Genomic DNA, 57671 nt, shown 5'->3' with positions numbered 1-57671 from the left:
GCTGAGTCACGCAAGGACAAGACCGCCTTCCGGGGCCCCCATTCGCCCCCTATGGTCAACCAAAACGTTCGACAGCAAAAGGGGTAGTATCGGCAAACGGGGTCTCGCCGGTCATCATTTCCGCCAGCAGCCGGCCGGTTGCGGGTCCGAGCGTCAGGCCGTGGTGCTGGTGGCCGAAATCGAACCACAAACCGGGATGGCGGGGCGCCTTCCCGATCACCGGCAGCATATCCGGCAAACAGGGCCGCGCCCCCTTCCACGGCTGGGCGTCGACCGGCTCCCCCAGGGGAAACAGTCTATGCGCCTTTGGCATGGCCCGTTCGACCTGGACCGGGGTCGGCGGTGCATCGCGGCGGGCCATCTCGGCGCCGGTGGTCAGGCGAATGCCGCGGTTCATCGGCGCCAGCAGAAAGCCCTGATCGCTGTCCAGCACAGGATGATTGAGCACGGCGTTGCCGCGCGGCGCCAGATGGATGTGATAGCCGCGCTTGACGTTGAGCGGGATCGAATAGCCGAGCGGGGCGAAGATCTGGTCGGACCACGGCCCCATCGCGACGACGACTTCGCGCGCGGTGATTGACCCTTCGAGGGTCGCGACGCGCCACCTTGCGCCGGATTGTTCGAGCGTTCGCGCATCGCCGACCACGAACCGGCCGCCCTTGCGGCCGAACAGCGCCGCATAGGCCTTGGCGAGGCCGCCGGGATCGGGGACAAAACCGGGATCGCGAAAATGCACCGCGCCGGCGAAATCGCCGGTCAAATTCGGCTCGCGCGCCGCGATAGCAGATGCATTGAGGATGTCGCCCGCGACGCCATATTGCTTGGCGCGTTCGAGTTCCTTCACCGCTTTCGCCAGCGTCGCATCGGAGCGATAGAGCTTGATCCAGCCGGTCCGGCGCAACAGCTCCGGCACATCGGCTTCCGCGATCAGCGCCTCATGCTCGACCAGGCTGCGCTGGATCAGCGGCAACTCGGCCATCGCACTGTGCAACGCACGCTCCGGCGAAGACGCCAGGAAGTAACGCACCAGCCAGGGCAGGAAGGACGGCAGATCGGCGAAATGATAACGCAGCTGCGGCGTACGGTTGGTCGCATATTGCAGGATCTGGCGCAGATCGCGGGGAAACATGTAGGGAAAGACCGACGCACATTCGATCAGTCCGCCATTGCCGTAGCTGGTCTCCTCGCCGGCAAGTTCGTGCCGGTCGATCAGGACCGTATCGCGGCCCTTCTTCTGCAGGTGCAGGGCGGCGCCGACGCCGACCATGCCTGCCCCCAACACAAGAACGTCAGCCTTCAGTTCCGCCACCCGGCACTCCGAAAGTTTAATGTAACGCGGTCTCGCGCTCAGCTTAAGGTGAAGCTAGTCGTTGCCGCATCGCGGCGCAAACCGGTCCACTGAGTGAGATCGCGCTTGCGCGGCGGCTGGACTTTGGCAACATGGATCGGCAATATCCGCCGTTATTGCGGAATTGGGCTGATCAAAGCGGGGAAATCGAACAAATGTCGTTACGTCAGAGTTTGCTTGCAGCGGCTACGGTTACAATGCTCGGCTTTGCGGTTGCGCCGGCATCGGCCCAAACCCTGCGCTACGCCAACCAGGGCGACCTCAAATCGCTGGATCCGTATACGCTCAACGAATCCACCACGCATGCGCATCTTGGGCAGGTCTATGAAGGCCTGATTGCGCGCGACAAGGACCTGAAGATCATTCCGGGGCTGGCCGAACGCTGGGAAACCCCGGAGCCGACCCGCTGGCGCTTCCATTTGCGCAAGGGTGTCAAGTTCCAGAACGGCGACCCCTTCACCGCCGACGACGTGGTGTTCTCGGCCGACCGCGCTCGCGCCAAGGGTTCGAACGTACAGGCCCGCATCGCCGCCGACGTAAAGGTCGTCAAGGTTGACGACAACACCGTCGATTTCATCCTGACCTCACCCAATCCCATTCTGCACTACCAATGGGATACGTGGTACATCATGGACAAGAAGTGGGCCGAGGCGAACAACGCCACGGCGCCGACGCCGGCCGCAGCGACGACGCCGAGCTTCGCTTCGCTCAACGCCAACGGCACCGGCGCCTTCACCGTCGAGAGCCATCAGCCTGGCGTCAAGACCGTGTTCAAGGCGAACCCGAACTGGTGGCGCAAGCCCGAGCACAATCTCAAGGAAATCGTGTTCACGCCGATCGGGTCCGACGCCACGCGTGTCGCTGCCCTGCTGTCGGGCGAAGTCGACATCATGGAGCCGGTTCCGACCCAGGACATCGGCCGCGTCGATTCCACCCCGACTACCCAGGTGATGAAGGGGCCTGAGCTGCGCACCATCTTCCTCGGCATGGACCAGGCCCGTGACGAATTGCTGTATTCGAACATCAAGGGCAAGAATCCGTTCAAGGACGTCCGCGTCCGCGAGGCCTTCTTCAAGGCGATCGATATCGAACTGATCAAGACCCGCGTGATGCGTGGGCTCTCGACGCCCTCGGCTCTGATGATTGCGCCGCAACTGTTTCCGCTTTCCAAGGACTTTACCCGCCCGAAATTCGATCCCGACGGCGCCAAGAAGCTCTTGACGGAAGCGGGCTATCCCGACGGTTTCCAGGTCACGATGGATTGCCCCAACGACCGCTATGTCAACGACGCCGCGATCTGCCAGGCGGTGGTCGGCATGCTGGCGCGCATCGGCGTCAAGGTCGATCTGCTGGCGCAGCCCAAGGCGCAGTACTTCGCCAAGATCCTGAAACCCGGCGGCTACCAGTCATCGTTCTATCTGCTCGGCTGGACGCCCGGCACGTCGGACTCGCACAATGTGCTCTATGACATCATGGGCTGCCGCGACGATCCGAAATCCTCTCGCGGCGAAGCCAACGTTTCCGGCTACTGCAACAAGAAGATGGACGAGATCACCGACAAGGTGCTGGTCGAACCCGACCCGGCCAAGCGCGATCAGCTGATCAAGGAAGCGTTCGAGATCGCGGCGAAGGATTACGCCTACATCCCGCTGCATCAGCAGGCGCTGGCCTGGGGCGTGTCGAAAAAACTGAAAGTGGTGCAGCGCGCCGACAACCAGGTCCTGCCCTACTGGATGGTCAAAGAACCGTAGGCAGGCCCAACGACCCAGGTCCCGGTGGCTTCGCGCCCCCGGGACTTTTCGTTTCCGGCGGACAGTGACGTCCGCCACAGCGTAAAGAGAGAAGTGAAAGGATCACATGCTCGCTTTCACTCTTCGCCGGGCGATCCAGGCGATCGGCGTCATGCTTGCGGTCGGGATCATCTCGTTTTCGATGTTCCGGTTCGCCGGCGACCCCGTCAACCAGATCGTCTCACTGGATACGTCTGCGGCCGAACGCGAGGCGGTGCGCAAGTCGCTCGGTCTCGACGATCCCGTGGTGATGCAGTTCGCGCGTTATTTCGGCAATGCCGCCCAGTTCAAATTCGGCGTGTCCTATCAATTCCGCCAGCCGGTCTCGAGCCTGCTCGCAGAGCGGATGCCCGCGACATTGGAGCTCGCCATCTGCGCCACCATCTTCGCGATGGTGTTCGGCATCCTGATGGGGGTTTATTCGGCGCTCAAACGCGACACCGTGCTTGCCAAGATATTCCAGGCCGTATCGCTGATCGGAATCTCGCTGCCGACCTTCCTGATTGGTATTCTCCTGATCTATCTGTTCTCGGTGACATTGGGCTGGCTGCCCTCGTTCGGCCGCGGCGATGTCGTGCGGGTGGGCTGGTGGACCACTGGCCTTCTGACCCTTTCCGGCCTCAAGGCGCTGATCCTGCCGTCCATCACGCTCGGCCTGTTCCAGCTGACATTGATCATGCGGCTGGTGCGCGCTGAAATGCTGGAAGTCCTCCGCACCGATTACATCCGCTTCGCGCGGGCGCGCGGCCTGACCACGCGGGCGATCCATTTCGGCCACGCGCTCAAGAACACCCTGGTTCCCGTGATCACCGTGGCCGGACTGCAATTTGGCTCGGTTATTGCCTTTGCCATCATCACCGAAACCGTATTCCAGTGGCCGGGCATGGGGTTGCTGTTCGTGCAGGCAGTGCAAAACGTCGATATCCCGATCATGGCGGCCTACCTGCTGATGGTGTCGCTGATTTTCGTCACCATCAATCTGGTGGTCGATATCCTCTATACCGTCGTCGATCCGCGGCTGCGCTCGACCCTCCGCCGTCCGGCTTGAAAGAAAGGTTATCGATGTCCGACGCCGTCGTTCCCCACCGAGCCGAGCCGAGCGCAGCAGTTGCGCGCGCCGGCACGGGCTGGTTCAGACGCGCGCTCGACAGCGACATCTTCTATTCGTTCCGCCGTTCCAAGCTGACGATGGTGGCGGCAGCCGTCACCCTCCTGTTTTTCCTGCTGGCGATCTTCGCTTCGGTCCTTTCGGTGCAGAACCCGTTCGATCCGGCGCAGCTTCAGCTGATGAACTCGCGCATTTCGCCGCTGTGGACCGCCGACGGCCAGAGCCCGTTCCTGCTCGGCACCGATGAGCAGGGCCGCGACGTGTTCTCCGCCATTCTCTACGGGCTTCGGATCTCGCTCGTCGTCGGCGTGCTCGGCGTCGTCTTGGCCGGCACGCTCGGAATTACGCTCGGGCTGATTGCGGGCTATGTCGGCGGCGCGGTCGATGGACTGATCATGCGCATCGCCGACGTGCAGCTCACCTTCCCGGCCATCCTGATCGCGCTCCTGGTCAACGGTGTCGCCAAGTCGGTGTTCGGCAACCGGCTTGACGCCATGAGTACGCTGGTAGTGCTGGTGATCGCGATCGGACTGAGTTTCTGGGTGCAGTATGCCCGCACCGTGCGCGGCTCCGTCATGGTCGAGAAGAACAAGGATTATGTCGCGGCCGCCCAATTGATCGGGCTGCCCGCCCCCATCATCATGCTGCGTCACGTGCTGCCGAACACGATGGGTCCGATCCTGGTGATCGCCACCATCAACCTCGCGCTCGCCGTCATTACGGAAGCCACGCTGTCCTTCCTCGGGGCCGGGATGCCCGATACCATGCCGTCGCTGGGCACGCTGATCCGGATCGGCAACAATTATCTGTTTGCGGGCGAATGGTGGATCGTGGCCTTCCCCGGCTTTGCGCTGGCCGGACTGATCCTGTCCATCAATCTGCTCGGCGACTGGCTGCGCGACGCGCTCAACCCGAAGCTCCGATGACCACTCCTGTCCTTTCCGTGCGTAACCTCGAGGTGGAGTTCCACACCCGCCGCAGCGTCCTGCACGCCATCAACGGCATCTCCTTCGACATCGCCAAGGGCGAGGTGCTCGGCGTGGTCGGCGAATCCGGCGCGGGAAAATCCGTGACCGGGCTTGCCGTGATCGGCCTGATCGATCCGCCGGGGCGGATCGCGGGCGGCGAGATCTATCTGTCGGGCATGCGGATCGATCATCTGCCGCCGGAGGAAATCCGCCGCGTCCGCGGCAAACGGATCGGGATGATCTTTCAGGATCCGCTGACCAGCCTCAACCCGCTCTACAAGATTGGGGACCAGCTCGTCGAAACCATCCGGACCCATCTCAATCTCTCGGAGACCGCGGCACGCAAGCGCGCCATCGATCTGTTGGCCGAAGTCGGCATTCCCGCGCCGGAAAAGCGCATCGACGCCTATCCGCATGAATTCTCCGGCGGCATGCGCCAGCGCGTCGTGATTGCGCTGGCGATCTGCGCCGAACCGGAACTGATCATCGCCGACGAGCCGACCACGGCCCTCGACGTCTCCGTGCAGGCGCAGATCATCTCGCTGATCAAGCGCCTCGGCCGCGACCATGGCACCGCCGTGATGCTGGTGACGCACGACATGGGCGTGATCGCCGAAACCTCCGACCGCGTCGCGGTGATGTATTCGGGACGGATCGCCGAGATCGGCCCGGTTCAGGATGTCGTGCAGAACCCGCTGCATCCCTACGCCAAGGGCTTGATGGGCGCGATCCCGACGCTGGCGGGCGAAGACAAGCGGCTGGTGCAGATACCCGGTTCGATGCCGCGGCTGTCGGCGATCCCGAAGGGCTGCTCGTTCAATCCGCGCTGCGGCTTCGTCTTCGACCGTTGCCGCGTCGAGCGTCCGGAGCCGATTGCGCACGGGACGCAGGCCGTGGCCTGTCATCTCTATGATGCCGCGCCCAAGGCAGCGATCAAGGAGACCGCGGCATGAGCGCGGCGCCCTTCATCGACGTCAGGAATTTGCGCCGCGAGTTCGACGTTTCAAAGCCGTGGCTCAACCGCGTGCTCGAAGGTGGCCACCTGGAATTCCTGAAAGCGGTCGACGGCGTCACCTTCGGCATCAAGAAGGGCGAGACGTTTGCCCTCGTCGGTGAATCCGGTTCGGGCAAGACCACGGTAGCGCGGATGGTGGTGGGATTGCTGCCGCCGAGCTCCGGCGAAGTCGTCATCGACGGCGTCTCGATGACCGACGCAAGGCAGGCGCAGGTACGGCAGAAGCTGCGCCGCCGCATCCAGATGATCTTCCAGGATCCCTATGCGAGCCTCAATCCGCGCTTCCGGGTCGATGCCATCGTCTCCGAGCCGATCCGTGCCTTCGACCTGATCGCGGGCGAGCGCGACATCGCCGCGCGCGTCGGTGAATTGCTGAGCCTAGTCGGCCTGCATGCCGACGACGGCCTGAAGTTTCCGCATGAGTTTTCCGGCGGGCAGCGCCAGCGCATCGCGATCGCCCGCGCGCTGGCCTCGGAAGCCGAATTCATCGTCTGCGACGAGCCGACTTCGGCGCTTGATGTCTCCGTGCAGGCGCAGATCCTCAATCTGATGCGCGACCTGCAGGACAAGTTCGGCCTGACTTATCTCTTCATCAGCCATAACCTTGCCGTGGTGCGCCATATGGCGAGCCGCATCGGCGTGATGTATCTCGGCCGCATCGTCGAAATCGCGGAAGGGCGCGAACTCTTCAGCAATCCACGGATGCCCTACACCAAGATGCTGCTGGGTGCGGTTCCCGATCTCGCGATGTCCGGCCGCCAGCGGATTCCGGTCAAGGGCGAGATCCCCAATCCGATCAACCCACCGCCCGGCTGCGCCTTCAACCCGCGCTGCCCGTTGGCCTACGATCTCTGCCGCCAGCAGGCGCCCGCACTGATCAACGGCGTCGCGTGCCACGCCGTCAATTCGCCGGCCGAGGCCGTGCCTGCCTGATCACAGGGATGGGAGCCCGCTATGTCAACCAAACGGTTGGCAGCAGGCCTCGCCTGTGGTCAAGTGGCGCACCAAATACCAGAGCAGCATCGGATTCACATGAGCAACATCAATCCCGATCCGTTCACGACCAGGCCGGAAATCGAAGGCACGTTCGGGGTCGTGACCTCGACCCACTGGATCGCCACTGCGGTCGGGATGGGCATCCTGGAAAAGGGCGGCAATGCGTTCGATGCGGGCGTTGCCACCGCCTTCACGCTGCAGGTGGTCGAGCCGCATCTCAACGGCCCGGGCGGCGATGTGCCCATCATCGTGCATGATACCAAACGCGGCCGCACCGAAGCGATCTGCGGCCAGGGCCCGGCACCGGCGGGCGCCACCATCGCGCATTATCGCAGCGAGGGGCTGGAGATGGTGCCCGGCACCGGGTTGCTCGCGGCCTGCGTGCCCGGCACGTTCGAATCCTGGATGTTGCTGTTGCGCGATTACGGCACGATGCGGCTGCGCGACGTGCTGGAACCCGCGATCGCCTATGCCCGCGACGGCTATCCCCTGGTGGAGCGCGCGGCGGCGACGATCCAGATCGTCGAAAAACTGTTCCGCAATCACTGGAAGACGTCGGCTGCGGTCTATCTGCCGAACAATGAGGTGCCAAAGCCCGGCACGCTCTTCACCAACAAGCAGCTCTCGGAAACCTACGCCCGCATCCTGAAAGAAGCCGAGAGCGCCAGCGGTGACCGCACAGCCCAGATCGAGGCCGCGCGCAAGGCCTGGTCGCACGGTTTCGTTGCGGAGGCGATCGACAAGTTTTGCCGCACACAAGACGTCATGGACGTCAGCGGCTCGCCGCATCGCGGCGTGCTGCGCGCCGACGACATGGCGCGCTGGCAGCCGACCGTCGAGGCGCCGCTGACCTATGATTACGGCCGCTACACCGTGTGCAAGCCCGGTGTCTGGAGCCAGGGCCCTGTCATGCTGCAGCAGCTGGCGCTGCTCAAGGGGTTTGAACTCGACGGGCTCGATCCAACTGGGCCCGAATTCATCCATCTGCAGATCGAATGCGCCAAGCTCGCCTTCGCGGACCGCGAGAAATTTTACGGTGATCCCAAATTCACCGACATCCCGATCGCGACCTTGCTGTCCGACGCCTACAACGACGAACGCCGCAAGCTGATCTCAAGGGACAAGGCCTCGCTCGATTTCCTCCCCGGCTCCGTCGAGGGTTTTGGTTCGGTCGTCAAGATGCGCCGCGCCGAAGGCCATCGCGAGGCGGTTGGCGCCATGGGTGCCGGCGAGCCGACCGTCGGCCGCTTCGGCGAAGTGCGCGGCGACACCGTGCATTTCGACATCATCGACCAGGCTGGCAACATGATCTCGGCGACACCATCCGGCGGCTGGCTGCAATCCTCACCGGTGATTCCCGAACTCGGCTTCTGTCTCGGCAGCCGCGCCCAGATGTTCTGGCTCGAGGAAGACCATCCCGCGGCATTGGCGCCGGGCAAGCGCCCGCGCACCACGCTGTCGCCCACCCTATGCTACCGCGACGGCGAACCGTACATGGCCTGGGGTTCGCCCGGCGGCGACCAGCAGGATCAATGGACCACGCAATTCTTCCTGCGCCATGTCCACGCCAATCTGAACCTGCAGGAAGCGATCGACGCGCCGGCATGGCACTCCGAACATTTCCCGATCTCGTTCTGGCCGCGCACCGCCCGGCCCGGCGTGCTCGTGGTTGAAAACCGCGTACCAAAGGCCACGGTCGATACGTTGAAGAGCCGCGGCCATGTCGTCGAGATCGGCCCCGACTGGTCGGAAGGCCGCCTCACTGCCGCCTCCAAGGTCGGGCGCCGCCGCCGTGCCGCCGCCAATCCCCGGGGCATGCAAGGCTACGCGGCCGGACGATAAGGGCACCCTGAGATGACTTGTAAGGTTTGAGATGACCTGGTCGATCATCGCGCGCGATCCCGCAACCGGCCAGTTCGGCATCGCGGTCGCGACCAAATTCTTCGCGGTCGGCGCGCGCGTGCCCCATATCGTGGCCGGCGTCGGCGGCATCGCGACCCAGGCATTGGTCAATCCCTATTACGGCATCGACGGCGTCAAGCTGTTGAGCCAGGGACGTGAACCCGCCGACATCCTCAGAACCTTGATCGCCACCGACGACGGCCGCGAGAGCCGGCAGCTTCACATCATGGACGCGAAGGGCCGTATCGCCGCGCACACCGGCCGCGATTGCGTCGACTGGTGCGGACACATTCAGGGCGACGGCTTCTCCATCGCGGGCAACATGCTGGCGGGCGCCGCCGTGCTCGACGACACCGCAAAAGCCTATGTGGCCAATATTGGCCTGCCCTTTCCCCGCCGGCTGATCGCCGCGATGCATGCGGGCGAAGCCGCTGGCGGCGACAAGCGCGGCAAGCAATCCGCGGCGCTGCTGATCCATGGCGAGGAGGAATGGTCCGAGCTCAATTTGCGTGTTGACGACCATACCGACCCGTTGCGCGAGCTCGAGCGGCTCGAAGAAGTGAGCCGCGAGCGCTGGGTGCATTTCCGCGCCTTCATGCCGACGCGCAAGAACCCCGCCGGAATCACCGATCGCGCGACCATCGACGCCGGCATCGAGGCCAGCATCAAAGCGGCGGCTGCAGGCAAGGCATGACCTCAAAAGCGTTTTCCAGCGAAGTGGAAACCGGTTCGCGTCAAGAAAACGCGTCAAATCCAGAGTCTGGAGCCCCGTCGCGATTCCATCGAAACGGAGAAGGCTCAAGCCCGCTGATCGAAATCGAGGGCCTGCGCGTCGTGTTTCATGGCGACGATGGCCGCTCGACCCATGCGGTCGACGCGGTCGATCTCAGCGTCGCCAATGGCGCGACGCTGGGGCTGGTCGGCGAATCCGGCTGCGGCAAGAGCGTGACGTCGCTGGCCATCATGGGGCTGTTGTCAAAACACTCGGCAGAGGTTTCCGGCTCGATCCGCTTCGACGGGTTTGATCTGCTCGACGTGCCCGACGAGACCCTGCGCGACCTGCGCGGCAACCGGCTGGCAATGATTTTTCAGGAGCCGATGACCTCGCTCAACCCCAGTTTTACCATCGGCGACCAGATCATCGAGACCATCCTGCGCCATCGCGGCGGATCGAAGCGCCAGGCGCGCGAACGCGCCATCGAACTGCTGCGCCGCGTCCACATCCCCTCGCCCGACAAGCGCATCGACGAATATCCGCACAAGCTTTCCGGCGGCATGCGCCAGCGCGTGATGATTGCGATGGCGCTGGCCTGCGATCCCCGCCTCTTGATCGCGGACGAGCCGACCACGGCGCTCGACGTCACCTTGCAGGCGCAGATCCTCGATCTGATGCGCGAGCTGAAGGCCGCCAGCGGGGCCGCGATCATCCTGATCACCCACGATCTCGGCGTGGTCGCCGAGGTCTGCGACGAGGTCGCGGTGATGTATGCCGGCGAGATCGTCGAGCGTGCGCCGGTCGACGAGCTGTTCGCCAATCCGCAGCATCCCTACACCGTCGGCCTGCTCGGCTCGATCCCGCGGCTGGGTCGTCGCGCCTCGCATCTGGCGACCATCGAGGGCATGGTGCCGAACATGGCCAATCCGCCGCCCGGTTGCCGCTTCTCGGCGCGCTGTCCCTTTGTCGCTGACATCTGCGTTGCGGCACCACCGCCGCTGGCGATCCTCAGCCCCGGCCACGCCTCGCGCTGCATAAGGGCGCCGCTGGAGCGGCTGGTGTCATGACCGCGCTGCTCGAGGTCGAAGGACTTGTAAAACATTTCGTCGCGGGACGTTCGGTGTTCGGCCGCGCCACCGCCTTCGTCAAGGCCGTCGACGGCGTCAGCTTCCGCGTCGAGGCCGGCAAGACGCTGGCGCTGGTCGGCGAATCCGGCTGCGGCAAATCCACCGTGAGCCGGTTGGTGCTGCGGCTGATCGAACCGGACGCCGGCAGCGTTCGCTTCGAGGGCCGCGATCTCCTCGCGCTGGGCGCCAATGAACTGCGCAACTTCCGCCGCGACGCGCAGATCATCTTCCAGGACCCTTACGCCTCGCTCAACCCGCGCATGACCGTCAGCCAGATCCTGACCGAACCGCTGGCGCTGCACGATCTCGTGCCGGCGCCGCGCCGCCGCGAGCGGGTCGAGGAATTGCTACGGCTGGTCGGGCTGGAGCCGCGCTTTGCGCGCCGTTATCCGCATGAATTTTCCGGCGGCCAGCGCCAGCGCATCGCCATCGCACGGGCGCTGGCGGTGGAACCGAAACTGATCATTTGCGACGAGCCGGTATCGGCGCTCGACGTCTCGATCCGCTCGCAAATCCTGAACCTGCTGCGCGATTTGCAGACCCGGCTTGGGCTCGCCTATATCTTCGTCTCACACGACCTTGCCGTCGTAAAACACATCGCCGACCGCGTCGCGGTGATGAATCTCGGCGTCATCGTCGAGACCGCGGATGCGCAGGCGCTGTTCGCCGCCCCGCGCCATCCTTATAGCCGGGCGCTGTTGTCGGCTATTCCCGTACCCAAGCCGCAAGCCAAACGCAGCCGCATCGTGCTGCAGGGCGAGATGCCGAGCGCGCTCGACCCGCCGTCCGGCTGCCGCTTTCATACCCGCTGCCCCTATGTGGTCGAGCGCTGCCGCATCGAGGTGCCGCAACTCCTGGCCGACAGCACGGGGCACGCCACCGCCTGCCATCGGATGGCGGAACTGCCGGCGCCTGATAGCATCGTGCCCTCAGATGGCGGCTTTTCACCGGTGCTGGAAAAACTGGTCGCCGCCTTTGGACGGGCGGAAGGAGCGGACCGTAACGGGGTTGATATAGTCGGGACAAGACCGGCAGCAGTGTAATCAAGGGGATCGGTGCGATGAAAATCTTGCGTTTGGCGGTAACTGCGGCGGCTCTGTTGCTGTCGTTCGAGGCGAGTGTTCAGGCCCAGACCACGCTGCGCATCGGCCTGGCCGAAGATCCGGACATTCTCGATCCGACGCTCGGGCGTACCTATGTCGGCCGCATCGTGTTCGCGTCATTGTGCGACAAGCTGTTCGACATCGACGAGAAGATCAACATCGTGCCGCAGCTTGCGCTGTCGCATGAGACCTCGGCCGATGGCAAGGAGGTCATCATCAAGCTGCGGCCGGGCGTGAAATTCCACGACGGCGAGCCGCTGGACGCCGAGGCCGCGAAGTTCTCGCTGGATCGCCATCTGACGATGCCGACCTCGTTCCGCAAGCCGGAACTGGCGCAGCTCGACCGTGTCGACGTGGTCGATCCCCTCACCATCAAACTGGTGCTGAAGACGCCGTTCTCGCCGCTGATCGCCCAGCTCACCGACCGCGCCGGCATGATGGTTTCGCCAAAAGCCGCGAAGGCCGAAGGCGACAAGTTCGGCCTGAAGCCGGTGTGCGCGGGTCCTTACAAATTCGTCGAGCGCGTGCAGCAGGACCGCATCGTGTTCGAGAAATTCGCCGATTACTGGAACAAGGACGCGGTCAAGATCGACCGCATCGTTTATCTGCCGCTGGTCGACGCCACCGTGCGTCTCGCCAATCTGAAATCCGGCGGCCTCGATCTGATCGAACGCCTGCTCGCCACCGACATCAAGGCGGTGCAGAGCGACCCGAAGCTGAAATTATCCAGCGCCATCGAGCTCGGCTATCAGGGCGTGACGCTGAACGTCGGCAAGGACAAGGCCAAGGGGCCGCTCAGCCAATCCGCCAAGGTCCGCCAGGCGCTCGATCTGTCGCTCGACCGCGAGGCCATCAACCAGGTGGTGTTCAACGGCGAATTCAAGCCCGGCAACCAATGGGTCAATCCCGACCATCCCTATTACCAGAAGGCCTTCCCGGTCCGCGGACGTGACATCGCCAAGGCCAAGGCGCTGTTGAAGGAAGCCGGCGTCACGGCGCCCGTCAGCGTCGATTTCATGGTGCCGAAGGGCGCGGAAACCGAAGCGGTTGCGCAGGTGATCCAGTCGATGGCTTCCGAAGCCGGCTTCGACATGAAGATCAGGGTCACCGAATTTGCGACCTCGCTGAAACTGGCTGAATCAGGTGAATACCAGGCCTTCATGCTGGCCTGGAGCGGACGGATCGATCCCGACGGCAATTCCTACGTGTTCCAGAAATCCAACGCGCCGCAGAACTACAGCGCGTGGTCCAATCCCGAAGCCGACAAGGCGCTCGACGACGGCCGCCTCGTCACTGATCAGGCGCAGCGCAAAGCCATCTATGAGAAGCTCGCCAAGCTCGTGCTGGAGGAAAAGCCGCTGCTCTACATCTATCACCGCAAGATCCTGATTGCGCATAGTACAAAACTCGAAGGCTACAAGCAGATGCCGGACGGGCTGGTGCGCGTGACCGGGCTGACGCTGAAGTGACGGCCCGACCGATGCTCTCGCGTCCCGGACGCGGTGCAGCGCGCTCGGGATCGCGCTTCGCGCGACTCCGGCGCTGCTCCGCAGAGCCGGGACCCACCGTGCGGCCAGACTGGGTCCCGGTTCAGCAGCGCAGCATTGCGTGTTGCGCCGCGCCCGGGACACGGGGAAAGCCATGCTGAACTTCCTCGGCCAGCGCATCCTGCAGCTGATCCCGACGCTGTTCTTCGTGTCGGTCCTGATCTTTTCGCTGCAGCATCTGTTGCCCGGCGATCCCGCGCTTGTCATGGCCGGCGAGGAACGCGATCCCGAGGTGATCGCGCAAATCCGCGCGCAATACCGGCTCGATCAGCCGATCCCGATCCAGTACGTCTACTGGGTCAAGGGCGTGCTGTCGGGGGATTTCGGCGAGTCGCTGCGCATCAAGGTGCCGGTGCTGAGCCTGATCGCGCAGAAACTGCCGGTGACGATCCAGCTCGGCTCGATGGCGATCGTGATCGCCTTCCTGATCGGCATTCCCGCCGGCATCGTATCGGCCGTAAAGAAAGGCACGGCGTGGGACTACGGCGCCAATCTGTTCGCGCTGTGGGGCATCTCGACCCCGAATTTCTGGCTCGGCATCATGCTGATCTTCCTGTTCTCGATCGAGCTCGGCTGGCTTCCGGCCTCCGGCTATGTGCCGCTTAGCGAAAACTGGCGCGCCAGCCTCGCCTCCACCATCATGCCGGCTTTCGTGCTCGGCAACGCCATCGCCGCGATCCTGATGCGGCATACCCGCAGCGCCATGCTGCAGGTGCTGGAAAGCGACTACGTCCGCACCGCGCGCGCAAAAGGCCTTTCCGAACGCTCGGTGATCCTCAAGCACGCGATGCGCAACGCGCTGACGCCGGTGATCACGCTCGGCGCGCTCGAACTCGGCACGCTGCTGTCGGGCGCGGTGCTGACCGAGCAGATTTTTTCGATTCCGGGTTTTGGAAAATTGATCGTCGACGCGGTGTTCAACCGTGACTACGCGGTCGTGCAAGGCGTCGTGCTGACAACGGCGACGATCTACATCACGCTGAATCTTGTCGCCGATATCGCCTATGTCCTCGTCAACCCGCGGCTGAGGGCGTAAAGCATGACCGACGTCGCCCTCGGCACCCTTCCAAAAGTCGCCTCCGATGAACTGGAGAGCCCGACCCGGCGCGCGCTGCGGCGGCTGTTCAAGCGCAAGGGCGCCGTGGTCGGCCTCGTCGTCATCGCGCTGTTCGTGGTGCTCTCGCTGTTCGCTCCGCTGATCGTGCCCTATGACCCGATCGCAACCAGCTGGTCGCTGGTGCGCAAGCCGCCGACGCTGCAGCACTGGTTCGGCACCGACGATCTCGGCCGCGACATCCTGGCCCGCGTGGTCTATGGCGCGCGGGCCTCGCTGATGGCCGGCGCGATCTCGGTCGGGATTGCGCTCGGCATCGGCGTGCCGCTCGGCCTGCTGTCAGGCTATCGCGGCGGCTTCATCGACAGCCTGATCAGCCGCATCACCGACGCGATGCTGGCCTGCCCGTTCCTGATCCTCGCCATTGCGCTGGCGGCGTTTCTCGGCCCGAGCCTCGGCAATGCCATGATCGCGATCGGCGTCTCGGCGACGCCGATCTTCGTGCGGCTGACCCGCGGCCAGGTGATGAGCGTCAAGGTCGAGGATTATGTCGAGGCGGCGCGTGCGATGGGCAATCCGCGCTGGCGCATCGCGCTGTTCCATATCCTGCCGAACATCATGCCGGCGCTTCTGGTGCAGGCGACGCTGTCGATCGCGGCCGCCATCATTGCGGAGGCCGCACTGTCGTTCCTCGGCCTCGGCCAGCAGCCGCCCTCGCCGTCCTGGGGCAGCATGCTCAACGCCGCGCAACGTTTCCTGACCAACGCGCCCTGGATGGCGATCTGGCCGGGCCTTGCGATCTTCCTCGTGGTGCTGTCGTTCAACCTGGTCGGCGACGGTTTGCGCGACGCGCTTGATCCAAGGGAGCGTTAGGCGGAGGTCCTGAGCCGTCATTGCGAGCGCAGCGAAGCAATCCATCTGTCCACGCTGAAGCTATGGATTGCTTCCGCCTTCGCTCGTTGGGGTACGGCGGACAAGTCGTCGCGGAGCCTGTCATCGGGCGCACATTCGCGCGACCCGTTGGCTCCTCGCAATGACGACAATTGAGAGCTGAAGAACTCCGCGCTTAAATCACCAGCTCCCGCAACACCCGCCGGCAATCCATCTCGTATTCGAGGTCGATCACCGGGGGCCTTGCAAAATGCCAGGTCAGGCCCGAACGCGCGGCGCCGCGGCGGACCAGCTCTTCGGCAAACACCGGATGGAAGTCGTGGATCGTGTAGGTCTGTGCCGCCGTCGCATCCTTCCAGCCGAAACCGAACTCGCCCATGCGCTTTTCCATCGTGGCGACCACATGGCGGATCTTTTCCTTCATCCCCTCGGGGCTGAGGTCGCGGTAACGCACGGTGCGCTCGGCATAGGTTGCACCGCCTTCCAGCGATTCGCCGCTGCCCGCGATCACGAAGCTCGGCGTCGTATTTCCGCTCGGGCGCGTGAACGAGAAGGCATAGAACGACGGCTCGACCGGCGGATCGATCTCGGGACAGACATTGCTGCGCGCCACCGGGTTGGCGGTGCCGTCATAGATGTCCCATTCGGCGAGCGTCTTGACATAGTGCAGGTTGAAATTACGGAAGCCCTCGTCGGTGAAGGCCGCCGGCGAACGCAGCTCGCAGGCGCAGAACGAGGTCAGCGGCCTGCCCGCGGCCTGAATATACTTCGCGATCTGGGAAAAGCCTTCCGCCAGCGCCACCGGTTTGTCGAACCGCACCCGCTCGACCTCGAACCCGGGATTGGCCGCAGCGCCAGCCGAATATTGAAACACCGCCGGGATGAACCGGTAATTGCCGGCGACAAAGTCGGTCGTCATATCCGCTCTCCGTTTCTTGTTATTCCAGTTGCATCCGGACGCCCCTGGCGCCGTTGAGCAGCCGCTTCAGATGAAAGCCGGCGAGCGCATCGTCGGCATGCGCGCCGACCAGCGCCGCAAAGGCCGGCATTGCCGCCGGGTCACCGGCCTCGAGCTTGGCGAATGCTTCGGAATATTGCGACGTCGCGGGGCTCTCAAACGCTTCCGCCGTCAACGGCTCATAGGCGCGCAGCGGCTCGCTGCGCCCGCGCAGCACGAGGTCGCCGACCGGCCGGCCGCGGAAATCTCCGGCGCCATCAGCGACGACCGCGCTGACGCAAATCCGCGTGCCCAGGAATTTGTTGGCGGCCTCCAGCCGCGCCGCGGTGTTGATGGTGTCGCCATAGGCGGTGTAGTCGAAAAACCTGCTGCCGCCGAAATTGCCGACCAGCGCGGGACCGGCGTGAACGCCGACGCGCGTGGCCCCGAAATTCACGCCCTTTTCCTTCCAGCGCAGGCGAAACTCCTGCGCCCAGAGATCGAGATCGTGGGCGCAGGCGATCGCGCGCCTGGCGTAATCAGGCTGATCCCCCGGCGCGTTGAACAGAACCTGGATCGCATCGCCGATGACCTTGGCGACCGTCCCCTCATGCGCGAACACCACGTCGGTTATGCCGCCCACATAGTCGCCAAGCAGCGTACCCAGCACGTCGGGTGCGGCGGTTTCCACCAGCGAGGTGAAACCGGTGATGTCGGTGAAGATCGCCGCGACCTCGCGCCAATGCACCTCCATGCCGTCGCTGTCGCCGATGGCGGCAAGGCGGCTCGCAATCTGCGGCGAGAAATAGCGCGACAGCGAGGCGTGCGCGCGCTCGGCCTCGGCCTGGCGGCGGCGCGCCTCGCGCATCATCTCGACATGGCGGATGGTCTTGTCGATCGTCATTTCCAGATCGCCGAAATCGATCGGCTTGGTCAGGAAATCGAACGCGCCGCGGTTCATCGCGGTGCGGATGTTGCTCATGTCGCCATAGGCGGACACGATGATGGTGGATTTCTTGTCTTCGGCCTCCTGCAGCTTGGCGAGCAGCGACAGCCCGTCCATCCGCGGCATGTTGATGTCGGATACCACCATGTCGACATGCGGGTTCTGCTCGATCGAGGCCAGCGCTTCGATCCCGTCATGGGCGAACACAAAGGTTACGATGCCGTCGCGGATCTGGCGACGGAATTTCTGCAGCACCAGAGCCTCGAGATCGGGTTCGTCGTCGACGACGAGGATCGTTGCGGTCATGCGGCTTGCCCGAGCCGGGTATCGATCTCGTGGCGCAGCAGCGCAAAATCGATCGGCTTGGTCAAGAGGCCGATCGCGCCGCGCTCGATCGCCTTGCGGCGGGTTTCGGCATCGCCATAGGCGGTGATCATGATGACGGGCACATCAGGCCGCGCCGCGCGCACCTTCGGCAGCATTTCAAGCCCGCTCATGCCGGGCATGTTGATGTCGGACAGGATCAGGATCAGCGACGGGTCACGAACTTCCGCAGCACGCTCCAGCGCCGCAGGCGCCGACGGCGCGAACTCCATCGTAAAGCGACCGGATCTGAGGTCGCGTCGGAACTGCTGCCGAAACAGCGTTTCGACATCGGGCTCGTCATCCACGACGAGGATGTAAACGCTCAATTTTGCCTCCAGTATCATTGGGCATGATCTTACCCGAAAACCGGTCTCCACGTTTCGGGATCATGCCTGCGCTACGCCTTTTCGCGGCAGCGTAATAATGAATTCGGTGAATACATCAGGCTCCGTCCGTACGTCGATCTTGCCACCATGCTGTTTCACCACGATGTCGTGACTCATCGATAATCCGAGCCCGGTTCCCTCGCCCGCTGGTTTCGTCGTGAAGAAGGGATTGAACATTTTCTCCTTCACTTCCAAGGGGATACCCGTACCATTGTCACGAATCCGGATTTCCACCTTGTTGCCGAGGTTTTTCGTCGTCGCCGTCAGAACAGGCTCGAAGCCCTCCTCGCCCGTCTCCTTGCGCTTGGTCGCGGCGTAAAAACCGTTCGAGATCAGATTGAGGAAAACCCGCGTAATTTCCTGCGGATAGAGATCGAGCATGCCGGCCTCGGGGTCGAAATCGCGCTTGAGCGTGATGTTGAATCCGGATCTTTCCGCCCGCGCGCCGTGATAGGCGAGGTTAAGGCTCTCCTCCATGATCGCATTGATGTCGGCGGACCGGAGTTCGCCTGATCCCTCGCGCGAATGCAGCAGCATATTCTTGACGATCGAGTCGGCGCGCTTGCCGTGCTGCACGACCTTTTCGAGATTGCCCCTCAGCATATGGGTGAGTTCGTCGATCTCCTCGCGGGTCTTGTCGTCGAGCGCGGCGGGCTTCAGCACATCGTTCAGCTCGTCGATCAGTTCCGCCGACAGCGCCGAGAAATTGTTGACGAAATTGAGCGGGTTCTTGATTTCGTGCGCGATCCCCGCGGTGAGCTGGCCGAGCGAGGCCAGCTTCTCGGTCTGCACCAGGCGGTCCTGCGCGGTGCGCAATTCGTCGAGAGACTCGCTCAGATCCTTGGTGCGTTCGCGCAATTCGCGGAGCAGCCGCGTGTTCTCGATGGCGATCACGGCCTGGTTGGCGAAATTGCTGACAAGCGCGATCTGCTTGTCGGTAAACGGCCGGACCTCCTGGCGATAGATCGCGATCGTGCCGATCAAGTCGTTTTCCTTGAGCAGCGGAACGATGACAATGGTGCGGGCCCCCGCAAGATCGGACATCGCAACAACGGCTGGATGGCCTTCGAGATAGGGCTGTTGTGTCCGAAGGTCCTCGATTTGAACCGCCTGATGCGTCCTTACAATCGTGCCAAGACCGCTGTTCGGGTGCGGATAGATCGGCTCATCCGCCTGAGCGACATACGCTTGCGGTACATTGAAGAGTGCAACGTTGCGGAAGCTGTTCCCGTCGTACTGATTCATCGTGCCAAAATGCGCGCCGCAGATATGCGTAGCGTTTTCGAGCATCTTCTGGAACACCGGATCCAGTTCGCCCGGAGATGAGCTGATGACTTCCAATACTTCCGATGTCGCGGTTTGCTGTTCGAGCGTTTCTCTCAGTTCTGCAGTCCTTGTCTCGACCTTCTTCTCCAGGTCGGCATAGGATTCCTGCAGCCGCACGCCCATGTCATTGAACTGATTGGCGAGGCCTTCGAGTTCGTCGCCGGTCTTGATGTTGATGCGCTGGGCGAAATCGCCGCCGCCGATGCGTTCGGCGCCGGCCCGCAATGCCTGGATCGGGCCGACCATGCGACGTGCCAGGAAAATTCCGGCGAGCACCGCAACGATCGATGCCGCCGCGAGCAGCAAGGCAAGCCGCTGCAGCGCCTGGTACAGCGAGGCGTAGGCTTCCTTGACCGGCAGTTCGACGAACATCGTCCATCCGAGCGGGGCGATCGGCGCCGATGCCGTCAGCACTTCCTGCCCCTGGATGTTCAGCGCGCCCTGCAATTCAACGGCTTCGCTCGTTCTGCCGGTGCGGGCGGCGGCCTGCACCTGCGTCAGCTTCGACATGTCGGTGTTGCGCAGCACCAGGCTGATGTCGGGATGGGCAATCAGGCGTCCCGCCGAGCCGACGACATAGGCGTGGCCGCGCTCGCCGACCTTGATCTGCGAGACCACGTCCCAGATCAGCTTCAGATTGACCTCAGCGATGCTGACACCGGCATCCTTGCGGGTGCCGGCCAGCGATAGCGTCATGTAGGGCTCGGACTCCCGGCGAAAATACACCGGCCCGTAAAACACCTTGTTGGCGACGGCTTCCGTGAATTTCGGGTCCTTGGAAAGGTCGAGGCCGGAGTCGACGACGTCCATCGCCAGCCGCGACACCCGCAGGCGTTCCTTGCCGGTGGAATCGATCTGCGACAGCTCGGTGATCGCCGGCACCTGCCGCAGCAGGCGGAGCGCGTCGAACCGGCGATCCTGCAGCGATCCGGCCGACCACGGCAATTGGGTGGTCCAGCCCAGCTGGCTTTCGATTTCCTTGATGAACTGGCCGATCTTGGCAGCGGCGGCTTCGGCCTGCTCGTGCTGGATCCGGATCAGGGAGGTTTTGTGCTCCCGATAATAGAAGAAAACCTCGAAAATCCCGTTGGAAAGCAGCGCCACGCCCACCACGGCAACGAACAGCGCGACGTATTTGGTGAACAGCCGGTTGCGGGTTTTGGTCCCGGGCGCCCCCGGCACGGGCACAGCATTCTCCGCGGGCGAGGCCGCCAGCGTGCGCCCCTCGGGGGTGCCGGGATGCAGGGAAATGCTCATCCCGGCCAAGGTATCAAGAAGCCTTGAGCTTGTCTCTTGCCGCAGCGCGGCAAAGCCGGAGCTCATAACGAAACGGCGGCGATCAGGACCGCCGCCGTCTTCGTCCTATCCGCCTGCCATGCTCAGGTCGGTTTGAGCCCAGGCGTTCCCAGATCGAAATCCGCGATTTCCTTCGTCCGCTGCGAACCGGCCTTGGCCTGGTGGTCGGTGGCCATCCAGACATAGACCGCCGGCAGCACGAACAGCGTGAACAGCGTACCGATCGACATGCCGGAGACCACGACGAGACCAATCGAGAAGCGGCTCGCCGCACCCGCGCCCGTTGCGGTCAGTAGCGGGATCAGGCCGGTGACCATCGCCGCCGTCGTCATCAGGATCGGACGCAGCCGGATCCGGGCCGCCATTTCGATCGCCGAACGCTTGTCGAGACCTTCCTTGAGCTGCAGTTCGTTGGCGAACTCCACCATCAGGATGCCGTGCTTGGTGATCAGGCCGACCAAGGTCAGCAATCCGACCTGGGTATAGATGTTGATCGTCGCCATGCCGAAGAACAGCGGGATCAGTGCGCCGACGATTGCCATGGGAACGCTGATCATGATCACCAGCGGATCGCGCAGGCTTTCGAATTGCGCCGCCAGCACCAGGAAGATGATGATCAGCGCGAAACCGAAGGTGATCGCGAGCTGATTGCCTTCCTGCACATATTGGCGGGAATCGGCCAGATAGTCGTGACCGAAGCCGGCGGGCAACTTCTTGGCTTCACCTTCGAGGAAGTCCACCGCCTGCCCAACCGTCACGCCCGGCATCGGCACCGCCTGGAAGGTCGCGGAGTTCAGCTGGTTGTAATGCGTCAGCGAATTCGGATCAGTCGCGGTCTCGATCGACACGATGGTCGACAGCGGCACCAACTGCCCCGTGTTGGTCGGGACATAGTAACCGCCGAGCGATTCCGGCGACAGCCGCATGCCGCGGGGGACCTGCGGGATCACCTGATACGAGCGCCCCTCGAGGTTGAAGCGATTGACGTAATTGCCGCCGAGCAGAGTCTGCAACGTGGCACCGACCTGCGCCATGTTGATGCCGAGATCGCTTGCCTTGGAACGGTCGATGTTGACCCGCACCACCGGCTGATTGAAGTCGAGGTCGCTGTCGGAGACGATGAACAGGCCGCTCTTGCGCGCCGCGTCCTTTAGCTTGTTCATCTCCTCATAGACGGCCTGGAAGCCGGCGGTCGAATTGATCACCATCTGCACCGGCAGACCACCGGGCCCGCCCGGGAGCGGCGGCAGGTTGAACGCGAACGCCTGGACACCTTCGATCTTGCTGATCTCCGCCTGTACCAGCGGCTTCAGCTTGATCGAGGAACGTTCACGCTCGTCCCACGGCTTGAGCAGCATGCCGGCGATCCCGCCCTGCGGCCCATTGATGCCATTCAGGACGAAGCGCAGGTCGGTTTCGGGAAATTTGGCAAACGCCTTGTCGAGCTTGTCGCCGTAGAAGTCGACATAGTCGATGTTGGCGTATTTCGGCGCCTTGGTCACCGAGAACACGATGCCCTGGTCCTCTTCCGGCGCGAGTTCCTTGGCCGTGTTCATATAGAGGAACCCGACCAGACCAAGGATCGTCAGCGCGAACACGCCGGTGATCGGACGATAGTCGAGCGAGCGATCGAGTTGCCTTCCGTACCAGCGCGTCATCGCGCCGAACACCCGGTTGACGATCCTGGCGAAACGCCCCTCTTCGGCGCTCTTGAGCAGGACCGAGCACATCATCGGCGACAGTGTCAGCGCAATCACACCGGACACGATCACCGAGCCTGCGAGCGTGAAGGCAAATTCGCGGAACAGCGAGCCAGTCAAGCCGCCGAGGAATCCGATCGGGGCATACACAGCCGCCAGCGTGATCGTCATCGAGATCACGGGGCCGACGATTTCGCGCGCACCCTGCAGTGACGCCTGTACCGGTGTTTTTCCCTCTTCCAGATGACGATGGATGTTCTCGACCACCACGATGGCATCGTCGACCACGAGCCCGATGGCGAGCACCATCGCCAGCAGCGTCAGCAGGTTGAAGCTGAAGCCCAGCGCCAGCATCAGGCTGCAGACGCCAATCAGCGACAGCGGTATAGTTACGACGGGAATGATGACCGAACGGAACGATGCCAGGAACAGGAAGATCACGACCACGACGATCAGCATCGCCTCGATCAGCGTGTTCTGCACCTCGTCGATCGATGACTGAATGAACTTGGTGGAATCGTAGGCCACCTTCATCTTCATCGAAGGCGGCAAGTTGCGTTCCAGCTCCGGAAACAGCGCACGGACGCCTTTGACCAGCGTCAACGGATTGCCTTGCGGGGTCGCCTGCACGCCGATGAAGATCGCGCGCTCGCCGCTGAACGCGACACTCGCGTCGGTGCTTTGCGCCGCCAGTTCGACGGTCGCGATATCCTCGACCCGAACAAAGCCGCCGTCCTTGGACTTGACGATCATCCGCTTGAACTGATCGAGGCTCCGCAAGTCGGTATTGGTCGTAATGTTGGAGACGATGAAGTAGCCCTTGGCCTGGCCCGCGGCAGCCTGGAAGTTGTTGGCCTGGATCGCCGCCTGGACATCGCTCGGCGATACGCCGCGTCCGGCCATCTTGATCGGATCAAGCCACAGCCGCATCGCGAATGTTTGCCCGCCCAGAATGTCAGCCGACGCCACGCCGTCGACGGTGGACAGCACCGGCTGAACCACGCGCGTCAGATAGTCCGAGATCGCCGAACCGGACAACTCCTCGCTGGAGAAGCCGAGATACATCACGGCCGTTGTCTGGCCGGTTGTCTTGGTCACGATCGGATCGTTGGATTCTTTCGGGATCAGATATTTGACCGAGTTTGTCTTGGCGAGAACTTCGGTCAGCGCCTGGTTCGGATCGAAATTCAGCTTGATGTAGACCTGGATCGTGCTCGTGCCCTGCACCGACGATGACGTGATGTAGTCGACACCTTCGGCGGAGGCGATCGCCTGCTCGATCGGCGTCGTGATGAAGCCCTGAATCAAATTCGCCGACGCGCCCGGATAGACGGTGGTGACGTTGATCACCGTGTTCGAGAGCTTCGGATACTGCCGGATCGGCAAGACGCTGGCGGCCCGCAGACCGAGCAAAAGAATCAGCAGGCTGACGACGACCGACAAAACCGGGCGCTTGATGAAGATATCAGTTAAGGCCATCGCTGGTTATCCAGTTCAAACATGTGGGCACGGTCCCTCCACGAGACCGATGCCTGAATCTTGATGTTGCAAACGCGGCCTTCGGCCCCGTCACGTTCAATAGCGCGGCGGCTTCGCCGGAATCACAGGCGCCGGATCGGCCGAAATCGTCACTGCCGCACCCGATTGCAGCTTGAGCTGTCCGACCGCAACGACACGATCGCCGGACTTCAGCCCTTTCAGGATCTCGGCACGCCCGTCGATGCGGTTGCCGGTCTGCACGAAGGTGCGCACCGCCGTCAGGCTGGTCTTGCCGTCATCCTCTTTCTTCTCGGTGAGGAGATAGACGGAGTCGCCATACAGCGTGTAGTCGACCGCGGTCTCGGGAATGGTGACGACCGGCGGCTTGTCCGGCAGCACCACCGTGGTGGTCGCGAACATGCCCGGCTTGAGGATGCGGTCCGGGTTGTCGATCGTCGCCTGCACGCGAATGTTGCGCGTGTCGGTAGCGATCTGCGGCTCGATGGTCGTGATCTTGCCCTCGAACTTGCGGCCCGGATAGGCGTCGACCGCGATACGAACGATCTGTCCGACCTTGAGCGCGCCGCTGTCCTTTTCCGTCACGGTGAAGTTGGCATAGAGCCGCGACAGATCGGTCAACGAAACGATCTGCGTTCCCGCCGTCAGATACTGACCGACCTCGACCCTGCGAACGCCGAGTTCGCCGTCGAACGGGGCCCGCACCTGCTTTTGCGAGATGATGGCCTGGGTCTTGGCGATGCCGGCATTGGCCTGGTCGAACGCCGATTGCGCCTGGTCGACGGTTGCCTGCGGCCCGAACTGGCGGCTTGCCAGTTGCTTGGCGCGCTCGAGCGAGAGCTGCGCCATCGTCGCCTGCGCCTTGAAGCTGGCGAGGTCGGCCTGCTCGGGACCATCGAACAGCTGCACCAGCGGGGTGCCTTCCTTCACGGCAGCACCCGCGGTGAACATGATCTCGGTAATGCGGCCGTTCAAATCCGAGGTGACATTGACCTGATGCACGGCGGCGAGATCGCCGACCGCGGTCAACAGGTTCGGTATGACTTCGGACTTCGCGTCGGCAACGCTGACGCTGGTCGGCGGTGGTTTGTTGTTCGCGAAGAACTGCGCGATCATCTTGCCGCGGAAATAGTTGAACCAGACCAGGCCGCCGACCAGCAGGCTCAGCAACAGCCCGACGACGATGAACCAGCGCACCATCCGGACCGGACGCTTGCGCGCCTTGTCGCCGATCGGCTGCCCCTTGAGATGGCTTTCGGTTACGATATTCATTTCATGCACTTTCTGCAGTTACCGATTGTCCCGAATTCGGCGACGGCTCGTGGTCCAAATGCGTAGTAATTGCGGCTTCGTTGAGTCCGATGCCGCGAAGGATGAATTGGCAAAGCTGCCGTTCGAGATCGGCGGCGTTGCCGTAGGTAAGAACAGGCACCGCGGGAAGCCGCGACAGCGCGGCCATCAGCACGGTGTGATGCGCGAACCAGAACAGGTTGAGCGGTTCATCGCCGATCTTCGACGCATCGCCGGCCGCTACCGCGCTTTCGAGCGATTCAGTGAACACGCTGCCGATCAGATCGCTGATCTTGGTATAAAGCAGCCGCGCGAATTCGCCGTCGTCGAGATGGCTCGTCGTCATCAGCCGCAGCCGCTGCGCCTCTTCCTCGTCGGGGCCATCAGAGATCTGCATGAAATGCCCGACCATGCCCTTGATCAGTTCAACCAGCGTGCCGGTCGATGGCGGCAGGCCGAGCAGATGCGCCAGATCCGGATCGGCCTCGCACTCTTCCGCCAGGATTTCCGCATAGAGCGCCGCCTTGGACGGGAAGTGCTTGAACAGCAGCCCTTCCGAAATAGCCGCGGCGGCCGCCACGCTCTTGGTCGTGGTGCCGGCAAAGCCGTTGCGGGCGAAGCATCGCTTGGCGGCGCTTAATATCAATTGACGCCGTAAATCACTCGTCATGCGAAGGCTGGACATGGGCGTGTGAGTAATCACTCACCTTGACCAAGTCAAGGTTTTATTGCAGCGCAAACCAGACATTTCGGCCTAGATCAGCTGCAATCCAGGGCCCGTCAGGTGTTCTCGCCGGGGGGGGGGGCGGGAATGCATCTGCATGTCGGGGTGCATATTGGAAAGACCTGTAGACCGCAGGCCGCCTGACGAAAGCGCATAAGCCGCCTACCCGCTTCAATTGGAGTTGACCCCGGCCCGGAGACGGAGTTTAAATTAGTTGCAACTGAGACTAATTTTAAACTGACGCGACCGCGTTAGTCTTGTCCGCCTTCGCAGAGAGCATGACTCGCCATGAATTGGGATGCACAGGAGCTGTCGGCGAATTTCGATCTGGAGAAGCTGACGCCGGACTTCTATGCCAACCCTTATCCGACCTATCGGGCCCTGCGCGAGAACGAGCCGGTCAAGCGGCTGCCGAACGGCTGCTACTTCCTGACCCGCTATGACGATTTGGTCGCGGCCTACAAGGCGACCAAGGTCTTCTCGTCCGACAAGAAGAAGGAGTTTCTTCCGAAATACGGCGACAGCCTGCTCTACGAGCACCACACCACCAGCCTCGTCTTCAACGATCCCCCCGCCCACACCAGGGTGCGGCGGCTGATCATGGGCGCGCTGTCACCGCGCGCGATTGCGGAGATGGAGCCCGATTTGATCAGGCTGGTTGACCGCCTGCTCGACGGTCTCGCCGCCAGGGGCGACGTCGAACTGATCGAGGATTTCGCCTCCGCCATCCCGATCCAGGTGATCGGCAATCTGCTCGACGTGCCGATGGAGGAGCGCGAGCCCCTGCGCGACTGGTCGCTCGCCATTCTCGGCGCGCTGGAGCCCGTGATCAGCAGGGAAGTGTTTGCGCGCGGCAACGAGGCGGTAGAGGATTTTCTTGGCTATCTCGAAATCCTGGTCGAGCGGCGGCGCGCAAATCCCGGCAACCCCGAGCGTGACGTGCTGACGCGGCTCATACAGGGTGAGGACAATGGCGAGCGGCTGACCTCGAAGGAACTGCTGCACAATTGCATCTTCCTGCTCAATGCCGGCCATGAGACCACCACCAATCTGATCGGCAACGGGCTGGTGGCGCTGTCGCATTATCCGCACCAGAAGGCGCGGCTGATCGCAAATCCCGCCATGATCAAGACCGCGGTCGAGGAGATGCTGCGCTTCGAAAGCTCGAACCAGCTCGGCAACCGCATGACGGTCGAGCCGGTCGAACTCGGCGGCATCGCAATGCCATCAGGCACGCCGGTGACGCTGTGCATCGGCGCCGCCAACCGCGATCCGAAGCAGTTCGCCGACCCTGAAAACCTCGATATCAGCCGCACGCCGAACCGGCATCTCGCCTTCGGCACCGGTGCACATCAATGCGCCGGCATGGCGCTGGCGCGGTTAGAGGGCGCGATCGCGATGTCGCGCTTCCTGGCGCGGTTTCCGAACTATGCGTTAAGCGGCGAGCCGGTGCGCGGCGGCCGGGTCCGCTTCCGTGGATTTCTGAGCGTGCCGTGTCAGGTCGGCGAAACCACGCGGGCATCGTAGGCGGCAGCCTGCCTACGCCGTCGCCGGCTCGCCTGCGATCGCGCGGTCGATCGCATCGATCAGCACCTGCATCTCCACGAATTTGGCGCGCGCCCGCTCGGCCTTGTCACGGTCGAACGGCGCCGCGAGCACCTTGGCGTGCGCATCGCGGTCTTCGAGCATGCGATCCCTCGCCTTGTTCAAATTGTCCAGTCGGTCGCTCATGCGGGCTCGCTTTGCTGTTGGCTGTATCCGGCTCTGCCAGGGAATCGCCGCGTGACCATAGGGCATAGCAAGGCCAATAGACCCAAATTAAATCAGCTTTCGCCCGATCGTCCTGTATCTATCCTTCGCCAAGTTGCTACCCTCGCCCATCACGATGCTTTCGAAGCATCAACTCCAGGGAGAGACCGACATGGCCAAGGGCGAGCAAAAGAACAATCGCGAGGCGAAGAAGCCCAAGAAGGAAAAGATCAAGACGATCGCGGCGGCGCCGAGCCAGAAGGGCGTCGGAAGCCTGCAATCGGGTTTTGGCTCGGGCAAAAAGAAATAGTCAGCAAGGCTGTCTGACAGGCTTCGGAGTTGAACCGACCCTCCTCACCTGCACCGGCGTCTCACCTGCACCGGCGTCGGCTGGGGTTTGCGCCGTTCGATCAGGCTCGATTCCGGCCACGGCCGTCGCTCTGCTTGGGCCGGTAATTAACCCGCGGTTTACCATGTTTGCGTACCTTTTTTCGCACCGGCGTTTCGAAAAAGGGCCTCCCGTATGGCGTACCGCGCAAATCAGCAGCTTCGTGAGGACATCTGGGATTACCGCTACCCCTCCGCGCCCGCCCCGCTGCCCGACGAGGAAGAGAAAGTCGTCAGTTTTGCCCGGCAGCCCGCGAAAGGACCCGGCACCACCGCGCTCAGCCTGATGCAGCAGGCCACCGAGATGTTCGAGGGCATCGAAAATCAGGCCCGCGAGACCGAAGCCCGCGCCCAGTCGCTGTGCAAGAGCGCCACCGAGCGGCTGCGGCTGGCCGAAAAGCAACGCGACGCCTCCGAGCGCGCGCGACGCGACCTGATCAATGATTTCAATGCCCGGCTCGAGGAAATGGCGAAGGCCATGCAGCAGGCCGAAAAGCGTATCGTCAGCGCCGAGGATCATGCGATCGCCGCCGAGTTCCGCGCGCAGGCGGCCGAGGCCCAGCTTCACAAAGCCAACCGCGAACTCGCCGCCATCGAGGACATGATCCGCAAGCGGCTTGTTTGATACTCTCCTGCGTCGTCCCGGCGAAGGCCGGGACCCATAACCACAGGCTTTCGTGGTTAGACCAAGCTGTCGCTCCAGCCTTTCTCAACAATCAACATCGGTGGCTATGGGTCCCGGCTCGCGCTTCGCTTGGCCGGGACGACGAGAACATTAAACCACCGACCGGTGCCGCTCGATGCAGGTCCGCAGCACCTCGTCCATCGGCTTGCTCCACCACTCCTCCGAAAAAATCTCGATCTCGGAATAACCCGCAAAGCCCTGCGCCTCGACCGCTGATCGCACCGATTTGATGTCGATGATGCCGTCGCCCATCATGCCGCGGTCGTTGAGGATGTCCCTGGTCGGCACCAGCCAGTCGCAGACGTGGAACGCCAATAGCCGATCCTTGCCGGCGCGCGCGATCTGCGGCAGCAATTCCGGATCCCACCAGATGTGATAGACGTCGAGCGCGACCCCGAGCGCGCCTGATCGTTTCGGATCGAGCCCATCGCAAAGATCCAGCGCCTGCTTTGTCGTGTTGACGCAGGCGCGGTCGCCGGCATAGGCGGGATGCAGCGGCTCGATCGCCAGCGGCATGTTTGCCTCCCTGGCGTATTCCATCATCTCGGCGATGCCGTCGTGAACCTGGCCGCGGGCCGCCAGGATATCCTTTGAGGCCGCGCTGCCCGGCCGCGAATATTGCGGCAGTCCGCCGACGACCAGCACGATGCAGGGCGCGCCCAGCGCCTTGGCCTCGTCCACCGCCCGGCGGTTGTCGTCGCGCGCCTCGATGCGATGCGCGGCGTCAGATGTGAACATGCCGCCACGGCAATAGCCTGTCAGTTCCAGCCCGGCATCGCGCACCGCACGCGCGGCACGCTCGAGGCCGACGGCGGCGACCTGATCGCGCCAGGGGTCGATGGCGCGGATGCCATGCCGCGCGCAGGCCTCGATGATCGCGACGAGATCGCCCTGCTTGCGGACCGTTGCCGTGTTCAGCGACAGCCAGCGATGGTCTTGCGAAAAATCCCGCATCAGGGCTCAACGCCGCGTGTCGCGAGCACGGTCTTCATCCGCCGCGTTGCCAGTTCTGGATTGGCGAGCAGGCCCGCCTGGTCGGCCAGCCTGAACAGTTCGGCCAGATGCAGCGTCGAGCGCGTGCTCTCCTGCCCGCCCACCATGGTGAAATGATCCTGGTGACCGTTGAGATAGGCCATGAACACGATTCCCGTTTTGTAGAACCGCGTCGGCGCCTTGAAGATATGCCGCGACAACGGCACGGTCGGCCCGAGCACGTCGTGGAAGCCGGCCTCATCGCCGGCCGCCAGCCGCGACAGCGCATAGGACGCCGCCGGCGCAATCGCATCGAAGATGCCGAGCAGCGCGTGCGAAAAGCCCTTGTCGTCGCCGGCGATCAGTTCGGCATAGTTGAAGTCGTCGCCGGTATACATCTTCACATTCTTGTCGAGCCGGCGGCGCATGTCGATCTCGCGCTGCTTGTCGAGCAACGAGACTTTTACGCCGTCGACCTTGGCGGCGTTGGCATTGATGATGCCGACCGCGATGTCCATCGCTTCGTCGAGGCTCGACGTGCCCCAGTAATTCGCCAGCGCCGGATCGAACATGTCGCCGAGCCAATGGATGATCACGGGCTCGCGGACCTGCGACAGCACGCGGTTATACACCTTGGCGTAATCGTCGGCATTGCGCCCGATTTTCGCCAGCGCACGCGAGGCCATCAGAATGATGCGCCCGCCGGCCTTCTCGACCGCCGCGATCTGCTCTTCGTAAGCACGGATCACGTCATCGATGCTCTTGGCATCCTCCACCGCAAGGTGGTCGGTGCCGGCGCCGGAGAACACCAGCGCATTGCCCCTCGCCCTGGCCGCCTTCACCGAGCGCTGGATCAGTTCCAGCGAGGTCGGCCAGTCCAGCCCCATGCCGCGCTGCGCGGTGTCCATCGACTCGGCAACGCCGAGACCGAGGTCCCAGATATGTTCGCGGAACGCGATGGTCTTGTCCCAGTCGACGGCTGATGTCAGCCACGGATCATTGTCGGCAAAGGGATCGGCGACCACATGCGCCGCCGAAAACGCCACGCGGTTCATTGTGCCTTCGAGCTTCGCCGGGAAAACCCGCGACGCCGCCAGGCGATAGGTCTCGATGCTGCGGTTCGCGGTCGGCAGTTTCAGCGACAGCGACGAGACAGGCATTACCGGCTTGTTCATGGCCTTAACCTCACACCTTGATCGGAGCGACGTCGATCCAGCGCCGTTCGCGCCAGCTCTGCAAGGCGCATTCGGCAAGCTGCACGCCCTTGGCGCCTTCCAGCAGCGTGTACTTGTATGGCGCGTCCTCGCAGACGTGGCGAATGAACATTTCCCACTGCTCCTTGAAACCGTTGTCGTAGACGACGTTCTCGGGGAGCGTCTGCCAGTCGGCGTAGAAATCATGCGTACGCTTTTCGTCCGGGTTCCACACCGGCCGTGGCGTGGCCTGCCGCGCCTGGATGACGCAATCGGTCAGCCCCGCGACTGCCGAGCCGTGGGTACCGTCGACCTGGAAGGTGACGAGGTCGTCGCGATAGACCCGCGTCACCCAGGACATGTTGATGTGCGCGATCACCCCGCCCCTGAGGCGGAAAGTGGCGTAGGCGGAATCGTCTGCGGTCGCCTTGTACTGCTTGCCGTTCTCGTCAAAACGTTCAGGGATATCAGTGGTGCCGGTGCAGCTCACGCTCTCGACCTCGCCGAAGAGATTGTCGAGCACGTAGCGCCAGTGGCAGACCATGTCGAGGATGATGCCGCCGCCATCCTCGCTGCGGTAATTCCAGGATGGCCGCTGCGCCTCCTGCCAGCCGCCTTCGAACACCCAATAGCCGAACTCGCCGCGCACCGAGAGCATGCGGCCGAAGAAGCCGGAGTCGCGCAGGAAGGCGAGCTTCTTCAGGCCCGGCAGGAACAGCTTGTCCTGCACCGTGCCGTGCTTCACGCCTTTTGAAGCGGCGAGCCGCAGCACCGCCACCGCTTCTTCCAGATTGGTCGCGATCGGCTTTTCGCAATAGACGTGCTTGCCGGCATTGATCGCCTTGGTCAGCAGCGTGGGCCGCGCCTGCGTGGTCGCGGCATCGAAGAAGATGGTGTCGTTCTTGTCAGCCAGCGCCTTGTCGAGGTCGGTCGACCAGCGCTCGACGTTGAAGCGCTTGGCGAGGCGTTCGACTTTGTCTGCATCACGGCCGATCAGGATCGGGTCCGGCATCATGCGGTCGCCATTGCCAAGCACCACGCCGCCCTGGTCGCGGATCGCAACGATGGAGCGGATCAGATGCTGGTTGAGCCCCATGCGGCCGGTCACACCGTTCATGATCAGGCCGAGGCGTTTGGTCGTCATATCGCTTGCTCCTGCAAGGTTTTTGCTTTTGGTTGTTGAAGCGGCGGCAACGCCGACCACTCCGGATGTACTGATGTCGCGAAGCCCGGCGCTGCCAGCGATCCCGTCAGCAGATCGCCGTCGTGGATCGACAGCCTGATGATGTTGCCGTCGCGGATGTAGAGATCGGGATGCGCGCTAAGAAACGCCTCGGCCTCGGCAGCGGGCGTCTCGGCAAATCCATCGACGTAATGGTGGCCGTTGCGCTCGGCATGGGTGACGCCGATCAGCGCGCCCAGCGCCAGATCCTGCTGCACACCGAGCCCGGCCTGACAGGTCAGGTCCTCGCCCGAGATGAAATACCGTCCGCCGTCGGCGCTCCATTTGGCCGCGCGAGCGGCGTTGATGACCGATTTGTAGATGCCCTTGCATGACTTCGAGGAGATACCACGATAGCCCAGCGCGCGGGCGGCCGGGAAGGCATCGTAGGAATCGTCGGCTTCGTCGATGATGAAATCGCGGCCGGTGAGCGCACCGAGCGGCGACTGCCGCGTGATATCGCGCGGCATCGGCTGCTCGATATACAGAAGTTTTCCCGCGATCGGCTTCAACGCGCTGTCACGTTCGAGGCGCTCGACCAGCGCGCCCAGCGCGCTGAGATCGGCATATTGCTCGTTGGCATCCAGCGTCACCTTGTACTCATACGGCAGCTTCGCGAGTTCGTTGCCGATCCGGATCAGGCGCGCCGCATCCGCCGCGGGATCGCCGTTCAGTTTCAGCTTGAAATAACGGGCGCCGGCGTTTTCGTTTGCGTCGGCAACGCCGCCCTCGCCTTCGACCGTGTCGTCCATGCCGACCGTGTGCCGGATCGCGACCCGCTCCAGCCGCCGGCGACCCGAAAGGAATTGCGCGATGGCGTCATCCCCCAGATCGGGCGACAACCGCGCATCGATCCCGGCCAAATTTTCGGTCATGCCATCAAAGAAATTGGCGCCCAGCCCGCGCAGCAACGCATCCAGGATCGCCTTGTCGATCTCGGCCGGCCCAAAGCCGGCGGCGAGCGGCGGGATATCCTCTTTCGCACAGCCTTCGACCTGCGCGGCGATGATGGCGGCGTGGTGTCCGAACGCGGTGTCAAAGCCGGATCGCGCCAGATAAAGCTCGCGTGCAATCGCAAGCGCGCGGCGCAATCCGTCGATGGTCTGTTGCGGCGAAAGATGTGCGCGCTTGTCGAACCATTTCGAGGCCATCATTTCGGCGCTGGCGCCGATCGAAGTGCCCTTGCCTTCGATCTCGATTTCGGCGCGCACGAAAACCTGCACCGACGACGTGATCACCACGCTGCCGAACCGGAACGGCTTCGCGAACGGGATCGGCCGCTCGAAGAACGAAATATCCCGCACAGCGATGCGAGGAGGCATGGCGTTCTCCCCTCTAGTCCAGCGCGCTTTGGGTGAAGAAGTGCTTTCGGATCCGTTGCACCAGTTCGGTGAAGGCGGGATCGGCCATCGCATCCAGCGAACGCGGTCGCGGCAGCGGCACGTCGTAGATCGCGGCGATCGCGCCGGGGCGCTCGGTCATGACCAGCACGCGGTCGGCCAGGAACACCGCTTCCGGTATCGAGTGCGTGATCAGCAGCACGGTCTTGCCGGTCTCGCGCTGGATCCGCATCAGTTCGACATTCATCTTCTCGCGCGTCATGGCGTCGAGCGCGCCGAACGGCTCGTCCATCAGCATGATCTTGGGATCGTGCACCAGCGCCCGGCAGATCGAAGCGCGCTGCTGCATGCCGCCCGACAACTGCCAGGGCAGCTTCTTCTCGAAACCTTCGAGCCCGACCATCTTGAGCAGCGCCTTGGCGCGCACGAGATATTCCTCGCGCGGCAGCTGCTTCATGTCGATCGGCAGCATCACATTGCCGAGAATATTGCGCCACGGCAGCAGCAGCGCATTCTGGAACACGATGCCAACATTGCCGTGCGGTTTTGTCACCTGCTCGCCTTCGACCAGAATCTCGCCGGTCGAGGGCGCCAGCAGGCCCGAGATCATCTTCAGCAGCGTGGACTTGCCGCAGCCGGACGGGCCGACCACGACAAAGAACTCGCCCTCGTTGATATGAAAATCCAGCGGCTTCAGCGACGGCACATCGCCGTCGCGCGAGCGATAGGTCTTCGATACGCCTGATAGCGTGATCGCCGGCGTGCCAGCGCCTGCCCGATCGGACACCAGGCGCAGATGCGCCGCGGGCTGATCGGTCTCCGTTGCTTTGGTCGCTGCGTTCATTCAGTACGTTCCGTTCGAAACCAGTGATAGCTATCCGTCATTGCGAGGAGCGAAGCGACGAAGCAATCCATACTTGCTTTGCTGCGCCATGGATTGCTTCGCTTCGCTCGCAATGACGAGGAGAGTTATGGGGCCCTCAAGAACCACCCTTCGGCAGATAATCATTGGTATAAAACGCCTTCGGATTGTCCTTGGCCTTGGCTTCGAGGCCGCCATACTCGACCATCAGATTGACCGTGTCGGTCATGTTCTGGTCGGTCACCTCGAAGGGCCGCTTGCCCTTGGTTTCCGCCGTGCGATAGAGCGGGATCGTCAGTTCAAAGCCCTGCGTCAGCGTTTCGATCTTGCCGCCCTTGGGGTTGGCGTCGAGGATCGATTGCGCTGCGGCCTTGGGCTCCTTCTCGGCGGCTTCGACCGCCTTGGTCGTCGCCGACATGAAGCGCTTGACGAGGTCGGCATTGGCCTTGACGAACTCGGTGTTGGCGACGACGCCCGAGCAGACCATGTTGATGCCGTAGTCGGCGAACTTGATCGCGTTGACGTCCTTGCCGGTGGCGTCCTTGATCTTCATCGACTGGTCCATGACATAACCGAGCAGGAGGTCAGCCTGGCCGTTGATGACGGCATTGAGCTTGGTCTGGCCATCGCCGGCCACCGTCTGGAAATCGCTTTCCTTCAGGCCGGTCTTCTTCAGGAACAGCGGCCAGATCTGGGTCATGGAATCGGCGGGCGTGATCGCCACCGTCTTGCCCTTGATGTCTTCGGGCTTCTTGATGTTCTTCTCGACGAAACCCATCGCCGACATCGGGCTGGTTTGCAGCAGCACGCCGGTGGCAACGATCGGCGCACCCTTGACTGCCGCGCGCATCATGGTGGGCACGTCGACATAGCCGAAATTGGCGGTCTTGGCCGCAACGGCCTGCGTGGTCGCCGCCGAACCGCGACCTTCCTGGATTTCGAGATCGATGCCTTCAGCGGCATAGATGCCCTTGGCCTTGCCGTAATAGAACGGCGCGTGCTCGCCGTAGACGTACCAGTTCAGCATCAGCACCACCTTGTCGGCGGCGGATGCCGAGGCGGTCCACGCTAACGTGACTACAATCGCCAGAATAAATTTCATCATGTCTTCTCCTCCCGTTTTCACTTTTGTTGTTCGTCATTGCCTGCAACAAACGCGAAGCGTTTGTGCAAGGGAGCATTAGCGACGAAGTAACCCATTCTTCCGTTGTGGCTCGATGGATTGCTTCGCTTCGCTCGCAATGACGGCGTCTCCCTTGTCTCACTTACGAAGCAAAGATGATGTCCTCGCGCTGGCTGACATGCCAGGGAATGACGAGGCTTTCGATCCGGTCGACGATCCAGAACAGGATCACGCCCAGCAGCGCGAGAATCACCAGCGCGGCGAACATCGTCGGCAGATCGAAGGTGCCGATCGAGCGCTGCAGCACATAGCCGATGCCGGAATTGGAGCCGACGAATTCGCCAACCACGGCGCCGACCACGGCCAGCGTAATCGAGACCTTCAGGCCAGAGAAAATCGCGGGCATCGCATGCGGCAGGTTGACGGCGCAGAATACCCTGAAGCGGCTGCCCTGCATCGCGCGCGCCAGATCGACCATATCAGGGTCGACCGACTTGAAGCCCTGCACCGCGGACACCACCACCGGGAAGAAGCCCAGCAGAAACGCCGAGATCACTTTCGGAATGATGCCGAAGCCGAACCAGACCACGAACAGCGGCGCGATCGCGATCTTCGGCACGGACTGGGAGAACACCAGCAGCGGATAGACGTAGCTTTCCACCGTCCTTGATCCCGCGATCAGCATGGCGACGGGAATGCCGAACACGGCCGAGAGCAGGAACCCGCAGATGGTGGCGTAGGTGGTGGGCCAGGCCTGCCGCAGCAGTTCCGGCCAGTCGGTCCACAGCACGGCTACGACATCGCCGGGCGCCGGGATCTGGTAGGCGGGAATCCGGAACACGCGGATGGTCAGGTCCCAGATCACGACGATGAAAATCAGGAACAAAAACGGCCGCACCCACGCCGCGTTGAGCGCTTTGGTCACGCCGCTGGGGCCCTTTGGTTCGGCCACGTCTCGCTCCCTGATCAGGTTCTTGTCGGCGAGAAATTAACCCGTTGGATAAATACTGTCCAGTGGCTTCCCTGTGACATTTTGAGCCGTCTTGGACCGTCATTCCCCGATGCGCAATTGCGCATCGGGGAATGACGTGGGGAGGTGCGACAAATCAACCCGACGGGCAAATCAATTCTGATTTCCGGAAATGATGTCAAGCCCAAGTATCAAAAATATTTCTGTTTTCCAGAACGGCAAATCAGTTTACATAGTGGCCATCCCGTCCCACTCAGAGGGCGTCGGCCGTCGTCACGGACGTTGGACGGGTTGCGGTGGACGCTGAAGTGCCGGCGACGAACGGCACTGAAGCGTACGGCGAAGTCGTGTGGTCCTGGCGCCCCGTTGCTGGCGTCAAGTCTATGGAGCAATCCGTAGGCGATGGTGGCAAGAAAGCCCGTTCACCAGGGAGAGCACGATATAAGCCGTAAAGCCATTGCGCAGGGAAGGCCGGGTGTTCTCCGCTGGACCTGTATGCTCGTGTGCGCATTTTTCTGTGCAAATTGCACACGGGACCGCGGGTGCAGCGCGCACCCGGTCTTCCCTGCGCCCTCTCAATCGAGGGCAAGGAATTTCTGGCAAAGCTCGGGCGTAATGCGTCGCGAGATCGCGAACACATATTCAGTTGTCATCACCCGCGCATGCGGGTGATCCAGTATTCCAGAGACGCCAATGATTGAACCGAGAAGCCGCGGCGTACTGGGTCCCCCGCTTTCGCGGAGGACGACAGCGGAAAGCGCCGGGAAGACGCGAGTTTTGTCACACCGGCTGATGCGCCGGAGCCCGCAATCCCGCCGGCTTCGGCTTGCCGAAATCCGCGGTGGATTTTCCGGTCAGCGCCGCCAGCACCAGCGCGACCATGTGGGCGAGGCGCTCGTCCCGCGCCTCCTTCTTCAGGAGGTCGCGGCCGAAGATCACGCTCAGCGTCGCGCTGTTCGACAGATAGAAGAAGCACAGGCCCGCGATCGAGATATAGAGCTGGACCGGATCGACCGCGACGCGGAAGTCGCCGCTTTCGACGCCGCGATTGACCACGGTGCGGATCATCTCGACGAACGGCGAGTGCATCGATTTGACCTTGGTCGAGCGCTTGAGGTGGCGCGCCTTGGCAAGGTTCTCGGTGTTGAGGAGCGCCAAAAACTCCGGATTGCGGATGAAGTAGTTCCAGGTGAAATCGATCAGCCGTTCGATCGCTTCCGGCGGATCGAGATGTTCGAGATCGAGCCCGCGCTCCTCGGCGCGGATCTGCTCATAGGCGCCTTCGAGCACTTCGAGGTAGAGGTCCTCCTTGTTGCCGATGTGATAATACAGCATGCGCTTGTTGGCGCCGGCATTGGCCGCGATCCGGTCGACGCGCGCACCGGCTAGGCCGTGGGCGGCGAATTCCTGCTTGGCGGCCTCGAGAATGCGGATCCGCATGCCCTCGGGGTCGCGCTGCCATTTCAGAACACGTTTTGCCTTTGCCAATTCAATCGCTCAATGATCGCATATACGGGATTTAGCACGCTATCCCCGTTATTGCGAGAAGCGTCAGAACGTAGGGTGGGCAAAGCGCAAGCGTGCCCACCATCTTGTTTTGCCGAAAAGAATGGCGGGCACGGCGCAAGCGCGCCTTTGCCCACCCTACGGCCGCTCACCCTACGGCTTCACCGAAGGCTGCACCAGCAGCGTCGGCACGCCGCAGGTGCCGTTGCGCACGGTCATCACCCGCGTGCCCGGCTTGCGGCCGGTGCGGATTTCGGAGACGTCGACACCGGCAGCCGTCAGCCGCGCATGGGTGGCGTCGATATCGGCGACGCGCCAGCACAGGCCCCGCAGCCTGTCGTGGAGTTTATCTTGTGCCCCGTCCGCCGGCTTGCCCGGCCGGTGTGTGACCTCGACGATGAGATCGCCGCAGCGGAAGAACATCAGCCGGCCCCAGTCCGGATGCGACCGGTCGAGTGCCATGTCGAGCCCGAGCCGCGCCCCATAGAGCGCGGCGGCCCGCTCGGGATCCGGCGTCGAGACCACGACATGATCCATCGCGGTGATCGATGCCGGCCCGGTTCGCACCGACAGCGGGCGCTCCTTTGCCAGTTCGAGGAAGAACATCCGGATGCCACGCGTCGCATCGGTGGCGGCGCGGGTGCGCTTCCACGACAAGGTCGCCTCCGTGACCGCATCGCGGCTTTCGACCTCGGCGACCGGCTCCGGCTTCAGGGTCAGCCGGTCGAGCCTGCGATGCAATTTCGTGATGTCGTTGGTGCGAAAACAAAGGCTCGCCAGCCCCTCACCCTGCGCCGCGAGCACGGCGCGGATGCGTTCCGCCGCCTCGCCGTCGCCGCGCGGCGTCATCAATTCCAGCGTCACGTTATCAAGCGTGAACAACACGCGCTCGGCGCCGTCGCCACTGTTGCGCCAGGCCGGCGTCCGCCCAAACAGCGACTGATAGGCCGCCTCGCCCGCCGAAATATCGCCGGTGAGAACGACCACATGATCGAGACCTGTAATCACGGCAAACGCCCTCCCCCTTTTGTCGCACCGTCCGGAACCCCGGAGCGCGGTCAGCCGTTATGACGGGCATGCTGCAATGCCTCAGGACGGTCCTAATCCCCTCAAATGCCCTTCTCAAGCCGCAAACACGGCACGGTTGCGAATAATTTCGGCGAATGCATCCGACAAGCAGTGCTAATGTAACGCGCCGGGCCGGACCCACCCTTCAGCCCAATACTCTGAAGTACAATGACGGAAAACGAATGCAGGCCCTCTTCATCGGACAGACCTATATCGACGTTACCTTCATCACCGACCACATGCCGACCGGCGATGAAAAGCATGTGGCCTCGGCCTACGCAGTGTCGTTTGGCGGCAACGCCGTCACGGCGGCGTTCTGCTGCGCCAAGCTCGGAGTCGTGCCGGACCTGATTGCAACCGTCGCCAATGACTGGCTCGGCCGCATGTTTCAGGACATGAGCGCGAAATACGGGATCTCGATCCATCCGCGCAAGGTCAACTCTTCCTCGCTGTCCTTCATCATGCCGAAAGACGGCAAGCGCGCCATCGTGCGCTGCCGCGACGACGAACACATCCACCCTTTTCCGATCCTCAATCTCAGGGGATGCCGCGCGCTGCATATCGACGGCCACCAGCCGGACGCCGCGATCCATTATGCCAAGCTGTGCCGCGAGGACGGTATTCTGACCTCGCTCGACGGGGGCGGCCTGCGCACCAATACCCATGAGCTATTGGAGTTCATCGACGTCGCCATCGTCGCGGAGCGGCTGTGCGAGCAGATGGACAAGACGCCCGAAGCGATGCTGGACTATCTCAAGAGCCGCGGCTGCCGCGTCGGCGGCGTCACGCTCGGCGAAAAGGGCTTGCTGTGGTACGATGAGACAGGCTCCGTCCGCAGCCTGCCCGCGCTTCCGATCCCGCGTGAGCGCGTGATCGACACCAACGGCGCAGGCGACGTCTTCCACGGCGCCTACGTCTATTCCTATTTGAGCAACCCCGGCAAAGGCTGGCATGAGCATTTCGAATTTGCGCGCGCCGCCTCGACCTTCAAGATCCAGCGCCTCGGCAACGAAGCGGGATTGCCGACACTACCCGATATCGACGCCGTCAAGCAGGAGTTCGCGGTCGTGGCCTGACCGCGTGATGTGGGGATAAAGATGGGGCGCGTCTTCGTCGCCGGCAGCATCAACATGGATGTGGTGGCGACCGCCGACCGGCATCCGCTTGTCGGCGAGACCGTCGCCGGCAATGCGGTGCTGTATTTTCCCGGCGGCAAGGGCGCCAACCAGGCGGTGGCGGCCGCCAAGCTCGGCGCGCCCACCACGCTGATCGGCCGGCTGGGAACGGATGCCTTCGGGCAGCAATTACGGACGTTTCTCGCCGCGCAGGGCGTCGACCTCACCTTCGTCAAGGACACAGCCGAGGCCCATACCGGAACGGCGCTCATCACCATCGCCAATGCCGACAATACCATCGTCGTCGTGCCCGGCGCCAATGCGCTGGTGAGCACTGAAGATATCGGCGCGCCCGTTCTCGCCAAGGGCGACATCGCAGTCAGCCAGTTCGAAATCCCGTTACCCACGATCGCTGCATTCTTCAGGCGCGCCCGCGCTGCCGGTGCGACCACGATCCTCAACCCCGCGCCCGCGACCCGGTTCGGACGCGAACTGCTCGATCTCGTCGACATCCTCGTTCTCAACGAGACTGAGCTTGGGCTTCTCGCCAGCACCGAACTTCGGGATACCGATGATGACGCCCGCTTCATCGAAGCTGTCCGGTTGCTGCCGTCAAACCGTGATCAGATCATTTGCGTGACGCTGGGCAGCCGCGGCGTGCTTGCGATGATCGACGGTCAGCCGTCGGTCATCCCCGGCCGCAAGGTGAAGGCGGTTGATACCACCGGCGCCGGCGATTGCCTTGTCGGTGCGCTCGCGGCGCAGTTGGCGGATGGAAAAGCCATCCGCGACGCCCTCGCTTATGCCAATGCCGCGGCGTCGATCTGCGTGCAACGGATGGGCGCAGCACCCTCGATGCCGACGGCCGCGGAAGTAGCGGCCGCTATCTGAGCCAACAAGAAGGAAAACCATGGCCAAGATCGAACGCGTCGAAATCCTGCAGGTCGACCTGGTTCCAAAGACGGTGCGCACCGACGCGATCCAGTCGTTCGCCGCGCAGGAAACCCCGATGGTGCGCATTCACACCAGCGACGGCGTCGTCGGCACCGGCTACACCTATACGATCGGCACCGGCGGCTCGTCGGTCGTCGGCTTGCTGCGGGATCATCTGGCGCCGCGGCTGCTCGGCCGCGACCCGCTCGACATCGAGGCGATCTGGAAAAGCCTGTTTTTCGCAACCCATGCGACCGCGGTCGGCGCCATCACCAGCCTCGCACTCGCCGCCATCGATGCCGCGCTGTGGGACGTCAAATGCCTTGCGGCGGGCCGGCCGCTCTGGAAGGAGGCCGGCGGCGCGCAAGCCGCCGTGCCGGTCTACTCCACCGAAGGCGGCTGGCTGCATGTCGAACCGCAGGCGCTGGTCGACGATGCGCTCGCGGTGCGCGCGCAGGGTTTTGGCGGCGCCAAGATCAAGGTCGGCCGGCCGCATGTCAGCGAGGACATCGCGCGTCTCTCGGCGGTGCGCGAGGCCGTCGGGCCCGGATTCGAGATCATGGTCGACGCCAATCAGGCCTTCACCGTCGGCGAAGCGATCCGCCGCGCGCGGCTCTACGAGCCGCTCGACCTTGCCTGGTTCGAAGAGCCGCTGCCGGCGGAGGACCTCGGCGGCCACGTCCGGCTGGCGGCCTCGACGTCGCTGCCGATCGCCGTCGGCGAGTCGATCTATCACCCGAGCCACTTCCGCGAATATCTGCAGCGCGACGCCTGCTCGATCGTGCAGGCGGATGTGGCGCGTATCGGCGGCATCACACCGTGGCTCAAGGTCGCCCACCTCGCTGAAACCTTCAACGTTCCGATCTGTCCGCATTTCCTGATGGAATTGCACGTCTCGCTGTGCGCCGCCGTGCCGAATGCGGCCTGGGTGGAGTGGATCCCGCAGCTCGACACCATCACCACCACCCGCCTTGCGATCGAGAACGGCAAGGCCAAGCCGCCGTCGGCGCCCGGCATCGGCATCGCGTGGGACTGGCAGGCCATCGCCAAGCTGCAGGCGTTCACGCCGATCGTCGTGGGGACGTGACGTCACCTGAGCGGGAAAATGCGCGTCAGGGGCATCGAAACGCGGCTGTCACTTCAGCGACTGCAATTCGTCGTATTGCGCCCGCGTCCATCCGGCGCCGGCGGAGGCATCATTGTGCAGCGGAACCGCCGCTTGCCGGAATGCCTCGCGATCCGGCTCGACCACGGTCATGCCGAGCTTCTTGAGCTGTGTCGCCAAAACCCGCTCGGAAGCCTCGATCGACTCCGTCGCCTTCGCAGCAGCCTCCTTCATCGCATCCACAAACAGCTTCTGCTCGTCCGGCTTCAGCTTGTTCCAGACGTGGCTGCCGATCACCGTCACCATCGATTCCGTGATGTGGCCGGTCAGCACGATGTGACTCTGCACCTCGTAGAATTTCTTGGCCATGATCGTGGGCAGCGGATTCTCCTGACCGTCGACCAAACCTTGCCGGAGCGCATTATAGACGTCGGAGAATGCGATCGGCGTTGCGTTGGCGCCGACGGATCTGGTGAACATCAGGACCAGCGGCGCCGGCGGCACACGCAGCTTCATGCCCTTCATGTCTTCGGGCTTGCTGATCGGCTTGTTGGCGGTGACATGACGCTGCCCGTAATAGGTCAGCGCGACGATCTTGTGCCGGGTCTTGTCTTCATAGTCCTTCGCAAGGTCGGCAAACAGCTTGCTGGCGCGATAGGCCTTCCAATGGTCGAAATCGCGCAGCATGAACGGCGCGCCGGTGATGCCGAGCGGCTTGTAGGTTGCCGCGACGAAGTTGATGCCGACATAGACGATATCGACGGTGCCGAGCCCAAGCCCCTCATTGAGCTGATTCTCGTTGCCGAGCCGGGAAGCCGGAAACACCTCGATATCGAACTTGCCGTTGCTGCGTTTCCTGATCTCGCTCGCCGCCCACAGCGCTTCGGTGTGGTAGGGCTCGGTGATCTCGTAGACATGCGCCCATCGCAGCTTGGTCTGGGCCGAGGTCGGGCTGGCCATGACCATGGCAAGGATGATGGCGCTGCTTAGCATCAGACAGCGTGTCCAGGCGGACATGCTACCCTCCCCGATTGACTCCCGGAAGCCTCTGGCGGGCTTTCTACAGCGTTGCCGAAATGGTTCGCCGATGCAAGTGGACTGGCGGCACTCCGATTTAAGTCAGCGCGCTCTTCAGATCGAAGCTGCTATCAGCCGCCTGCTCCGGCCCGATCGAGCCGTTGGCGGCCAGCAGGCGCCGGCCGAACATGTGATCCCCGGCGCGGTTGACGGATTCGATGCCGACGAGTTGCCCGGACTTGTAGCAAAAGGCGGAGAACGCCCCCTGCCCGCGATCGCCGCGCACCACCACCTGGTCATAGCCCGTCGTCAAACCCGCGATCTGAAGCTTGTGGGGACCCTGGTCGCTCCAGAACCATGGCAGCCCGTCATAGACTTTGGCATCGCCGGTGAGCCGCGCCGCGACACAGCGCGCGTGGTCGGTGGCGTTCTGCACGGATTCGAGCCGCAGCGACCCGCCAAAGCGCGGGCTGGCATAGAGCGCGCAATCGCCGACCGCCGAGATATCCGGATCGGCCGTCAGCAGATGTTCGTCGACGATGATGCCGGCCGCCACCGGCAGGCCGGCTTCGGCCGCCAGTTCGACGTTCGGCAGGACACCGACCCCGACCACCACGAGATCGGCAGGCATATGCCGGCCATCGCTGAGGCTGACACCGGTGACCTTGCCTCCGTCGCTTTCGATGCTCGTGACCTGCACGCCGAGATGAATGCGAATGCCGGCCGCGGTGTGGCTCGCCTGGAAGAATTCGGAGATTTCAGCGGTTACCGCGCGCGCCATCACGCGGGTGCCGAGTTCGACCACGTCGACTTCCAGGCCCTTGCCCCGGGCGGTCGCCGCGAATTCCAGTCCGATGAAACCGGCCCCGATCACGACGACGCGCTGACCGGATCCGATCCGGTGCCGCAACGCCTCGCTTTCGTCGAGGGTGCGCAAATAGCGCACGCCCTCCAGATTGGCGTTGGGAATGTCGAGCAGGCGATTGCGCGCGCCGGTCGCCAGCACGAGGTGGCCATAGTCGAGGAAGGAACCGGAGCCGAGCAACAGTTTATGCGCCCCGCGGTCGATCGACACCGCCCGGTCGGAGATCAGCTCGATCTTCTGGTCGGAAAAGAATTTTTCCGGCCGGAACATCAGGCTGTCAGGCCCGCCGGTTCCCTTCAGATAGGCCTTGGACAAGGGCGGCCGCTGGTATGGCAGATGGCCCTCATCGTTCAGAAGTGCGATGCGCTCGGCAAAGCCGTGCTGGCGAAGCGAGGCGGCAACCTGAAAGCCGGCATGTCCGGCGCCGACGATTACAACAGGCCCTTGCACGACAGGCCCCTGCACAACAGATCCTTGCGTCATCGGGACAACCCAATTGCAGGCGCACAGGAATTACCCACGTCGTCTCCTCTCACTGCTGATGTTGGCTTGCTCGCCTCGTGAGAGCGGCGCTCGTGTCCGCGTCCCGAACGATGGGCACCCCCATTAGGCCTCAAGGTTTGGCAACGCGCAAGGGCGTCCCTGCCCCGGAAGGGAGGATAAGGCCGCATCCTGCGGCCGGGTCCGGGATTGTCTCCCCCAGGCTTCTGCTATTTAAATGCGCGGCGTCCGTTCCGCCCGGAGGATTTTCCGATGACGACACAAGATCATACCGCTGCCCCATCCGATGAGCCGGCACGGCTCACGATCGAAGGTCCGATTGCGACCATCACGCTGAACCGGCCCGCGGCGTTCAACTCGATCGACCTGTCAATCGCGAAAAAGCTGGAACAGCTTGGCGCCGAGGTCGAGGGCAATGACGCGATAAGAGTGCTGGTGATCCAGGGCGAAGGCCGCGCCTTCAGCGCCGGCGGCGATCTCCAGACCATCGGTGCTGCGGCAGCCGCAGACACCATTGCGCCAGTGGTCGGCGAACTCTTGAAGCACTATCACGCCTTCATCGAAACCATCCGGCGGATGCCGAAGATCGTACTGTCGAGCGTTCACGGCTCGGCGGCCGGCGCCGGCATGGGCCTCGCCTTCGTGACGGATCTTTGCATCGCCGCCGAGGACGCCCGCTTCACGCCGGCTTACGCCAAGATCGGCGTGTCGCCGGATGGCGGCAGCACCGTCGGCATGGTCGGCACCGTCGGCACCCGCCGTGCGCTGCAGCTATTTCTCGCTGAAGACAGTTTTTCGGCGCAGCAGGCTTACGATTGGGGTTTGGTCGCCAGGGTTGTTCCGGCCGCAGAACTGAAGGCGGCGACGCAAAAATTCGCCGAGCGATTGGCGCAGAACCCGCCATCGGCGATCAGCGGTACCAAGTCACTGGTCTACCAGGCCGCGGTGACGCCGGTCAGGCAGCAGCTCGATGCCGAGGAAGAGAAGATCATCGACGCCATGCACACCGACGATTTCCGTGTTGCGGTGAAGAAGTTCACCAGCAAGGGGAAGTAGGCGACCGCCGCAGCGCCATGCAAACCAGCCGAACGCGTTGGGCTCCTTAGCCCTTGCCCTCGCCGCGCATGAAATCGAAATCGCAGCCTTCGTCGGCCTGCAGGATGGTTTCGTTGAACAGATGCGCGTAGCCGCGCTTCGCCCAATCGGGCGTGGTTAGCGGCGCCAAGGCAGCACGGCGCTTTTCGAGTTCGGCATCATCGACCAAGAGATCGATGCTGCGTTTGGCGACGTCGAGCCGGATCATGTCGCCGTTCCTCACCAGCGCCAGCGGACCGCCGACGGCGGATTCCGGCGTGATGTGCAGCACGATGGTACCGAACGCCGTCCCGCTCATGCGCGCGTCGGAAATCCGGACCATGTCCTTGACGCCCGCGCGGCCGAGCTTCTTTGGAATCGGCAGATAGCCCGCTTCCGGCATGCCCGGTGCGCCCTTCGGCCCGGCATTGCGCAGCACCAGCACGTCGTCGGCATTGACGTCGAGCGCGGGATCGTCGACCCGCAGCGTCATGTCCTCGACGGACTCGAACACGACCGCACGGCCGGTATGTTGCAAGAGCTTGGGGCTTGCCGCCGAATGCTTGATCACGGCGCCGCGCGGCGCAAGGTTGCCGTGCAACACCGCCATCGCGCCTTCCGGCTTGATCGGATTGTTGCGGGGACGGATCGCGTCCTGCCCCGGCACTTCCTCGGCGTTGGCCACGACATCGCGCAGGGTCGCGCCGGTAATGGTTTTGGCATCGAGATCGATGAGGTCGCCGAGCTGCGCCATCAGCTTCGGCAGGCCGCCGGCATGATGGAAGTGCTCCATGTAATGCTCACCCGATGGCTTCAGGTCGATCAGGACAGGCACCTCGCGGCCGAGCTTGTCGAAGCCTTCGAGATCGATGCGATGCTTGGTGCGGTTGGCGATCGCGGTCAGATGAATGAGGCCGTTGGTCGAGCCGCCGATCGCCTGCAGCACCACTTGCGCGTTCCGGAACGACGACGCGGTCAAAAACTCGCTCGGCCGCGGCCCCTTCGCCTTGGCCAACGCGGCGGCGACCTTGCCGCTCGCTTCCGCGGAACGGAAGCGTTCGGCGTGTGGCGCCGGAATCGTCGCGCTCATCGGCAGCGACAGGCCCAGCGCTTCGGTGATGCACGCCATCGTGGACGCCGTGCCCATCACCATGCAGGTGCCAACCGATGGCGCGAGGCGGCCGTTGACGGCTTCGATCTCGACATCGTCGATTTCACCGGCGCGGTATTTTCCCCACAGCCGTCGGCAATCCGTGCAGGCGCCCAGCACTTCGCCCTTGTGATGCCCGACCACCATGGGTCCCACGGGAATGACGACGGTCGGCAGATCCGCACTGACCGCGGCCATGATTTGCGCCGGCAGGGTCTTGTCGCAACCGCCGATCACGACAATGGCGTCCATCGGCTGGGCGCGGATCATCTCCTCGGTATCCATCGCCATCAGGTTACGCAGATACATCGAAGTCGGATGCGAAAAACTTTCGGCAATCGAGATGGTCGGAAACACCATCGGCATCGCGCCGGTCAGCATCACCCCGCGCTTCACCGCCTCGATGATCTGCGGCACATTGCCATGGCAGGGATTGTAGTCGCTGTAGGTGTTGGTGATGCCGACGATCGGGCGGTTGAGCGCATCGTCGGAATAGCCCATCGCCTTGATGAAGGCCTTGCGCAGGAACAGCGAGAAGCCAGCATCGCCATAACTTGCCAGTCCCTTGCGAAGTCCATCATCAGCCATCTTGTTCTTCCCCATCGCTGCAGGCTCGCACTAAAGGAGTCTGCGTTATTATTGTCAATATTTGATATTCGGCGCCGAAAGCTGCGCTATTCGCCCCCGATCATACGCTATTATTGACAATAATATCCGTGCGTGCTGACTTCCAGCGATGATCGGAAGCGAGCATCCATGAACAAGCCGTTCCGCATTGGCCTTGTCGGCGCCGGCATGGTGAGCCGCCACCATCTGATCGCCTGGGCCGGTATAGCAGATCAGGCGCGCGTTGTTGCGGCCGCCGATCCCTCGGCCGACAACGCCGCACGCCGCGCAACCGAATTCGAGATACCCAGGATCTACGCCAGCGCCGAAGCGATGCTGGCGGAGACCGATCTTGACGCCATCGACATCGCGGCGCCACGTGAGATGCACGCGCCGCTGGTCCGGCTCGCGGCAAGCAAGCGCCTGCCGGTGCTCTGCCAGAAGCCGCTGGCGCCTAACCTGCAGCAGGCAACCGACCTCGCTGCCGAGGTCCGCGACCTGACCCGGCTGATGGTGCACGAGAACTGGCGCTTTCGCGGATATTATCGCGACGCCGCAGTCTGGCTGCGCGAGGGCCGCATCGGCAACGTCAAGCAGGCGCAGCTCACGCTGCTGACGTCGGGCGTGCTGCCGGGACCCGACGGGCTTTGTCCGGCCCTGGAGCGACAGCCCTTCATGCGCCGCGAAAAACGTATGCTGGTCGCTGAGGTCTTGATCCATCACCTCGATACGCTGCGGATGCTGCTCGGGCCGCTGCGCGTGACGGCGGCTGCGCTTTCGCGTTCGAGCGAGCAGCTCGTGGGCGAAGACGGCGCGGTGATCCAGCTCCAGGCTGGCAATGGCGCCGGCGTCACGGTGTTTGCGAGCTTTGCCGCGCACGGGCATCCGGCCACCCAGATCGACCGGCTCGAAATTCTCGGCGACATGGGCGCCATCAAGCTCGACGGGCCACAACTCATCTGCTCGGGTGCTTCGCCGCAGCAGAGGGTCTACGATCTCGCTACCGAGTATCAGGGGTCCTATAACCGGACGATTGCGCACTTCGTGCAATCATTGCGGGACAACACGCCGTTCGAGACCGCGCCGCAGGATAATCTGGAGACGTTGCGGCTGGTCGAGGATTGCTATCGGCTGTCAGGCTGGGAGGCTTTGCAATGAAGCCGCAGGAAGCATTGACCGAGATTTCCGCGCTGACGCGCGAGGAAGAGCAGGCGGAAGTGATCCGCCGGCTGGAAGAGGACATCATCTTCGGCCGCTTCGCGCCGGGTTCGCGGCTGGTCGAAGACACGCTGATGACGCGCTACCGCGCCAGCCGGCATTTCGTGCGCCAGGGCCTGTTTCAGCTTGAGCGCCAGGGCATCGTGCTGCGCGAGAAGAATATCGGCGCCACCGTGCGGTTCTATTCGGCCGAGGAAGTGCGGCAGATCTACGAGGTCCGGGAAATGCTGACGCGGCAGGCGGCGCTGATGATCGCCCTGCCCGCGCCAGCAAGCCTGATCGAGCAGTTGAGCGAATTGCAGCGGCAATATTGCGCCAAGGCCGACGCGCAGGATCTACGCGGCATCCATGAGGCCAATGACGCTTTTCACGTCGCACTGTTCTCCGCCTGCGGCAATCCCTATCTGGTGCGCTCGCTGCAGGACTACATGAACCTGACGCTGCCGATGCGCGCCAAGAATCTGGCCGACAAAGAGGGACTGGCGCTGTCACGGCGCCAGCACGAATTCATGATCGAACTGCTGAAAGGACGCGACAACTGGGCGCTGGCGCAGCTCTGCGTCGATCACATGCAGTTCAGCAAGTCGGATTATCTCGCCCGCATCGCGGGAGATGAGGCCGCGAGATAGCAGCTGTCATTCCGGGATGGTCCGCAGGACCAGACCCGGAATCTCGAGATTCCCCGATGTGCAATTGCACATCTGAGGTTCGCATCTTCGATGCGCCCCGGAATGACGCCGAAGGGCGTCACTTCCAATCCACGATCCTGCCCCTGTCGCCGTCGAACTCCATGCCGCAGAACGTGCCGCCCTGGTAGAAATCGCTGACCAGATCGGGCTTGAGCTTGGCCTGCTCGGCCATCGCATGCTCGCGATGATCTTCGCCGCGGCCGGTCGGGCGATAGCCGAGCTCGTAGGCGCGGTGATTGTCCCACCAGGCGCGCTCGTTGTAGGAGGCGCCGTAGAAGATCTCGAAATGAATGTCGGGATGGTCGAGCCCGATCCGGCAGAGTTGCACCAGGTCTTCCGGCTTCAGCCAGATCGCGAGCCGGCGGTGGTCCAGCGGCTTGTCGCCGAAATTGCCGATGCGCAGACACGTCACCCCAAGCCCGTGCTTGTCGGCATAGAGCGAGCCGACCGCTTCGCCAAACACCTTGCTGACGCCATAGCGGCTGTCGGGACGCGCGGTGACGTCGGTGCCGATCCGGTGATGGCGCGGGTAGAAGCCGACCGCATGGTTGGATGAAGCGAACACCACGCGCTTGACACCCTTCTTGCGCGCCGCCTCGAACAGATTGTAGCAACCGATGATGTTGGATTGCAGGATCGAGTCCCAGGGGCCTTCGACCGAATAGCCGCCAAAATGCAGGATGCCGTCGACACCCTCGCAGATCGCCTCGACCTGCGCGGGATCGGCCAGATCCGCCGCCTTGAATTTCTCGTTCGCGCCGAGATCAGCAGGCGTCGCGAGATCGCTCAGCAGCAGATCCGGATAGATCGGCGGCAACAGCTTGCGCAGGCTGGTGCCGATACCTCCGGCAGCGCCGGTCATCAATATGCGTGGCATTTCTTTCCTCTTCGTTGCGACCGATTTGCGGTCGCTGGCCGACAATGATAGCAAACCAATCTGCGAGGAAACGCAACAGCAACGAGAACAGCAAATGTCCGAGGCAACACCCCGCGCCGGCTGGCAGCCGGCGACCTATTATCCCGATCCGGCGATTCACGCGCTCGATCCGCGGTTTGAGAAATACTGGCTCAAGCTTTCGGCGGTGGAACGGCTGGCCACCGGCATGCGCTGGGCCGAAGGGCCGGTGTGGTTCGGCGACGGGCGCTATCTGCTGTGCAGCGACATTCCCAACAACCGCATCATCAAATGGGAAGAGGAGACTGGCGCGGTCAGCCACTACCGCAAGCCGTCGAATTTCGCCAACGGCCATACCCGCGACCGCCAGGGCCGGCTGATCACCTGCGAACATGGCGGCCGCCGCGTTACCCGCACGGAATATGACGGATCGATTACCGTTCTGATCGATTCCTTCAACGGCAAGCGGCTGAATTCGCCGAACGACGTCGTGGTGAAATCGGACGGTTCGATCTGGTTCACCGATCCGATTTTCGGCCTGCTCGGCAATTACGAGGGCTACAAGGCCGAGCCCGAACTCGACATGAATGTCTACCGGATCGATGGCGCCACCGGGAAGGCCACCATCGTCGCCGAAGGTATTTTGGGGCCGAACGGGCTTTGCTTTTCGCCGGATGAGAAGATTCTCTACGTCATCGAATCCCGGGGCGTGCCGACCCGCAAGATCCTCGCTTACGACGTCTCACCCGGCGGCGATACACTTTCCGACAAGCGCGTGTTCGTCGATGCCGGTCCCGGCACGCCCGACGGCATGCGTTCCGACATCGACGGCAATCTGTGGTGCGGCTGGGGCATGGGCGATCCCGAACTCGACGGCGTCGTGGTGTTCGCGCCCGACGGCGTCATGATCGGCCGCATCGCGCTGCCCGAACGCTGCGCCAATCTCTGTTTCGGCGGCCTGAAGCGCAACCGGCTGTTCATGGCCGCGAGCCAGTCGATCTACGCGCTGTATGTGAACACGCAGGGCGCGCTCGGGGGATAGCTCCGCGCCCTGCCCTCACCGCGCCGGCTCAGCCCTTCTTCTCCTGCGCGGCGGCGGTTTGCTTGGCCAGTCCCTCTTCAAACGCCTTTTCCAGCGTCGCGGCATAGGCGTTGAACTCACCGGGATTGACGAACGGATTGGGCGCGCCTTCGCCGAGTTTGGCACGCTTCTCCTGCATCTTGTACATTTCCGGATGCGGCGCGAGCAGGACCTCCACCTTGATGTCCTTGGCCCGCGCGAAGGTCTTGCGGTAATCGGCGACGATCCCGGGATAGGTCGGGTTGGTCACGAGGCGGTTCAGCGCCACGGTGCCGCTGCAGAAGATCAAGACCGAGCGGGTCGCATCGCCGTCCTTCACCGAAAATTCCCAGCTGGTGCAGCCCGGCGAATGGCCAGGCGTTTCGCGCGCGATGATCTTCACGTCACCGAGCGCAACCGTGTCACCCTCGCGAACGGTGCGGTCCACCTTGACCGGCGGGAAATTCAGCACGGTTTCCTCCCGCGCGCCGGGATAGTAGCCACCTTCGAGCAAAGGCTTGTCGGCTTCACCGGCGACAAGCTGGGCGCCGCTCGCCGCCTTCATTTCGGCGAGGCCGCCGGTGTGATCGATATGGGCGTGGGTGTTCAGCAAGTATTTGATGTCGGTGACCTTGAAGCCAAGCTTCTCGATGTTGCCTTTGATCTGCGAGGTCGCCTCCGGCATCACCGTATCGACCAGGATATGACCTTGCGGCGACGTAATCAGATAGGATGACAGGCCGTTGGTGCCGACATAGTAGACGTTGCCGATGATCTTGAACGGCTCTGTCGGCTCGTTCCATTTCACCAGCAGCGTCGCGAGCAGATCCTTGAGGCTCTGCGCCTGCGCTGCGCCGGTCAACGGCAATAGCGCGACAAGCGCAATGACCAGTTTCCTCATATCCGCTCTCCCTTTTTTCTTTTCATTCTTCATTCTTCGCGCCATGCGCAACGTCCGCCGCACGACGACTCAATTCAACAAAAAATGCCGGCTGCTTTAGGGCAGCCGGCACTCTTAGAATCGACGGCGTTAGCGCCGCATCAGCTCACGCGGCGTTGTAGCCGGCGACCGCCTTCACTTCGAGATATTCTTCCAGGCCGTACTTGCCCCACTCGCGGCCGTTGCCGGACTGCTTGTAGCCGCCGAACGGCGCGGTGCGGTCGTTCGGAACGCCCTGCAGGTTGACGTTGCCGGCGCGGATCTGTCGGCCGACCCGGCGCGCGCTTTCGACGGTGTCACCGGTGACGTAACCGGCCAGACCATAGGGCGTGTCGTTGGCGATCTTGACCGCTTCGGCTTCGTCCTTGGCGCCGAGGATCGTGAGCACCGGCCCGAAGATTTCCTCGCGGGCGATGGTCATGTCGTTGGTGACGTCGGCGAAGATGGTCGGGCGCACGTAGAAGCCCTTGTTGACGCCCTCGGGCAGACCGGGACCACCGGCGACGAGGGTTGCACCCTCGTCGATGCCCTTCTTGATCAACGCCTGGATCTTGTCCCACTGGATGCGGGACACCACGGGACCGATCGTGGTGCCATCAGCGCGCGGATCGCCCGCCTTGGTCTTGTCGGCAACCGCCTTCGCGATGGCGGCGACTTCCTTCATCTTCGACAGCGGCACGATCATCCGCGACGGGGCGTTGCACGATTGTCCGGAGTTGTTGAACATGTGCATGACGCCGCCGGTGACGGCCTTGGTGAGGTCGGCGCCTTCCAGGATCACGTTCGGCGACTTGCCGCCGAGTTCCTGGCTGACGCGCTTCACGGTCGGCGCGGCGCGCTTGGCGACATCGACGCCGGCGCGGGTCGAGCCGGTGAACGAGATCATGTCGATGTCCGGATGCTCGCTCATCGCGGCACCCACCTCGGGGCCGAGGCCGTTGACGAGATTGAACACGCCCTTCGGCACGCCGGCTTCATGGAGGATTTCGGCGAAGATCAGTGCCGAGGTCGGCGTGAATTCCGACGGCTTCAGGATCATGGTGCAGCCGGCGGCAAGCGCGGGCGCGACCTTGCAGGCGATCTGGTTCAGCGGCCAGTTCCACGGCGTGATCATGCCGATGACGCCGACGGGCTCACGCAGCACCGTGGCGGTGCCGAGGTTTTCCTCGAAATGATAGTTCTTCAGCACCTCCAGCGTGGAGGCGATATGGCCGAGGCCGGCGCCGGCCTGCAGCCGCTCTGCCATCGGCAGCGGCGCGCCCATTTCGTCGGACACGGCAGCGCCGATATCTTTCATGCGCCCCTTGTAGATTTCGATGATCTTCTCCAGCAGCGCGACACGCTCCTCGCGGCTGGTCTGGGAGAAGGTCACGAAGGCGCGCTTGGCGGCAGCGACGGCCTTGTCGAGATCGGCCTTCGAGCCGAGCGCAACCTCATACATCGCCTCTTCGGTCGCCGGATTGATGACGGGCGTGGACTTCTTGACGGCGGGATCGACCCAGGCGCCGTCGATGTAGAATTGCATACGGTTGACCATCGGAAACCTCGTTATTTCACAGGGCGGAAGGATTAAGGGAACGGGGGCGTTCGGCAGGCATCCTTGCACGAAAATCCCGGCAATTGAACCCGCCATATGCGGGATGCCGCGTTGCGGCGGGCACCGGATATAAGGTCAGTGGTGTAACGGATGCAAGACGGTAACCGTCGCCCCGGCGAAGGCCGGGGCCCATACGCCGTGAACTCTCATTTTGCCACGTTGATTGATACGTTCTAAACACAACCTCCGCTGCGGAGTATGGGCCCCGGCCTTCGCCGGGGCGACGACTACACCGCCATTTTCCGATGCCGCACCGGTGCCCCGACGGTGAGGCTTTCCGCCGCATCGATGATGGCGTTGGCGTCCATGCCGTGGTGGCGGTAGAGGTCGGCGATGGTGCCGGTCTGGCCGAACTGCTCGACGCCCAGCGCCTCCACCCGGTGGCCGCGCACGCTGCCGAGCCAGCCCAGCGCCGCCGGATGGCCGTCGATCACGCTGACGATGCCGCAGTCGCGCGGCAGCGGCGCCAGCAATTGTTCGATATGGCTGAGATGCTGAACGCCGCGGCGGTCGCGGCGCAGTTTTCGCGCCGCGGTCCAGCCAGAATGCAGGCGGTCCGCCGAGGTCACCGCCAATAGTCCAACGTCCCGGTGGCTCTCTCCGATGAAGCCGACCGCCTCGATCGCCTCGGGCGCGACCGCGCCGGTATAGGCGATCACGACGTCGCAATTCGCACCGGGCTTGCGCAGCCAATAGGCGCCGTCGGTGATCTCGCGCTGCAGGTCCGGTGTCATGATCCGCTGCGGCTGGTCGATGGTCCGGGTCGACAGCCGCAGATACACCGACCCGCCCTCACCGGCTTCGCGCTGCATGTGCTGGAATCCCCAGCCCATGATCACGGAGAGTTCATCGACAAAGGCCGGCTCGAATGAGGCCAGGCCGTCCTGTGCGATGCCGATCAGGGGCGTTGCGATCGACTGGTGCGCGCCGCCCTCCGGCGCCAGCGTAATGCCCGACGGCGTCGCCGCCACCATGAAGCGCGCGTCCTGGTAGCAGGCGTAATTCATCGCATCGAGGCCGCGCTGGATGAAGGGATCGTACAGCGTGCCGATCGGCAGCAGCCGCTCGCCGTTGATCTGGTGCGACAGCCCGAGCGCAGAAAGCATGATGAACAGGTTCATCTCGGCGATTCCAAGCTCGAGGTGCTGTCCCTTCGGCGAAAAATCCCAGTTGAAGGTCGAGGGGATTTTCTCCTGCCGAAACAGATCGTGGTTTTCCGCCTTCGCAAACAGCCCGCGCCGGTTGACCCAGGCGCCGAGATTGGTCGACACCGTCACGTCAGGAGAGGTGGTGACGATGCGCGAGGCCAGTTCAGTGTCACCGCGCGCCAGTTCGTTGAGCACCAGGCCAAAACCCTGCTGGGTCGACATCTGCGCCGCCGGCTTGAAGGCAAGCCGCTCGGGTACATCGATCACGGGCGCGGTCAGGCGCCGGCGGCCCTCGGCGTTGAACGGCGCTTCGGTGAGGAACGCTTCGAGCTTCGCCGGGTCCTGCGACAACCCTTCGAACTTCTCCCATTCATGACCGGGGCGGATGTTCTGCGCCGCACGCCATTTTTCCATCTGCGCGACCGTCATCAGACCCGCATGGTTGTCCTTGTGGCCCTGCATCGGCAGCCCGACGCCCTTGATGGTGTAGGCGATGAAGCAGACCGGGCGATCATGATCGATCGACTCGAAGGCATCGATCATGCTGGTCATGTCGTGGCCGCCGAGATTGGACATCAGCGCCAAAAGCTCCTCGTCGCTGCGGCGGTCGATCAGTTGCGTCACCAGACCCTGATCGCCGATGTCGTCCTGCAGATGCTTGCGGAACGCGGCACCGCCCTGGAAGCACAACGCGGCATACATCTGGTTCGGGCAATTATCGATCCAGCGCCGCAGCGCCTCGCCGCCGGGTTCAGCGAATGCCGCCTGCATCAACGTGCCGTATTTCACGATTCTGACGTCCCAGCCGAAATTGCGGAACATGGACTCGAATTTTTCCCAGAGCCCTTCGCGCACCACGGCGTCCAGGCTTTGGCGGTTATAGTCGACCACCCACCAGGTGTTGCGCAGTCCGTGCTTCCAGCCCTCGAGCAATGCCTCGAAGATATTGCCCTCATCCATTTCGGCGTCGCCGACCAGCGCGATCATGCGCCCCTCGGGACGATCCTTCATCCAGCCATGCGATTTGACGTAATCCTGCACCAGCGAGGAGAACAGGGTTTGCGCCACGCCGAGACCGACCGAGCCGGTGGAGAAATCGACGTCGTCGGCGTCCTTGGTGCGCGACGGGTAGGATTGCGCGCCCTTGAAGCCGCGGAAATTCTCCAGCTTCTCGCGGGTCTGATGCCCGAACAGATACTGGATGGCGTGAAACACCGGGCTCGCATGCGGCTTCACCGCGACGCGGTCCTGCGGCCGCAGCACCGAGAAATACAGCGCCGACATGATATTGGCGAGCGAGGCCGATGAGGCCTGATGGCCACCGACCTTCAGGCCGTCGGCGTTGGGCCTGATGTGATTGGCGTGATGGATGGTCCACGACGACAGCCAGAGTACCTTGCGTGCCAGCGCGGACAATGATTCCAGGCGTGCGGGCTCGATGGGCATGGCGTTGCTCCGGACTTCAAGGATTCTAGCCAAATTTTACCGGGACTGGCCTCCCCAGAAATCTCAATTTCCCGCGACATACCGTCTCAAATTGGGATAAAATACCAATCCGAGCCCCATTATCCAGAGTTTGTTTCAATGCCTACCCTCGACGCCATCGACCGCAAGATCCTCAGCCTGCTGCAATCCGACAGCCGCATGACCATGCAGGAGCTCTCCGAGAAGGTCGGACTCTCGGTGTCGCCCTGCCACCGCCGGGTGAAATTGCTCGAAGAGCGCGGCGTCATCACGCGCTATATCGCCACCGTCGACCAGAAATCGCTCGGCCTGCATGTCAGCGTCTTCATCTCGATCAAGCTGGCGCGGCAGAAGGAGGAGGACCTCAACCGGTTTGCCAAGGCGATCTCGAAATGGGACGAGGTGCTGGAATGCTATCTGATGACGGGAAATCGCGATTACCTGCTGCGTGTCGTCGCCGCTGATCTGTCGTCCTACGAGGCGTTCTTGAAAAACAAGCTGACACGGCTGGATGGGATTGCGTCGATCGAGTCGAGTTTTGCGCTGAGCCAGGTGAAGTATTCGATCGCGCTGCCGGTGTGAGGAAAGATCTATCTCTCGTCGTCCCGGCGAAGGCCGGGACCCATAACCCCGGTCATCTGTTGTTGAAGGAAGTCGTCGACCATCGTGCGCAACAATCTCCGCCGCGGCGTATGGGTCCCCCGATGCGCAATTGCGCATCTGAGCTCAAGGCCGGGACGACGGTGGTGTTTGTAGCTGGCACCATCATCCCAAACACGCCTCCGCCTTCTCGCGACGCATTGCGCCCGAGCTTTGCCAGAAATTCCTTGCCCTCTCAAACTGAGGGCGCAGGGAAGACCGGGTGCGCGCTGCACCCGCGGTCTCGCGTGCGGTTTGCACAAAACAAAGTGCACACGAGCATACAGGGCAGCGGAGAACACCCGGCCTTCCCTGCGCAATGGCTTTACGGCTTATAACGCGATCTCCCCGGTGAACGGGCTTTCTTGCCACCGTCGCCCCTGATCGGCGTTTGGCCTCTCAGGAACTTGACACCAGCAACGGGGTGTCAGGACCACGCGCCTTCGCCGTACGCCTCTGTCGCGTTACGTCTTCGCAACATCGGCGTCCACCGCAACCCGTCCAACGTCCGTGACGACGGCCGACGCCCTCTGAGTGGGACGGGAT

48 protein-coding genes are annotated in these 57671 nt (G+C 63.1%); 23 read left to right on the top strand and 25 right to left on the bottom strand.

What is annotated here, in order from left to right; translation table 11 throughout:
• Positions 1 to 55 precede the first annotated feature (55 nt).
• The gene (locus JQ567_RS21875; protein WP_212440712.1) at positions 56 to 1309 is read right to left on the bottom strand and encodes an FAD-binding oxidoreductase; all 1254 of its coding nucleotides are present in this window, start codon (positions 1307 to 1309) and stop codon (positions 56 to 58) included.
• Between the two features lie 194 nt (positions 1310 to 1503).
• Here JQ567_RS21875 and JQ567_RS21870 point away from each other — a divergent pair, with 194 nt between their 5' ends.
• From JQ567_RS21870 to JQ567_RS21815, 12 genes are all read left to right on the top strand, one after another.
• On the top strand, positions 1504 to 3099 hold the full coding sequence (locus JQ567_RS21870) for an ABC transporter substrate-binding protein (RefSeq protein WP_212440711.1): 1596 nt from the start codon (positions 1504 to 1506) through the stop codon (positions 3097 to 3099).
• Between the two features lie 106 nt (positions 3100 to 3205).
• Positions 3206 to 4186, top strand: a complete 981-nt coding sequence (locus JQ567_RS21865; RefSeq protein ID WP_212440710.1) for an ABC transporter permease — start codon at positions 3206 to 3208, stop codon at positions 4184 to 4186.
• Positions 4187 to 4200: 14 nt separating this feature from the next.
• The gene (locus tag JQ567_RS21860) at positions 4201 to 5172 is read left to right on the top strand and encodes an ABC transporter permease (protein WP_212440709.1); all 972 of its coding nucleotides are present in this window, start codon (positions 4201 to 4203) and stop codon (positions 5170 to 5172) included.
• On the top strand, positions 5169 to 6167 hold the full coding sequence (locus JQ567_RS21855) for an ABC transporter ATP-binding protein (RefSeq protein ID WP_212440708.1): 999 nt from the start codon (positions 5169 to 5171) through the stop codon (positions 6165 to 6167). Before JQ567_RS21860 ends, JQ567_RS21855 begins: the two co-directional genes overlap by 4 nt.
• Complete coding sequence (locus JQ567_RS21850) at positions 6164 to 7162, top strand: ABC transporter ATP-binding protein (RefSeq protein WP_212440707.1); 999 nt, start codon at positions 6164 to 6166, stop codon at positions 7160 to 7162. The genes JQ567_RS21855 and JQ567_RS21850 overlap by 4 nt, the downstream gene beginning before the upstream one ends.
• Before the next feature lie 99 nt (positions 7163 to 7261).
• The gene (locus tag JQ567_RS21845) at positions 7262 to 9067 is read left to right on the top strand and encodes a gamma-glutamyltransferase family protein (RefSeq protein ID WP_212440706.1); all 1806 of its coding nucleotides are present in this window, start codon (positions 7262 to 7264) and stop codon (positions 9065 to 9067) included.
• A gap of 31 nt (positions 9068 to 9098) precedes the next feature.
• Positions 9099 to 9821 (top strand): DUF1028 domain-containing protein, encoded by a 723-nt coding sequence (locus JQ567_RS21840; RefSeq protein ID WP_212440705.1) that lies wholly within the window; start codon positions 9099 to 9101, stop codon positions 9819 to 9821.
• Positions 9818 to 10909, top strand: a complete 1092-nt coding sequence (locus JQ567_RS21835; RefSeq protein ID WP_249165605.1) for an ABC transporter ATP-binding protein — start codon at positions 9818 to 9820, stop codon at positions 10907 to 10909. Before JQ567_RS21840 ends, JQ567_RS21835 begins: the two co-directional genes overlap by 4 nt.
• On the top strand, positions 10906 to 12012 hold the full coding sequence (locus JQ567_RS21830; RefSeq protein WP_212440704.1) for an ABC transporter ATP-binding protein: 1107 nt from the start codon (positions 10906 to 10908) through the stop codon (positions 12010 to 12012). The genes JQ567_RS21835 and JQ567_RS21830 overlap by 4 nt, the downstream gene beginning before the upstream one ends.
• A gap of 17 nt (positions 12013 to 12029) precedes the next feature.
• Positions 12030 to 13541 (top strand): ABC transporter substrate-binding protein, encoded by a 1512-nt coding sequence (locus JQ567_RS21825; protein WP_212440703.1) that lies wholly within the window; start codon positions 12030 to 12032, stop codon positions 13539 to 13541.
• A gap of 172 nt (positions 13542 to 13713) precedes the next feature.
• Positions 13714 to 14655 carry an ABC transporter permease gene (locus JQ567_RS21820; RefSeq protein WP_192737237.1) on the top strand — a complete coding sequence of 314 codons (942 nt, stop codon included), beginning with the start codon at positions 13714 to 13716 and terminating at the stop codon, positions 14653 to 14655.
• A gap of 3 nt (positions 14656 to 14658) precedes the next feature.
• A complete protein-coding gene (locus JQ567_RS21815; RefSeq protein WP_212440702.1) occupies positions 14659 to 15546 on the top strand; it encodes an ABC transporter permease in 888 nt (295 codons plus the stop codon).
• A gap of 193 nt (positions 15547 to 15739) precedes the next feature.
• On the opposite strand, the gene JQ567_RS21810 is transcribed toward JQ567_RS21815, so the two are convergent.
• The 7 genes from JQ567_RS21810 to JQ567_RS21780 form a co-directional block, all read right to left on the bottom strand.
• On the bottom strand, positions 15740 to 16483 hold the full coding sequence (locus tag JQ567_RS21810) for a hypothetical protein (RefSeq protein WP_212440701.1): 744 nt from the start codon (positions 16481 to 16483) through the stop codon (positions 15740 to 15742).
• A 19-nt stretch (positions 16484 to 16502) separates the two neighbouring features.
• Complete coding sequence (locus tag JQ567_RS21805; RefSeq protein WP_212440700.1) at positions 16503 to 17753, bottom strand: adenylate/guanylate cyclase domain-containing protein; 1251 nt, start codon at positions 17751 to 17753, stop codon at positions 16503 to 16505.
• Complete coding sequence (locus tag JQ567_RS21800) at positions 17750 to 18139, bottom strand: response regulator (protein ID WP_212440699.1); 390 nt, start codon at positions 18137 to 18139, stop codon at positions 17750 to 17752. Before JQ567_RS21800 ends, JQ567_RS21805 begins: the two co-directional genes overlap by 4 nt.
• Positions 18140 to 18199: 60 nt before the next feature.
• Complete coding sequence (locus JQ567_RS21795; RefSeq protein WP_212440698.1) at positions 18200 to 20782, bottom strand: ATP-binding protein; 2583 nt, start codon at positions 20780 to 20782, stop codon at positions 18200 to 18202.
• Positions 20783 to 20904: 122 nt separating this feature from the next.
• Complete coding sequence (locus JQ567_RS21790) at positions 20905 to 24000, bottom strand: MexW/MexI family multidrug efflux RND transporter permease subunit (protein ID WP_212268463.1); 3096 nt, start codon at positions 23998 to 24000, stop codon at positions 20905 to 20907.
• A 96-nt stretch (positions 24001 to 24096) separates the two neighbouring features.
• Positions 24097 to 25290: an efflux RND transporter periplasmic adaptor subunit gene (locus JQ567_RS21785; RefSeq protein ID WP_212268481.1), complete on the bottom strand. Its 1194-nt coding sequence runs from the start codon at positions 25288 to 25290 to the stop codon at positions 24097 to 24099.
• Between the two features lies 1 nt (position 25291).
• Positions 25292 to 25993: a TetR/AcrR family transcriptional regulator gene (locus JQ567_RS21780; RefSeq protein WP_212440697.1), complete on the bottom strand. Its 702-nt coding sequence runs from the start codon at positions 25991 to 25993 to the stop codon at positions 25292 to 25294.
• A gap of 327 nt (positions 25994 to 26320) precedes the next feature.
• Here JQ567_RS21780 and JQ567_RS21775 point away from each other — a divergent pair, with 327 nt between their 5' ends.
• Positions 26321 to 27559: a cytochrome P450 gene (locus JQ567_RS21775; protein ID WP_212440696.1), complete on the top strand. Its 1239-nt coding sequence runs from the start codon at positions 26321 to 26323 to the stop codon at positions 27557 to 27559.
• Positions 27560 to 27571: 12 nt separating this feature from the next.
• Here JQ567_RS21775 and JQ567_RS21770 read toward each other — a convergent pair whose 3' ends face one another.
• Positions 27572 to 27763 (bottom strand): hypothetical protein, encoded by a 192-nt coding sequence (locus JQ567_RS21770; RefSeq protein ID WP_212440695.1) that lies wholly within the window; start codon positions 27761 to 27763, stop codon positions 27572 to 27574.
• Between the two features lie 190 nt (positions 27764 to 27953).
• On the opposite strand from JQ567_RS21770, the gene JQ567_RS21765 reads away from it, so the two are divergent.
• Both JQ567_RS21765 and JQ567_RS21760 read left to right on the top strand, forming a co-directional pair.
• A complete protein-coding gene (locus JQ567_RS21765; protein ID WP_192737226.1) occupies positions 27954 to 28091 on the top strand; it encodes a hypothetical protein in 138 nt (45 codons plus the stop codon).
• A gap of 213 nt (positions 28092 to 28304) precedes the next feature.
• A complete protein-coding gene (locus tag JQ567_RS21760) occupies positions 28305 to 28793 on the top strand; it encodes a hypothetical protein (RefSeq protein WP_212440694.1) in 489 nt (162 codons plus the stop codon).
• Between the two features lie 150 nt (positions 28794 to 28943).
• On the opposite strand, the gene JQ567_RS21755 is transcribed toward JQ567_RS21760, so the two are convergent.
• The 9 genes from JQ567_RS21755 to JQ567_RS21715 all read right to left on the bottom strand — a co-directional run bounded on the left by JQ567_RS21755 (position 28944) and on the right by JQ567_RS21715 (position 39049).
• Positions 28944 to 29807, bottom strand: coding sequence for a sugar phosphate isomerase/epimerase (locus JQ567_RS21755; protein WP_212440693.1), 864 nt, complete (start codon positions 29805 to 29807; stop codon positions 28944 to 28946).
• Entirely contained in the window at positions 29807 to 31000 is a 1194-nt protein-coding gene (locus JQ567_RS21750) for a dihydrodipicolinate synthase family protein (RefSeq protein WP_212440692.1), read from the bottom strand. The genes JQ567_RS21755 and JQ567_RS21750 overlap by 1 nt, the downstream gene beginning before the upstream one ends.
• 10 nt (positions 31001 to 31010) lie before the next feature.
• Positions 31011 to 32162, bottom strand: a complete 1152-nt coding sequence (locus tag JQ567_RS21745; RefSeq protein ID WP_212440691.1) for a Gfo/Idh/MocA family protein — start codon at positions 32160 to 32162, stop codon at positions 31011 to 31013.
• Positions 32159 to 33562, bottom strand: a complete 1404-nt coding sequence (locus JQ567_RS21740) for a mandelate racemase/muconate lactonizing enzyme family protein (protein WP_212440690.1) — start codon at positions 33560 to 33562, stop codon at positions 32159 to 32161. The genes JQ567_RS21745 and JQ567_RS21740 overlap by 4 nt, the downstream gene beginning before the upstream one ends.
• A 13-nt stretch (positions 33563 to 33575) precedes the next feature.
• On the bottom strand, positions 33576 to 34424 hold the full coding sequence (locus JQ567_RS21735) for an ABC transporter ATP-binding protein (RefSeq protein ID WP_212440689.1): 849 nt from the start codon (positions 34422 to 34424) through the stop codon (positions 33576 to 33578).
• A 136-nt stretch (positions 34425 to 34560) separates the two neighbouring features.
• Positions 34561 to 35547, bottom strand: a complete 987-nt coding sequence (locus JQ567_RS21730; RefSeq protein WP_409363626.1) for an ABC transporter substrate-binding protein — start codon at positions 35545 to 35547, stop codon at positions 34561 to 34563.
• A 160-nt stretch (positions 35548 to 35707) separates the two neighbouring features.
• Positions 35708 to 36517 carry an ABC transporter permease gene (locus JQ567_RS21725; RefSeq protein WP_212440688.1) on the bottom strand — a complete coding sequence of 270 codons (810 nt, stop codon included), beginning with the start codon at positions 36515 to 36517 and terminating at the stop codon, positions 35708 to 35710.
• Positions 36518 to 37315: 798 nt separating this feature from the next.
• Entirely contained in the window at positions 37316 to 38023 is a 708-nt protein-coding gene (locus JQ567_RS21720) for a TetR/AcrR family transcriptional regulator (RefSeq protein ID WP_212440687.1), read from the bottom strand.
• Between the two features lie 171 nt (positions 38024 to 38194).
• On the bottom strand, positions 38195 to 39049 hold the full coding sequence (locus JQ567_RS21715; protein ID WP_212440686.1) for a VOC family protein: 855 nt from the start codon (positions 39047 to 39049) through the stop codon (positions 38195 to 38197).
• Between the two features lie 242 nt (positions 39050 to 39291).
• Between JQ567_RS21715 and JQ567_RS21710 the strand changes: the two genes are divergently transcribed.
• From JQ567_RS21710 to JQ567_RS21700, 3 genes are read left to right on the top strand one after another with little or no spacing between them, the layout of a single operon-like run.
• The gene (locus JQ567_RS21710; RefSeq protein WP_212440685.1) at positions 39292 to 40185 is read left to right on the top strand and encodes a sugar kinase; all 894 of its coding nucleotides are present in this window, start codon (positions 39292 to 39294) and stop codon (positions 40183 to 40185) included.
• A 21-nt stretch (positions 40186 to 40206) separates the two neighbouring features.
• Positions 40207 to 41115 (top strand): ribokinase, encoded by a 909-nt coding sequence (locus JQ567_RS21705; RefSeq protein ID WP_212440684.1) that lies wholly within the window; start codon positions 40207 to 40209, stop codon positions 41113 to 41115.
• A gap of 19 nt (positions 41116 to 41134) precedes the next feature.
• Positions 41135 to 42244, top strand: coding sequence for a mandelate racemase/muconate lactonizing enzyme family protein (locus JQ567_RS21700; RefSeq protein ID WP_212440683.1), 1110 nt, complete (start codon positions 41135 to 41137; stop codon positions 42242 to 42244).
• 48 nt (positions 42245 to 42292) lie between these two features.
• On the opposite strand, the gene JQ567_RS21695 is transcribed toward JQ567_RS21700, so the two are convergent.
• Together JQ567_RS21695 and JQ567_RS21690 are read right to left on the bottom strand one after the other, a co-directional pair.
• Entirely contained in the window at positions 42293 to 43279 is a 987-nt protein-coding gene (locus tag JQ567_RS21695) for a sialic acid TRAP transporter substrate-binding protein SiaP (protein WP_212440682.1), read from the bottom strand.
• A 97-nt stretch (positions 43280 to 43376) separates the two neighbouring features.
• Positions 43377 to 44627: an NAD(P)/FAD-dependent oxidoreductase gene (locus JQ567_RS21690; protein ID WP_212440681.1), complete on the bottom strand. Its 1251-nt coding sequence runs from the start codon at positions 44625 to 44627 to the stop codon at positions 43377 to 43379.
• 270 nt (positions 44628 to 44897) lie between these two features.
• On the opposite strand from JQ567_RS21690, the gene JQ567_RS21685 reads away from it, so the two are divergent.
• On the top strand, positions 44898 to 45701 hold the full coding sequence (locus JQ567_RS21685; protein WP_212440680.1) for an enoyl-CoA hydratase/isomerase family protein: 804 nt from the start codon (positions 44898 to 44900) through the stop codon (positions 45699 to 45701).
• Between the two features lie 46 nt (positions 45702 to 45747).
• Here the strand turns inward: JQ567_RS21685 and JQ567_RS21680 are convergent, their stop codons facing one another.
• Positions 45748 to 47457 carry an IlvD/Edd family dehydratase gene (locus JQ567_RS21680; RefSeq protein ID WP_212440679.1) on the bottom strand — a complete coding sequence of 570 codons (1710 nt, stop codon included), beginning with the start codon at positions 47455 to 47457 and terminating at the stop codon, positions 45748 to 45750.
• Positions 47458 to 47625: 168 nt separating this feature from the next.
• Here JQ567_RS21680 and JQ567_RS21675 point away from each other — a divergent pair, with 168 nt between their 5' ends.
• On the top strand, positions 47626 to 48633 hold the full coding sequence (locus JQ567_RS21675; RefSeq protein WP_212440678.1) for a Gfo/Idh/MocA family protein: 1008 nt from the start codon (positions 47626 to 47628) through the stop codon (positions 48631 to 48633).
• Entirely contained in the window at positions 48630 to 49322 is a 693-nt protein-coding gene (locus tag JQ567_RS21670) for a GntR family transcriptional regulator (RefSeq protein ID WP_212440677.1), read from the top strand. The genes JQ567_RS21675 and JQ567_RS21670 overlap by 4 nt, the downstream gene beginning before the upstream one ends.
• Before the next feature lie 118 nt (positions 49323 to 49440).
• On the opposite strand, the gene JQ567_RS21665 is transcribed toward JQ567_RS21670, so the two are convergent.
• Positions 49441 to 50259 (bottom strand): NAD(P)-dependent oxidoreductase, encoded by an 819-nt coding sequence (locus JQ567_RS21665; RefSeq protein WP_212440676.1) that lies wholly within the window; start codon positions 50257 to 50259, stop codon positions 49441 to 49443.
• Positions 50260 to 50353: 94 nt separating this feature from the next.
• Between JQ567_RS21665 and JQ567_RS21660 the strand changes: the two genes are divergently transcribed.
• Positions 50354 to 51319: an SMP-30/gluconolactonase/LRE family protein gene (locus JQ567_RS21660; protein ID WP_212440675.1), complete on the top strand. Its 966-nt coding sequence runs from the start codon at positions 50354 to 50356 to the stop codon at positions 51317 to 51319.
• A 28-nt stretch (positions 51320 to 51347) separates the two neighbouring features.
• Here the strand turns inward: JQ567_RS21660 and bla are convergent, their stop codons facing one another.
• The 3 genes from bla to JQ567_RS21645 form a co-directional block, all read right to left on the bottom strand.
• Positions 51348 to 52238, bottom strand: a complete 891-nt coding sequence (gene bla, locus JQ567_RS21655; RefSeq protein WP_212440674.1) for a subclass B3 metallo-beta-lactamase — start codon at positions 52236 to 52238, stop codon at positions 51348 to 51350.
• Positions 52239 to 52383: 145 nt separating this feature from the next.
• Positions 52384 to 53814, bottom strand: coding sequence for an aldehyde dehydrogenase family protein (locus JQ567_RS21650; RefSeq protein ID WP_212440673.1), 1431 nt, complete (start codon positions 53812 to 53814; stop codon positions 52384 to 52386).
• A gap of 287 nt (positions 53815 to 54101) precedes the next feature.
• Positions 54102 to 56468: a transketolase gene (locus JQ567_RS21645; RefSeq protein WP_212440672.1), complete on the bottom strand. Its 2367-nt coding sequence runs from the start codon at positions 56466 to 56468 to the stop codon at positions 54102 to 54104.
• 138 nt (positions 56469 to 56606) lie between these two features.
• On the opposite strand from JQ567_RS21645, the gene JQ567_RS21640 reads away from it, so the two are divergent.
• Positions 56607 to 57068, top strand: coding sequence for an Lrp/AsnC family transcriptional regulator (locus JQ567_RS21640; RefSeq protein WP_212440671.1), 462 nt, complete (start codon positions 56607 to 56609; stop codon positions 57066 to 57068).
• Positions 57069 to 57671: the final 603 nt, after the last annotated feature.

It is taken from the genome of Bradyrhizobium sp. AUGA SZCCT0431 (assembly GCF_018131065.1).
In the GTDB taxonomy this organism is placed as follows: domain Bacteria; phylum Pseudomonadota; class Alphaproteobacteria; order Rhizobiales; family Xanthobacteraceae; genus Bradyrhizobium.
Note: the sequence above shows the minus strand (reverse complement) of the source record. Positions and strands in the feature narration are given on the sequence as shown.

Bases quoted from the DNA above. Each gene is read 5' to 3' on its own strand.
- JQ567_RS21870 (WP_212440711.1), top strand. From the start codon at position 1,504: ATGTCGTTACGTCAGAGTTTGCTTGCAGCGGCTACGGTTACAATGCTC.
- JQ567_RS21865 (WP_212440710.1), top strand. From the start codon at position 3,206: ATGCTCGCTTTCACTCTTCGCCGGGCGATCCAGGCGATCGGCGTCATG.
- JQ567_RS21860 (WP_212440709.1), top strand. From the start codon at position 4,201: ATGTCCGACGCCGTCGTTCCCCACCGAGCCGAGCCGAGCGCAGCAGTT.
- JQ567_RS21855 (WP_212440708.1), top strand. From the start codon at position 5,169: ATGACCACTCCTGTCCTTTCCGTGCGTAACCTCGAGGTGGAGTTCCAC.
- JQ567_RS21850 (WP_212440707.1), top strand. From the start codon at position 6,164: ATGAGCGCGGCGCCCTTCATCGACGTCAGGAATTTGCGCCGCGAGTTC.
- JQ567_RS21845 (WP_212440706.1), top strand. From the start codon at position 7,262: ATGAGCAACATCAATCCCGATCCGTTCACGACCAGGCCGGAAATCGAA.
- JQ567_RS21840 (WP_212440705.1), top strand. From the start codon at position 9,099: ATGACCTGGTCGATCATCGCGCGCGATCCCGCAACCGGCCAGTTCGGC.
- JQ567_RS21835 (WP_249165605.1), top strand. From the start codon at position 9,818: ATGACCTCAAAAGCGTTTTCCAGCGAAGTGGAAACCGGTTCGCGTCAA.
- JQ567_RS21830 (WP_212440704.1), top strand. From the start codon at position 10,906: ATGACCGCGCTGCTCGAGGTCGAAGGACTTGTAAAACATTTCGTCGCG.
- JQ567_RS21825 (WP_212440703.1), top strand. From the start codon at position 12,030: ATGAAAATCTTGCGTTTGGCGGTAACTGCGGCGGCTCTGTTGCTGTCG.
- JQ567_RS21820 (WP_192737237.1), top strand. From the start codon at position 13,714: ATGCTGAACTTCCTCGGCCAGCGCATCCTGCAGCTGATCCCGACGCTG.
- JQ567_RS21815 (WP_212440702.1), top strand. From the start codon at position 14,659: ATGACCGACGTCGCCCTCGGCACCCTTCCAAAAGTCGCCTCCGATGAA.
- JQ567_RS21810 (WP_212440701.1), bottom strand. From the start codon at position 16,483: ATGACGACCGACTTTGTCGCCGGCAATTACCGGTTCATCCCGGCGGTG.
- JQ567_RS21805 (WP_212440700.1), bottom strand. From the start codon at position 17,753: ATGACCGCAACGATCCTCGTCGTCGACGACGAACCCGATCTCGAGGCT.
- JQ567_RS21795 (WP_212440698.1), bottom strand. From the start codon at position 20,782: ATGAGCATTTCCCTGCATCCCGGCACCCCCGAGGGGCGCACGCTGGCG.
- JQ567_RS21790 (WP_212268463.1), bottom strand. From the start codon at position 24,000: ATGGCCTTAACTGATATCTTCATCAAGCGCCCGGTTTTGTCGGTCGTC.
- JQ567_RS21785 (WP_212268481.1), bottom strand. From the start codon at position 25,290: ATGAATATCGTAACCGAAAGCCATCTCAAGGGGCAGCCGATCGGCGAC.
- JQ567_RS21780 (WP_212440697.1), bottom strand. From the start codon at position 25,993: ATGTCCAGCCTTCGCATGACGAGTGATTTACGGCGTCAATTGATATTA.
- JQ567_RS21775 (WP_212440696.1), top strand. From the start codon at position 26,321: ATGAATTGGGATGCACAGGAGCTGTCGGCGAATTTCGATCTGGAGAAG.
- JQ567_RS21770 (WP_212440695.1), bottom strand. From the start codon at position 27,763: ATGAGCGACCGACTGGACAATTTGAACAAGGCGAGGGATCGCATGCTC.
- JQ567_RS21765 (WP_192737226.1), top strand. From the start codon at position 27,954: ATGGCCAAGGGCGAGCAAAAGAACAATCGCGAGGCGAAGAAGCCCAAG.
- JQ567_RS21760 (WP_212440694.1), top strand. From the start codon at position 28,305: ATGGCGTACCGCGCAAATCAGCAGCTTCGTGAGGACATCTGGGATTAC.
- JQ567_RS21755 (WP_212440693.1), bottom strand. From the start codon at position 29,807: ATGCGGGATTTTTCGCAAGACCATCGCTGGCTGTCGCTGAACACGGCA.
- JQ567_RS21750 (WP_212440692.1), bottom strand. From the start codon at position 31,000: ATGAACAAGCCGGTAATGCCTGTCTCGTCGCTGTCGCTGAAACTGCCG.
- JQ567_RS21745 (WP_212440691.1), bottom strand. From the start codon at position 32,162: ATGACGACCAAACGCCTCGGCCTGATCATGAACGGTGTGACCGGCCGC.
- JQ567_RS21740 (WP_212440690.1), bottom strand. From the start codon at position 33,562: ATGCCTCCTCGCATCGCTGTGCGGGATATTTCGTTCTTCGAGCGGCCG.
- JQ567_RS21735 (WP_212440689.1), bottom strand. From the start codon at position 34,424: ATGAACGCAGCGACCAAAGCAACGGAGACCGATCAGCCCGCGGCGCAT.
- JQ567_RS21730 (WP_409363626.1), bottom strand. From the start codon at position 35,547: ATGATGAAATTTATTCTGGCGATTGTAGTCACGTTAGCGTGGACCGCC.
- JQ567_RS21710 (WP_212440685.1), top strand. From the start codon at position 39,292: ATGCAGGCCCTCTTCATCGGACAGACCTATATCGACGTTACCTTCATC.
- JQ567_RS21705 (WP_212440684.1), top strand. From the start codon at position 40,207: ATGGGGCGCGTCTTCGTCGCCGGCAGCATCAACATGGATGTGGTGGCG.
- JQ567_RS21700 (WP_212440683.1), top strand. From the start codon at position 41,135: ATGGCCAAGATCGAACGCGTCGAAATCCTGCAGGTCGACCTGGTTCCA.
- JQ567_RS21695 (WP_212440682.1), bottom strand. From the start codon at position 43,279: ATGTCCGCCTGGACACGCTGTCTGATGCTAAGCAGCGCCATCATCCTT.
- JQ567_RS21690 (WP_212440681.1), bottom strand. From the start codon at position 44,627: ATGACGCAAGGATCTGTTGTGCAGGGGCCTGTCGTGCAAGGGCCTGTT.
- JQ567_RS21685 (WP_212440680.1), top strand. From the start codon at position 44,898: ATGACGACACAAGATCATACCGCTGCCCCATCCGATGAGCCGGCACGG.
- JQ567_RS21680 (WP_212440679.1), bottom strand. From the start codon at position 47,457: ATGGCTGATGATGGACTTCGCAAGGGACTGGCAAGTTATGGCGATGCT.
- JQ567_RS21675 (WP_212440678.1), top strand. From the start codon at position 47,626: ATGAACAAGCCGTTCCGCATTGGCCTTGTCGGCGCCGGCATGGTGAGC.
- JQ567_RS21670 (WP_212440677.1), top strand. From the start codon at position 48,630: ATGAAGCCGCAGGAAGCATTGACCGAGATTTCCGCGCTGACGCGCGAG.
- JQ567_RS21665 (WP_212440676.1), bottom strand. From the start codon at position 50,259: ATGCCACGCATATTGATGACCGGCGCTGCCGGAGGTATCGGCACCAGC.
- JQ567_RS21660 (WP_212440675.1), top strand. From the start codon at position 50,354: ATGTCCGAGGCAACACCCCGCGCCGGCTGGCAGCCGGCGACCTATTAT.
- bla (WP_212440674.1), bottom strand. From the start codon at position 52,238: ATGAGGAAACTGGTCATTGCGCTTGTCGCGCTATTGCCGTTGACCGGC.
- JQ567_RS21650 (WP_212440673.1), bottom strand. From the start codon at position 53,814: ATGGTCAACCGTATGCAATTCTACATCGACGGCGCCTGGGTCGATCCC.
- JQ567_RS21645 (WP_212440672.1), bottom strand. From the start codon at position 56,468: ATGCCCATCGAGCCCGCACGCCTGGAATCATTGTCCGCGCTGGCACGC.
- JQ567_RS21640 (WP_212440671.1), top strand. From the start codon at position 56,607: ATGCCTACCCTCGACGCCATCGACCGCAAGATCCTCAGCCTGCTGCAA.